This window comes from Neisseria subflava (assembly GCF_024205745.1).
In the GTDB taxonomy this organism is placed as follows: domain Bacteria; phylum Pseudomonadota; class Gammaproteobacteria; order Burkholderiales; family Neisseriaceae; genus Neisseria; species Neisseria flavescens_B.
In genome coordinates this window covers 1,841,076-1,897,824 of the sequence record NZ_CP073117.1, presented here as the reverse complement: position 1 = coordinate 1,897,824, position 56,749 = coordinate 1,841,076, and the positions used below count along the sequence as shown (strand labels likewise).

The following is a 56,749-nucleotide window of genomic DNA, read 5'->3' as shown; positions in this document are numbered from 1 at the left end:
TTCCGCAGGCGTTTGTCCTGCCAACCATTCAGCAAACCGCTTAATTGCGCTTTCCCATTTTTCTCCAGGCTGGCTCTAAGCAGAAATACCAGTAACACCGAAGCCAATGCATTCACAACCGCTACCGAGCCGGACAAAGCCTGACCGCTCTCATATTGCAACAATGCCACCAAATACTGCAAAGAAGGATGGTGGATATTCAGTAAAATCGTATCAGGCAGCCCCGCCATAATATCCGCCTGCGCTTCATATTCAAACCGCGCGCAGAAAAGATGTAAAGCCGCATCGCCTCCTGCATGACTCTGCTTGACTTTAAATGCACCTTTTTCACTCGTCAGCACGTTGACGCCGAGATTTTCACAACTGCTGTCGCTGCTCAAAGTATGCCCTACGCTGCGCGGGAAAAAAATGACATCCCCTGCACTCAACAGCCTAGCCTCTTGCTCCCCATCAATTCGGATATAACCCGAACCGGCAGTGACGATATGCACCAAACCATGCGCACGCTTTGGTTCATGCCGCACATACCATTCCCCCTGAAACAGACATTGAACATCCACGCTGCCTTTTACCTGCGCCAATTCGACCAGCCTATCCAAAATATCCATAGTGTTTTTTACCAATAAATGAGATGTTTTGACGATTTAAATCTTCCAATTATTGCAATAATACACACACCAAACACAAACGGATAGGATTTTTTATCTTATCCACTCACATTAAGAAAGGACATATCATGTTTAAAGACTGGCCTGAACATACCGCCTTGGTAAAAAAATCATTCGGCGAACTGGGTAAAAACCATCCTAAAATGCTGCAAGCCTACGGCGCACTGGATCAAGCAGCCGCTGCCGAAGCATTGGATGCCAAAACACGCGAACTGATCGCCATTGCCGTTGCCATTACCACACGTTGCGAAAGCTGCATCAGCGTGCATGCGGCCGCTGCAGCCAAAGCAGGTGCAACCGAAAGCGAAATCGCCGGCGCATTGGCCACCGCTATCGCCCTGAATGCAGGTGCCGCTTATACATACGCTTTACGCGCTTTGGAAGCAGTAGAAACCCAACGCTAATCGGTTTATAAAATCAGGCCGTCTGAAAGCCGACTCCCCTTTCAGACGGCCTGATGAAATGCTAAACTGATAAAGTTATCATATTGTTTTCTGTCTAATAGGAGATTGAACCATGAAGAAACTGCTGACCGCCGTACTTTTTGCCGCCGCTGTTGCCACTCCTTTGGCTGCTTCCGCTGCCTCTATGCCTAAAGTTGAAAAAAGCGCGGCACAGCCTGCAAAAGCAAAAGGCGTTTGGATTGATGTCCGCTCTGCCGAAGAATTTCAAGAAGGCCATTTGCAAGGTGCACTCAATATTCCACATGACCAAATCGTTGACCGCATCAAATCCGTGAGCCCGGATAAAAACGCACCGGTAAACCTCTACTGCCGCAGCGGTCGCCGTGCAGAAGCCGCGTTGACTGAGCTGAAAAAAGCCGGCTACACCAACGTAACCAACTATGGCGGTTATGAAGACTTGGTGAAAAAAGGTTTGAAATAAATCTAGCTAATTTTAAAAAGGCCGTCTGAAACTTTTCAGACGGCCTTTTTTGCCATTACAGGCAGCAACTTCCAAATCTCAAACGTTTGCTGAGACCGGTTTCATGAATCAATTGTTTGATAACCAAAATATTAGTGTTATCGGCCAACGCACGAATGCTGTGCGCTTCCATCGGCTCAAGACGAATAACTTGCAAGCCTTCGGTTTGCAAAACTTCGTCCACCGTTTTAATTTCGGCTTTGCCGTTTAAAACCAAAAGCAAAATAATCGCATCCGCCTCATAGGCCGGAATTTCATTATCCTTCTGCAGTGAAAGCTGAACAATCTCCTGATTGCCGTCTGAAGCAATCACGCCGCCCAATAAAGCTTTGGGGTCTAACTCATAATGTTTCATTATTATCCTTTCCGCCCAAACGTTGCCGATTCATGGACAATCGCTCAAGCAAACCAGTACAATACCGCCCATCTTACCGATAGACACAATATTGTCACATGAACATATTAATCTCAAACGACGATGGTTATCTTGCGCCCGGTTTGGCTGTTTTGGCAAGAGTGTGCGCAGAATTTGCCAATGTCAGGGTGGTTGCGCCCGAACGCGATCGAAGCGGTGTCAGCAATTCCCTAACTTTAGACCGTCCTTTACAACTGAAACAGGCAGAAAACGGGTTTTACTATGTGAATGGTACCCCGACCGACTGCATTCATGTCGGCCAGCATGCCCTTGCCGACTTCAAACCCGACTTAGTCTTGTCCGGCATTAATAACGGCGCAAACATGGGCGACGATACGCTTTATTCCGGTACGGTTGCCGCAGCGACGGAAGCCTACCTGATGGGCATACCCGCCATTGCTTTCTCGCTTGCCGATTCCAGCGGCCGTTATTGGGAAACCGCGGAAAAAGCCGCTTGGATACTGCTTTCCTACTTTCTCAAACGCCCTATTTCCGAACCCATCTTATGGAACATCAATATCCCAGCCGTCGCACCTGAGGATATCCAAGGCATAAAAATTACACGACTCGGGCGTCGTCATCATGAACAAAGCATTGTTCCCATGTATAATCCACGTGGCGAACAAATTTATTGGATTGGGCCGGTCGGCGATGTTTCCGACAGCGAAGAAGGTACCGACTTTGGCGAATGCGCGTCCGGCTTCATCACGATTACCCCCTACAAGTCGATTTGACTGCCTACGGACAAATGGAACAAACCGCTTCCTTTTGGTCAGAAATCCCTGCACCTTAACAGTCCCTAACAGCCGAACACTTGAGAAACAAGCATATTTTTATTATGATATGCCCCGATGAGAACAATTACCCGAATACGAAAGTCATTAACATGTTGAAAAAAAGTGTATCTTATGCCGGATCGGCAGCTTTGGTTTTATTACTTGCAGCCTGTGCCAGCCAACAACCGGCTCCTGTAGTCGTCGGCACACAAAGCGGTGGTTCAACAACAAGCTCTACCGCTGACAATCCTTACGGTGCAGCGCCTTACAATACCAACACCAGCCCAGCGGCAGATGCTCCATACACTCCGCCGGCAAGTACACCTGCTCCAACGTATAACAGCGGCAGCACCGGCACTTACACGCCTTCTTATGCGCCTGTTGATATTAATGCAGCGACACATACTGTTGTTCGTGGTGATACCGTTTACAACATCTCCAAACGCTACAACATTACCCAAGACAATCTGCGTGCATGGAATAACCTGGCCGACAACACCATCAGCATTGGTCAGACCCTGCGCGTGAAACCTGAAGGCTACGTTGCACCTGCAGCTTCTGCAAGCAAACCTTCTACTCCAACAACGACAACCACTGCTCCGGCTCCAAGCACTCCTGCCAATACACCAACCGTATCTACCGGCAGCAGCCGCAACGTCAGCGGCATCACATGGCAGCGTCCGACTACCGGTAACGTTATTGCCAACTTCGGCGGCAGCAACAAAGGTGTGGATATCGCCGGTACGCAAGGCCAGCCTGTTGTTGCAGCGGCAGACGGTAAAGTCGTTTACGCAGGCTCAGGCTTGCGCGGTTACGGCAACTTGGTCATCATCCAACACAACTCCTCATTCTTGAGCGCATACGGCCACAACCAACGCCTGCTGGTTAATGAAAACCAAACCGTTAAACGAGGTCAAACCATTGCGCACATGGGTAATACCGATGCATCTCGTACCCAGTTGCACTTTGAGATCCGTCAAAACGGCAAACCGGTCAATCCGGCAAATTATGTTGCCTTCTAAGCTGATTCAAGCAACCTAATTTCAATTCAATCCCTGCCTAAATGTCATTTAGGTAGGGATTGTTTGTACCGGTTTCCCATGAAATTTTATCTTCCCCTTCTTTATACCCTGCTATTGGGCGGTTGCGCCGCGTTTTTGCCATCATTGGACGAACGCACCCAAAGCAGTTATCTTGACATACCTGCAACCCCGCGGCTGGACAGCGCATTAGGCATTCCTTCTACGTCCTCCAAGACCGATGTTTCCCATATCTATCTGCTGAACGATGCCCATGAAGCCTTTGTCGCCCGTGCAGCCCTGATTGAATCCGCCGACCATACCCTCGATTTGCAATACTATATCTGGCACAACGACATATCCGGCAAGCTTCTGTTCAACCTGATTCATCGCGCGGCCGAACGCGGCGTCCGTGTGCGTTTGCTTCTGGACGACAACAACACCAACGGCATGGATGATCTCCTGCTGGCACTCGACAATCATCCCAATATCGAAGTCCGCCTGTTTAATCCCTTTATTTTCAGAAAATGGCGTGCACTCGGCTACGTTGCCGACTTTCCGCGACTTAACCGCAGAATGCACAACAAATCTTTTACCGCCGACAACCGTGCCACCATTTTAGGCGGGCGCAATATCGGCGACGAATATTTTAAGGTTAACGACGATACCATCTTTGCCGACCTCGATATCCTCGCCACAGGCCGCGTCGTAACCGAAGTATCCCAAGACTTCGACCGCTACTGGGCAAGCCATTCCGCCTACAACGCGACCAGCATCATCAAACGGGGAAACCTGCAAAAAGGGTTGGCAGAGCTCAATTACACCGACCAAGATAAAAACCAAACGCTCATCCGCTACCGTCAAAACATCGAACACTCCAACCTCTATCAAAAAATGCAGAGCAACCTTATGGAGTGGCAAAGCGTCAGCACACGCCTGATCAGCGATGACCCGGCCAAAGGCTTAGACCGCGACCGGCACAAACCGCCTATTTCCGAACGCCTGCAAGATGCCCTCAAGCAACCCGAAAAAAGCGTTTATCTTGTCACCCTTATTTTGTACCCACAAAATCAGGCGTTAAGGCCATAGAAAAGCTGATTCACAACGGCGTGGACGTTACCGTCCTGACCAACTCCCTCCAAGCGACCGACGTTGCCGCCGTCCATTCCGGCTACGTCAAATACCGCAAGCCCTTGCTTAAAGCCGGGGTCAAACTTTACGAGCTCCAGCCCAACCACGCCGTTCCGACCTCCAAAGACCGCGGCTTAACCGGTAGCTCCGCCACCAGCTTGCATGCCAAAACATTCATCGTGGACGAGAAACGCATTTTCATCGGCTCATTCAACCTCGACCCACGCTCCGCACGCCTCAATACCGAAATGGGTGTCGTCATCGAAAGTCCCGAAATCGCAGGCCAAATGCAGCGCACCCTCGTAACGACTACCCCAAGCTACGCCTATCAGGTAACACTTGGCAATTACAACAAACTATACTGGTATGACCCAAGCGAAAAACGAACTTACGCACACGAACCCGAAGCCAAATTCTGGAAACGGATGACTTCAAAAATCCTGTCCATCCTGCCCATAGAAGGATTATTATAGAGGCCGTCTGAAAACAAAAATCATGCGGCTGGAGGAATTCACCATGTCTCGACTCATCTGCAAAACCCTATTTGTTTGTACCACCAGCCTATTGTTGGCCTCCTGCGGCACTACCGGCAAACACAAATCCCACAAGCCGCAAACAACCGCCAGAACAATCCAACCTGTCCGCATTTCCCATATCGACCACACCCAAGGTTCGCAGGAATTGATGCTTCACAGCCTAGGCCTGATCGGTACGCCCTACAAATGGGGAGGCAGCACCACAGCCACAGGCTTTGACTGCAGCGGCATGATCCAATTCGTCTATAAAAACGCCCTCAACGTCAATCTGCCACGCACCGCACGCGATATGGCCGCAGCCAGCCGAAAAATTCCCGACGGTAAATTAAAAGCCGGCGATCTTGTCTTTTTCAACACCGGCGGCGCACACAAATATTCCCATGTCGGCCTCTACATCGGCAACGGCGAATTTATCCACGCCCCCAGCAGCGGTAAAACCATCAAAACCGAAAAACTTTCCACTCCGTTCTACGCAAAAAACTATTTGGGCGCACATACTTTTTTTACTGAATAAATCAAGGCCGTCTGAAAGGTATCGCAATATCATCATTAAAGGCCTGTCAATCTTGCAGCAATGTTATTTTAGAGTTTAGAAATCGCTATCCAAATATTCAATTAAATATTTTTACAGGAAAATAGAATCATGGAAAAAATAAAAAATTATATAGAATTCAAGAAATTATTTAAAAATATAACGGAAAAATTTGTCAGAGATTTAGATATAACATTAATTGAAGCAGCTGAATATTCTATAATTGAATTCGAAATTTATTTATCTGAATATCCGGAAGATAGTACATTTATTTTTACAGCATGGGCAATCTATCTGTTAGAAAATAACTGTCTCAATGAAAGAGGAAAAGATAATTTTTTCATCGCGGAAATGAAAAAATGTTATCAACAAACTAATTTGGATAGAATAAAATCTATCTATTCTTCGAGTGACTATCATATTTTTGCTAAGGATGTAAGCAAGATTCAACAAACATTTAAATTAAATCTTGCCAATATCATGCAGCAAGAGTAGCAACTGTATTTTTAACCCCGTAATACCTTTCAATCTATTGCCGATGAGTAACGCTTGATTGCAAGATACGCCCATGCAAAAATTTACCTATAATAAAGAAACAGAAAAATAACAATTAGTTTCAACAACTTAAATCATCTTCCGCCCTGTCATTTTACAAATACGAAACCATCAAGGATATATCATGCACACAGAATCCGTTCTAACCCTCCTCAAAACACTGCAAAACCAAATCTGCGTCGCGCTGGAGCAAGAAGATGGCGAAGCCAAATTTGTGCATGAAGCATGGACTGGGAAGCTGGGTATCGGCGAAACCCGTGTATTGAAAAACGGTGCAGTATTCGAGCAGGCCGGTGTGAATTTTTCGCATGTAAAGGGAACAAAAATGCCGGCTTCTGCTACGGCCCATCGTCCGGAATTGGCAGGCGCGGCGTTTGAAGCCATGGGCGTGTCGCTGGTCATTCATCCGAAAAATCCTTATGTCCCGACCAGCCATGCCAATGTGCGCTTTTTTATTGCCTATCCTGAAAATGCCGAGCCGGTTTGGTGGTTTGGCGGCGGCTTTGATTTGACACCGTTTTATCCCTTTGAAGAAGATATCGTGCATTGGCACACAGTGGCGCGGGACGTATGCGCGCCATTTGGCAAATCGGTTTATCCTGAATTCAAACAATGGTGTGACGAATATTTCTATTTAAAACACCGTAACGAAACACGCGGCGTGGGCGGTCTGTTTTTTGATGATTTAAACCGTTGGGATTTCGATACCTGCTTGAACTTTATCAAGGCAGTCGGGGAAGGCTATATCGCAGCGTATCTGCCGATTGTGGCCAAACGCAAAAACACGCCTTATGGAGAACGTGAACGAGATTTCCAACTCTACCGTCGCGGACGCTATGTCGAGTTTAACTTGGTTTGGGACAGAGGCACGCTGTTCGGCCTGCAAAGCGGCGGCCGTACGGAAAGCATTTTGATGTCCATGCCGCCTTTGGTACGCTTTGAGTATCAATATGCGCCGGAAGAAGGTTCTCCAGAAGCCGCATTAAATCAATTTTTGGTAGCGCGAGACTGGTTGAAAGAATTCGGAAAATAATATCCGTTTGCAATACAGGCCGTCTGAAAAGCTGTTTTTAATCATAAATACTGCTTTTTCAGACGGCCTTTGCTTCAATTGCTTTGAATTTGCATACCTTTGCCTATTGCGCTGTTTCATCTCTATGGAGTTTTTGAGACAATGCGCCCATATAAAAATCACCTCACAAACCACACTAAAAAGGAATAATCGGTGAAACGCATTTTCTTATTTATTGCGACCAATATTGCAGTTTTGGTTGTCATCCGTGTTATTTTGGCCATCTTGGGCATCAACAGTACCGACCAAGTCGGCAGCCTGTTGGCTTATTCCGCCGTCGTCGGCTTCAGCGGCTCGATTGTCTCCCTGCTGATGTCGAAAACCATCGCCAAACATTCGGTCGGCGCCGTCGTCATTGACCAGCCCCAAAGCGAAGAAGAAGCTTGGCTGTTGGCAACTGTTGAAGCGCAAGCCCGTCAATGGAATCTGAAAACGCCAGAAGTAGCCATTTACGACTCTCCCGAGCCTAACGCCTTTGCAACCGGCGCAACCAAAAACAGCTCGCTCGTCGCCGTCAGCACCGGCCTGCTCGACCACATGACCCGCGATGAAGTCGAAGCCGTTTTGGCGCATGAAATGGCGCACGTCGGCAACGGCGATATGGTAACGCTGACGCTGATTCAAGGTATTGTGAATACTTTTGTCGTCTTCTTGGCGCGTATCGTTTCCAGCATGGTGGCGCGCAACAATGACGGCAGCACTTCGCAAGGTACATATTTCATGGTCAGCATGGTATTGCAGATCGTATTCGGCTTCCTCGCCAGCATCATTGTGATGTGGTTCAGCCGCCAACGCGAATACCGCGCCGATGCGGGCGCTGCAAAACTGGTGGGCGCGCCGAAAATGATTGCCGCCCTGCAACGCTTAAAAGGCAGCACCAGCGATCTGCCACAAACCATGACCGCAATGGGCATTGCCAGCGAAGCCAAAGATTCTTGGTTCAGTACCCATCCTTCTTTGGACAACCGCATCAACCGTTTGAAAAACCGCTAATCGAAAACATCAAGGCCGTCTGAAACATCCATTTCAGACGGCCTTTTTTATTTCTTCATCAAAGCCCGTTTGATGATAATCATCCAGTCTTTCTTATCCAACAGCGGCCGCTGGTTAAACACGTCATATTTGCAACCGTCCAGCTTCTGCAAAATCAACTGGCCACCGACAATAATCATGCGCAGCTCAAAACCGATTCGTCCTTTGAGGGTTTTGCCCAACGGCGAGCCTGCCTTCAGCATTTGAAAAGCACGTTGGCACTCGTGCACCATCAGTCGTTGAAAAGCAAAGTCGGCTTTGCCGGCCGCAATCTGCTCTTCGCTGACTTTGAACTTCTGCAAATCTTCCTGAGGGATGTACACGCGACCTTTCTGCCAATCTACCGCCACATCCTGCCAGAAATTAATCAGCTGTAAGGCAGTACAAATGCCGTCGCTTTGCGCCATGCTCACTTCATCGGTTTGCCCGTACAAATGCAGCATAATGCGCCCCACCGGATTGGCGGACAAACGGCAATAGGCAATCAATTCGCCAAAGTTTTCATAACGGGTTTTGCCCACATCCTGACTGAATGCCGCCAGCAAATCGTAAAACGGCTGCAACGGTAATTGAAACGGCTCAATCGCTTCGTTGTACAAACGCTGCATTAAAGCCGTTTGCGGTTTCCCGCCTTGTGCAATACGGTCTAACTCTGCCTTCAGTTCGTCCAGTTGGCGCAGGCGTTCGGCTGCTTCGGCATTACCTTCGTCGGCAATATCGTCCGCCGTCCGTGCAAAAGCGTAAACAGCGTGAACCGGCTTGCGCAAACGACGCGGCAGCACAATGGAGCCGACTGGGAAGTTTTCGTAATGATTGACTGACATGGGAAATCCGAAAATTTAAAATAAAGTGTTTTTGCTGACAGGTCGTCTGAAATTCAGACGGCCTTACGTTTGGCCGCAAAGAAATCCTGCAATACGCTTTGGCATTCTTCTGCCAATATGCCGCCTAAAATTGCGGTATGCTTGTTCAGACGTTTGTCGGCAAACAAATCGACCACGCTGCCTGCCGCACCGGTTTTAGCTTCGGCCGCACCATAAATCACGCGCCCGACCCGTGCCTGTATTAAGGCAGATGCACACATGGAGCAAGGCTCTAAGGTAATGTACACATCGCAATCTTCCAAACGATAGTTTTGTAAAGCTTTGCCTGCAGTGGCAAGCGCGTTGATTTCGGCGTGGTGGCTGACATTGTGGTCGCCAATGCAGGTATTGTGTGCTGCTGCGATTACCTCGCCTTGATATACGATGACCGCGCCAACGGGCACTTCGCCCAATGCTGCCGATTGTCTGGCCTGTTCTATTGCCAGCCGCATAAAGGCTTCCATATCGTTTTGCGAAGGGAAAACGGCAACAGGCGGATGGTTTTTTAATGCTTCGCCCAGCTCCGTCTTTCTCTCCTCGGAAATATGCCGGACGTCCACACCTGAAACCAACGCATCCAGTTGCCACAAGGTGCTTTTGGTTACGGTCAAACCCGATGCTTTCAGCAATAGAAATGCGCGGACTGCGCCGATTTTTTGCAAATCTTCCAGTGTGTAAATACCTAATTCTTTTAATGCAGCCAACGTCTTAGGCGCAAGTGGTGGCGTGGTCAGCATGGATTATTCCTGAAAATGCTGACGCGCCAAGGCTAAGGCCGTCTGAACATAATCGCTGTCTGCGTAAGGGTCTAGCGTGTGCGCCAAAGGAATTTTCCGCAACCAGGTCAACTGGCGTTTCGCAAGCTGGCGTGTGGCGACAATGCCTTTTTCGACAAAGGTGTCATAATCGGTTTCGCCTTCGAGATAATCCCAAGCCTGACGGTAGCCCACGCAGCGCATAGACGGCATATCGGCATGCAGCTGCAGATAATCACGGCGTAAAGCGTGCATTTCATCGAGAAAACCGTGTTCCAGCATACTTAAAAAGCGTTTTTCGATTTGCTGGTGTAACAAATGACGGTCTTCAGGGATAAGGGCAACCGTGCATAAATCCAATAAAGGCGCAGCCTGCTTCTGCTCCGTGAAATGTTCGCTCAAAGGCTTGCCGGTCAGAAGATAGACTTCCAAAGCGCGCTCAATGCGCTGGCTGTCATTGGCTTTCAGACGGCCTGCCGTAATCGGGTCAACTTCCTGCAAACGGTGATACAGGCCTGCCAGACCGTATTCATTCTTTTCCGCCTGAAGCTGTGCGCGCACCGCCGCATCCGCGCCGGGCAAATCGTTCAAACCTTCCGTCAGCGCGTGGAAATACATCATCGTGCCGCCGACAATCAGCGGATAGCGTCCGCGTGCATGTATTTCGTTCACCAAGCGCACGCAGTCGCCGACAAAATCCGCCGCGCTGTAACTTTCCAGCGGCGAGATAATATCAATCAAATGATGCGGTACGGCGGCAAGCTCTTCGGCAGTCGGCTTGGCCGTACCGATGTCCATGCCGCGATACACCAGTGCGGAATCCAAACTGATGATTTCCACCTGCAACGATTGGGCAATATTTAAGGCCAGTGCGGTTTTACCGCCGGCTGTCGGGCCGAGTACGGCGAAGGCTTTGGGCGCGTTCATAAGAAAACGGAAAAATTAAAAATGCGATTATAGCAAACCCGGGCAGACCATATTTCAGGCCGTCTGAAACATTTGCTCTACATTATCAAAAGCGTTACACTTGCTGCGCCGTTTCAGACGGCCTTTTATATTGATTTCAAACCTGCTGCTGCCGTCATTGCGCCGGCAGTCAAGCCGTCAGCGACACTGCGTCGCTGTAAACACGAAAGAACACACTATGACCGTATCTCCCGTAGCCTTGCGCCGTCAAACCGAGCGCAAGCCGCATCCGACTGCGCGTTATTGGAAAAAATGCGACGTCGAGGCTTTGTTTGGACTGCCTTTCCTCGACCTCGTTTTCCAAGCCGCCGAAATCCACCGCCAAAACTTCAACCCGCGCGAAATCCAACTCTCCACCCTGCTCTCCATCAAAACCGGCGGTTGCCCCGAAGACTGCGCCTACTGCCCGCAATCGGCACACCACAACACCAATCTGGGCAAAGAGCAGATGATGGATGTGGACGAAATCGTCGAAAAAGCCAAAATTGCCCAATCGCGCGGCGCCAGCCGTTTCTGCATGGGTGCGGCATGGCGCGGCCCCAAACCCAAAGACGTGGCTGTCGTTTCCGAAATCATCAGCGCGGTGAAAGGCTTGGGCATGGAAGTGTGCGGCACCTTCGGCATGCTCGAAGACGGCATGGCTGAAGACTTCAAAAAAGCCGGTTTGGACTACTACAACCACAACCTCGACACCGACCCCGAACGCTACAACGACATCATTCACACGCGAAAACACGAAGACCGCATGGATACTTTGGGCAAAGTCCGCAATGCCGGTTTAAAAGTCTGCTGCGGCGGCATCGTCGGCATGAACGAAACCCGCGCCGAACGCGCAGGCCTGATTGCCAGCCTTGCCAACCTCGACCCTCAGCCCGAAAGCGTGCCGATCAACCAGTTGGTTAAAGTAGAAGGCACGCCGCTGGCCGATGCCGAAGATTTGGACTGGACGGAATTTGTCCGCACCATCGCTGTGGCACGGATTACTATGCCGCACAGCTACGTCCGTCTGTCCGCAGGCCGCAGCAATATGCCGGAATCCATGCAGGCCATGTGTTTCATGGCTGGCGCAAACTCGATTTTCTACGGCGACAAGCTGCTGACTACGGGCAATCCGGACGAAGACGGCGACCGCCTGCTGATGGAGAAATTGAATTTGTATCCGCTGCGCTTTGAATTGGAAGAAGAATACAAAGCCGCTCAGGAAACACCCAAAATCAAAGTCGACTATTAACCGCCATCATAATGCCGTCTGAAAGGACAGGCTTTCAGACGGCATACGGCACTCCGGCACGCGGCGCAACATCAGGCGCGGCGCGTGCCGCCCCGTCCGAAGCCTGATAAACAAACCGATAAGGAAATACGATGAAACACATACTCCCCCTGATTGCCGCATCCGCACTCTGCATTTCAACCGCTTCGGCACATCCTACCGGCGAACCGTCCACCCAAAACGAAACCACTATGACCACGCATACCCTCACCTCAAAATACAGCTTTGACGAAACCGTCAGCCGCCTTGAAACCGCCATAAAAAGCAAAGGAATGGACATTTTTGCCGTCATTGACCATCAGGAAGCCGCCCGCCGAAACGGCTTAACGATGCAGCCGGCAAAAGTCATCGTCTTCGGCACGCCCAAAGCCGGCACGCCGCTGATGGTCAAAGACCCCGCCTTCGCCCTGCAACTGCCCCTGCGCGTCCTCGTTACCGAAACGGACGGCAAAGTACGCGCCGCCTATACCGATACGCGCGCCCTCATCGCCGGCAGCCGCATCGGTTTTGACGAAGTGGCAAACACTTTGGCAAACGCCGAAAAACTGATACAAAAAACCGTAGGCGAATAAGCCCGTCGCCGACATAAAAGGCCGTCTAAAACTTTTTCAGACGGCCTTTTATCGTTATTCAGCATCAAAACCTTCAATCTTCCGTATCCACTCTTCCTTTTCCTCCTCGCTCAAAAACGAAGCGCGGAACGAATTGGTGCACAAGGTTTTGATTTCTTCCGCACTCAAATCTAAAGCCTCGGCAAGCGCTTCAAAATTGCGGTTCATATAGCCGCCGAAATACGCCGGATCATCGGAATTGACGGTTACCAACACGCCGCGTTGCAACATACGGCGCAAATTGTGTTTTGCCATCTCCTGAAATACTTTCAATTTCAAATTGCTCAACGGGCAAACGGTCAACGGCATTTGCTCTTTAATCAAACGCGCCATCAATGCCTCGTCTTCTTCCGCACGTACGCCATGATCAATACGGCGGACATGCAGCAAGTCCAAAGACTCGTAAACATATTCCGGCGGGCCTTCTTCTCCGGCATGAGCCACCGTCAACAAACCCTCCACCCGCGCCTGCTCAAACACGCGCTCAAACTTAGACGGCGGATGCCCCAGTTCGCTCGAATCCAAGCCTACGCCGATGATGTGTTCTTTATAAGGCAAAGCCTGATTTAAGGTTTCAAATGCGCTTTCTTCCGACAAATGCCGCAGGAAACACATAATCAAACACGTACTTATGCCCCATTGCTGCCCGGCTTCACGGCAGGCGCGGACAATGCCATTAATTACGGTTTCAAACGCCACGCCCCGCGCAGTATGAGTTTGCGGATCGAAAAATATTTCCGTATGCACGACATTGTCTTCACGGCAACGCTCAAGATACGCAAGGGTCAAATCATAAAAATCTGCCTCGTGCAACAAGACACCGGCACCGGCATAATAAATATCCAAAAACGACTGCAAATTGTGAAAATCATAAGCCTGCCGCACCGCATCGACATTTTCATAAGGAATCGCTATGTGGTTGCGCTTGGCGATTTTAAACATCAGCTCCGGCTCGAACGTCCCTTCGATATGGACGTGCAGCTCGGCTTTGGGCAGGGCTTGGATAAATTGTTTGATATTCATATTTTCTCTGATTTTCGGTTTATATTTAATATTGAAGGCCGTCTGAAACTTTCAGACGGCCTTTGACCATTTATCTGTTAAAAACCATTTTCCATCATGATTTCGCCGGGGATGCGGTTGCGGTGCATGGCGTAGCCCAAATCCATCAGGGCTTGGAAAGTGTCTTTGACCATTGCCGGATTACCGCAGACCATAAAGCGTGTATCGGCCTTGGTGAACTTGAAGCCGACTTTTTCTTCCAAGTCGCCATTCTTCAGCAATTCAGGAATCCGTTTGCCGCTCAATGCGCCTTCCGTTTCCTCACGCGTGGTGACCGGAACAAAAGTGAATTTATGGAAATATTCTTCAATCAGCGGATGCTCTTTCAAATCGGCAAGGCGTTGGTTGAAAATCAACTCGTCAGCATAAGAGACGGAATGAGCCAAAACCAAACGGTCGAAACGCTTCCAGATTTCAGGCTGCTCAATAATGGAGAGGAAAGGCGCAATGCCGGAACCCGTGCAAAGCATGACCAAATCTTTTCCGTCAGGGAAACGCTCGGGCAAGAGGAAACCGGTAGCCGTTTTATCCAGCAAAATAGTATCACCCTCTTTCATCGCAGCAAAACGCGCCGACATCGGACCGCCTTCGATTAACACCGCGAAATACTCAAGCGTATCGGCATATTCGGCAGACACGACAGAATACGCGCGCCAAATAAAGCCCTCGCCGTCACGGAAACCAAGGCGTGAAAACTGCCCTGCCGAAAAACGGTAGGACTCGGGACGGCTAATGGCAAAAGTCATCAGCTTAGGCGTATGGTGTTTGATCCACAAGATTTTTTCTTCGGTAAACTTGGCTTCTGGAGAAGCTGCCATAATAGGTTTCCTTGATATTCGGTCTCAGTTTCAAATAGGGCTTATTATAAAGATTCAAAAGGCCGTCTGAAATATTTATTTTCAGACGGCCTTTAAGATTATTCATGGCGCAAACGGATACTGATGCCTTTTTGTTCTAAAATCAAATCGTTACCATCAAAACGATAGTTCCAAATACCTTGCCGACGTAAAAACGCATCTTCCAGCTTCATGTCTTCACACAGCATCATGCTTACCGCAATATGGCCAAAATCAATTTTGTCCGAACCAATCGTATTGGCTTGGAACATCATACCGTTACACCCCATCTTGCCATACGCCTTAGGCATCTCGCTCAAATCTAGATAGGCATCAGTACTGGCCAAATCTTTTTCGGTGAATTTATTGAAAGCGACAACACGCCATTTGGCGGCTAGAGTCGGTTGCACCGTTTGTTGAGTTTGCACCTGAGCTTTAGAGGCTTGTTCAGGCTGAGATACTGAAGGAGATGTACAAGCTGCCAAAACTACCATACTCATTAACACGCCGAATAATGTTTTCATATCTATTCCTTGGTTATTGCTAAAGGCCGTCTGAAAAACCATTCACTTTCAGACGGTCTTTCAATTGGTAAGGTATTAGAGACATAGATAATTTAACCATTTTTTATTTCCAATACTCCTCAGAACTCGAGTCTAAGTGCGTTCCATGCCAAATGTTATCAACTTCATGAGCGTAAAATGGATCGTTTTGTCTCATTTCTTTTTCAAAAAATTCGTCATGAAATTCCGCAAATGGATCATTACCTTGAATCTTGGAATTCCAACCACCAATAGGCATATCAACAGGCCGCCATTTGCCATTGGTTTGTCTCATGTTTGTTTTAACTGCAGCAGAAAAATACTTACTTGCGTGTTTAGATTCGGTGTAATAGTCTACAATGGTAACAAAAACGAGTGATTGGAGTAATCCAATTATCCAAAAACCCTCAACAAAAAGATTTAATGTCGCTTCGCCTGTACTGAAGTACATTACCGTAGGCGTAGAGATGGAGAATGCCGCTACAAATAAGGTAACAAGCCTAAAAAGTTTTTTAGATTTTGTTTTCAATTTGCACTCCATAATGATTGGTAGCATTTCAGCTACCAATAAGCCTTATTTACAAAGTCGTATCCAATGCTCTGGAAATATCGTTCCAAATATCGTCCACATCTTCAATACCGACAGAGAAACGCAGCAGGCCGACTTTGATGCCCATTTCCATTTTCACATCATGCGGCACGCCGCTATGGGATTGGGAATAGCAATGGTTAACCAGACTTTCCACGCCGCCGAGGCTGGAAGCCATTTTGACCAGTTTCATGTTTTTAATCACGCTATTGGCTGCTTCACGCGTGTTGTTTTTGAGGTAAACCGTAACCACGCCGCCGATGCCTTTGGGCATTTGTGATTGGGCGAGTTCGTAATGTTCGTGAGACGGCAGGCCGGGATAGAACACTTTTTCAATGGCAGGATGGGCTTCCAAACGGCGCGCGATTTCGAGTGCGTTTTGGCAATGGGCGTTCATGCGCAGAGCCAGCGTTTTGATACCGCGCAACACCAGCCAGCAGTCCATCGGGCCTGCAATCGCGCCGGTATGCACCATCATGTCGTGCAAAGGCTGAGCCAGCTCTTTGGTTTTGGCAACAACTACGCCCATCAATACGTCGGAATGGCCGCACAAATATTTGGTAGCGGAATGGAACACAAAATCGCAACCCATATCCAACGGCTGTTGCAGATACGGCGTAGCAAAGGTGTTGTCGATACCGACCAGTGCACCGGCTGCTTTGGCTTTCGCGGCAAGGGCTTTAATGTCTACCAGGCGCAAAAGCGGATTGGACGGCGTTTCCAGCCAAACCAGTTTGACATTGTGCGCTTTGAGCAGCCCGTCCAGATTATCCGGATTGCCCAAATCGGCAAAAACAACGTTCACACCCCATTTTTGATAAACATCGACCAATAAATCATAAGCGCCGCCGTAAATATCGGCGACCGCAACAATGGTATCGCCAGGGCGCAGGAAAGTACGCCATACGGCATCAATCCCCGCCATACCGCTGGAAAACGCAAAGCCTGCCGCACCGTGCTCCAAATCGGCAACGGTATCTTCCAATACCTGACGGGTCGGGTTGCTCAGGCGCGAATAGCGGTAAGGCACATTTTCGCCAATCTCGTGCAACGCAAACATACTGTTTTGATAAATTGGCGGCATCAGCGCACGGTTGTGTTCGTCGCAATCGTAGCTGGAATGAATGGCTTTCGTGGCGAATTTCATTTGGTCTCTGCCTATGTAGATGTGAATAATCGAAGATTTTATCACTATCTGAAAAATAGAAACAATCAATGCAGGCGGATAAAGCAAGTGATATAATCTCGCATTTGCAAATCGGCCGACACGAGCCGATTCCCTCCACACGCATCTCAACAATCCTATCATGAAGGACATACCACGCATGAACGCCATTGCAGACGTGCAATCCAGCCGCGATTTACGCAACCTGCCGATTAATCAGGTCGGCATCAAAGACCTGCGCTTTCCAATCTCCCTCAAAAGCAAAGAAGGCGAACAATCCACCGTCGCCCGCCTGACCATGACGGTTTTCCTGCCTGCCGACCAAAAAGGCACGCATATGTCGCGCTTTGTCGCCCTGATGGAAAAACAAACCGATGCTTTGGATTTCGATACGCTGCACAAGCTGACAGCCGATATGGTTGCCCTGTTGGATTCGCATTCCGGCAAAATCAGCGTTTCCTTCCCGTTTTTCCGCAAGAAAAATGCGCCTGTTTCCGGCATCCAATCTCTTCTCGACTATGATGTTACCCTGACCGGCGAAATCAAAAACGGTACATACAGCCACAATCTGAAAGTAATGGTTCCGGTTACTTCATTGTGTCCGTGTTCCAAAGAAATTTCCCAATACGGCGCGCACAACCAACGTTCGCATGTGACCGTCAGCCTGATTGCAAATGCGGATGTAGGCATTGAAGAAATCATCGATTACGTCGAAGCACAAGCAAGCTGCCAGCTCTACGGTTTGCTCAAACGCCCTGACGAGAAGTATGTAACGGAAAAAGCATACGAAAATCCGAAGTTTGTCGAAGACATGGTTCGCGATGTGGCCACTGCGCTGATTGCCGACAAACGCATTGAATCGTTTGTTGTCGAAAGCGAAAACTTTGAATCGATACACAACCATTCCGCTTACGCTTATATCGCTTATCCTTAAAAGCCGAGCCGAATAGAAACAAAGGCCGTCTGAAAGTTTCAGACGGCCTTTGGCATAGATTGAACGATAACATGAGACTATCGGTCATATATGGGCAACCCTATTTCGATATAATTCAAAAGCATTAGATTTCTCTCGCAATATTTAACATAAATTAAGCCGCTTGTTTTGCCCATCATTTATAATGACGGTTCCTCAACGGCATCTCCGTAGATACTATGAAAAAATTCCTTTATTTCCTTATTGCATTTTTAGGATTGAGCAGCTTCGCATTCGCAGTAGATGCCAATGATTTGCTGCCTCCAGAGCAAGCCTTTGTACCTCAAGTCAATGTAACCGATCAAGGCATCAGCGTGCAGTTCAAAATCGCTGACGGCTACTATATGTACCAGTCCAAAATCGTTGCAGCGACCAATCCTGACAAAGTCTTGGGCGAACCCAAATTCAGCAAAGGCGAAGAAAAAGAAGACGAATTCTTCGGCAAACAAACGGTTTACCACCATACCGCACAGGTTGACTTGCCTTACAAACAAGCCGCGCCGCAATACAAACTGACGCTGACTTATCAAGGCTGCGCCGAAGTGGGTGTGTGTTATCCGCCGGTGGACACCGAGTTTGACGTAAAAGGCAACGGGGTTTATCAGCCTCAAAGCGATGAGCCGGTCTCTGCCAAAGACCGCTTTTTGCAACCATCCGCCTCTTCAGACGGCCAAATACCCACGCAACCCAGTACAAACAATCCCGACAGCAGCCGCTTCAAGCTCTCTTGGGATACTTTAAACGCCAACCTGTTGGCGTTTTTTGTCGCAGGTTTGGGCTTAAGCTTTACAGCCTGTATGTATCCGCTCCTGCCGATTGTTTCCAGCATTGTCGTAGGCGATAAAAAGGCCGGCAAAGGCCGCGCGTTTACCTTGTCTATGGTGTATGTACAAGGCTTGGCATTAACCTATACCTTGGTCGGCGTGATTGCCGGTTTGACCGGCGCGCTGTTGACCGTATGGTTGCAACAGCCGTGGGTCGTACTTGCCGCCGCAGCGCTGATGGTGGTACTGGCTATGTCCATGTTCGGCCTCTTCAATATCCAGCTGCCCAACTCTGTCCAATCCTATTTCCAAAACCAAAGCAACAAACTCTCCGGCGGCAAAATCGTTTCCGTCTTCATCATGGGTATTTTGTCCGCCCTGATTGTCGGCCCATGCGTTGCGCCTCCGCTGGCATTTGCTTTGGGCTATATCGGACAGACCGGCGATGCCGTATTGGGCGGCCTTGCTCTTTATGTCTTGGCACTCGGCACCGGCGTACCGCTCATCATCATCGGTACATTCGGTGGCCATATCCTGCCTAAAGCAGGCGACTGGATGAACGGCATCAAATACGCATTCGGCTTCATCTTGCTGGCCGTTGCCGTATACCTTGCCACACCGCATCTGCCTTATTTCGCAGTAGTCGGCCTCTACACCTTGCTGATGATTGTTCCCGCCCTTATGCTTTTGGCGAAATCCGGCAAACAAAAAGGCCGTCTGAAAACAGTTGCCGCCGTATTGGGCTTTTTACTGCTGATTGGCGGCTCATGGTTTGGCTGGCAAAGTTTTAATAAACAAACCACCGCCCTGCACCACTTCTTAACGCTGGTTCCGCCATCCGAAGCCGGACAAGAAACTGACCACGGCAAGATGTTTACCGATGTCGGCGAACTCAAAGCCGCTATGGATGCCGCTTTGAAAGCCGACCCAAGCAAGCCTGTGCTGATTGATTTCTACGCCGACTGGTGCGTATCCTGTAAAGAAATGGCCGCCTACACGCTCAACCAACCGCAGGTACACGAAGCAGTCGATATGCAGCGCTTCTTCCAAATCGACGTGACCGCCAATACTCCCGACCATCAGGCCTTACTGAAAGAATACGGCCTCTTCGGCCCTCCAGGTGTGTTTGTTGTCCGCGCCGACGGCAGCCATAGCGAAGCCTTATTAGGCTTTGTCAAACCCGATGCATTCATTGAATGGTATCGCAAAAACGAGAAATAGCCGTCTATAAAAAGGCCGTCTGAAAACAGATTTTCAGACGGCCTTTTCTTATGTTCAGAAATTAAAATTCATCTTGATGCCAACACGTAGAACGCAAAATGCTGGAATCCACATCTTGAATATTGCGATGACCGGTAAACGCCATGGAAATATCCATTTCTTTATACAGGATTTCCAGCGCACGGGTTACACCTTCTTCACCATACGCACCCAAACCATACAGGAACGCCCGGCCTATCATCGTACCTTTCGCACCCAAAGCCCAAGCCTTCAAAATATCCTGACCGCTGCGGATACCGCTGTCCATCCAAACCTCGATGTCGCTACCCACCGCGCTGACCACATCAGGCAAAGCCTTAATGGCAGACACAGTATCGTCAAGCTGACGGCCGCCATGATTGGAAACGACCAATGCGTCTGCACCGCTTTTCGCTGCCTTTTCCGCATCTTCAGGCTCCATAATGCCTTTGATAATCAGCTTGCCACCCCATAAATCTTTAATGCGCGCCACATCGTCCCAACTTAGGCGCGGGTCGAATTGTTCGGAAGTCCATGAAGACAGCGAAGACAAATCACCGACGTTTTTCGCATGACCGACGATATTGCGGAAGGTGCGGCGTTCCGTATTCAGCATTTTCATACACCATTCCGGTTTGGTCGCCAAATTGATTAAATTGGCAATAGTCGGTTTCGGCGGCGCAGACAGACCGTTTTTAATGTCTTTGTGACGTTGACCCAAAACCTGCAAATCGGCAGTCAATACCAAAGCCGAACATTTGGCATCCTTCGCACGCTTAATCAGGTTCTCCATAAACTCGCGGTCGCGCATCACATAAAGCTGAAACCAAAACGGCGAGCTGGTGTTTTCAGCCACATCTTCAATCGAACAAATGGACATAGTTGAAAGCGTAAACGGAATACCGAATTTTTCCGCCGCCCGCGCCGCCAAGATTTCACCGTCGGCATGCGCCATACCTGTGAAACCGGTCGGTGCAATCGCCACCGGCATTTTCACATCCTGTCCGATCATTTTGGTCTCAAGGCTGCGTCCTTCCATATTAACCAATACTTTTTGACGGAAACGGATGTCTTTAAAATCCGAAGTATTTTCACGATAAGTGGTTTCCGTCCAAGAGCCTGAGTCAATATAGTCATAAAACATACGCGGCATTTTACGTTTGGCAACAAGGCGCAAGTCTTCGATACAGGTTATTTTGCTTAAATCAGATTTCATGGTCGATTGCCTCTGTTAAGGTAAAGATGGATGGTCAAGGCCGTCTGAACATTTCAAACACCTCATTATTTTACTCCATCAAAACAACTAAATTTTAAGAATAATTTGATAATCTATATTACTATCAATATTAAATCAAAACATTTTAACCCTGATATTTGTAAGGTTGATAGCCTTTTTTCAGACGGCCTTAAATCCAAATTACAGAAAAATAAAGAAAATATTTTCCGATTTAAAAATCAGCCAATGCCACCATTTAAACAAACAATCAAACCGAGCCGCCACATACTTGACTGAAACACTCAGATATTAGACAATTCTCCCCACTAATAAAAACGCCCCACACAGGCAACCACACCATGAGACTGACTACCAAAGGGCGATTTGCAGTAACCGCCATGATAGATTTGGCGATGAACGCTCAAACCGGCGCTGTCAAACTCAGTGCCATCAGCGAACGACAAAGCATATCGCTTTCCTACCTCGAACAATTATTCAGCAAACTGCGCCGTGCCGGATTGGTTGAAAGCCTACGCGGCCCTGGCGGAGGCTACATCCTTGCCGCTCCCGCCGAGCAAATCAATATTGCACAAATCATCTCCGCAGCCGAAGACCGACTGGATGCCACGCAATGCGGCAGCAAAGCAAACTGCAACCACGGCGCCCCCTGCCTGACCCACGACCTTTGGGAAAACTTAAACAAAACCATCAATGATTACCTCAGCGGCGTTACGCTGCAAAGCATCATTGAACAAAAAAACTGCAGCGACAGCAGTCATGTCGTTACCTTTACACACATTCATTAAACCGACTTGCGGCAAAGACCGCAGGCAGATGAGCAAACGAAAGAGCAAACCATGACCGTCAAAACCCCCGTATACCTCGACTACGCCGCCACAACCCCCGTTGACAAACGCGTTGCCGAAAAAATGATTCCCTATCTGACCGAAACCTTCGGCAACCCCGCTTCCAACAGCCACGCATTCGGCTGGGAAGCAGAAGAAGCCGTCGAAAAAGCCCGCGCAGACATTGCTGCCCTGATTAACGCCGACCCCAAAGAAATCGTTTTTACCAGCGGCGCGACCGAGTCCGACAACCTCGCCATCAAAGGCGCGGCAAACTTCTACAAAACCAAAGGCAAACACCTCATCACCGTCAAAACCGAACACAAAGCCGTACTCGACACCATGCGCGAACTCGAACGCCAAGGTTTCGAAGTAACCTATCTGGACGTACAAGAAAACGGTTTGATTGATTTGGAAGAACTCAAAGCCGCCATCCGCGACGATACCATCCTGATTTCCGTGATGTGGGTGAATAACGAAATCGGCGTAGTGCAAGACATTCCCGCCATCGGCGAAATCTGCCGCGAACGCAAAATCATTTTCCACGTTGACGCAGCACAAGCATGCGGCAAAGTGCCTGTCGATGTTGAAGCCGCCAAAGTCGATTTGCTGTCCATGTCCGGCCACAAAGTATACGGCCCTAAAGGCATCGGCGCCCTGTATGTACGCCGTAAACCACGCGTCCGCCTCGAAGCCCAAATGCACGGCGGCGGCCACGAACGCGGTTTCCGTTCCGGTACATTGCCGACCCATCAAATCGTCGGTATGGGCGAAGCTTTCCGCATTGCCAAAGAAGAACTCGAGCAAGACATGGCACACTACCGCAAACTGCGCGATATCTTCCTCAAAGGTATCGAAGGCATCGAAGAAGTCTACATCAACGGCGACCTCGAACACCGCACTCCAAACAACCTGAACGTCAGCTTCAACTTCGTCGAAGGCGAAAGCCTGATTATGGCGGTCAAAGAACTCGCCGTATCCAGTGGCTCAGCCTGTACTTCTGCCAGTCTCGAACCAAGCTACGTTTTACGCGCACTCGGCCGCAACGACGAATTAGCGCACTCTTCCCTACGCATCACCTTCGGCCGCATGACCACCGAAGAAGAAGTCCAATTCGCAGCAGAACTGATTAAATCCAAAATCGGTAAACTGCGCGAACTGTCTCCGCTGTGGGAAATGTTCAAAGACGGTATCGATTTGAACTCGATTGAATGGGCGGCGCATTAATCAAGAGAAAAGGTCGTCTGAAAAATTTAAAAGACCTTTACCTTTTCAGACGACCTCATCAAGAAAAATACTAAAATGACGATAATAAAAAATAAAATACGCCACTTACTTTCTTGTCTGACTCTATGCTCTGCCCCGATGGTTTCAGCACAAACACAACCTGATTGGTCACCTATATTCAAATCATTTGAAAACGGCTGCCAATTCGATAAGCGTTTGGAAAACCTGTTGGAACCATTTAGTGATGTAAGCGATAACTGGAACGATAAAGACTCTAAATATCAAAACCTGCGTTTGAATCATCCCAATAGAGTCCAGCTGCCAAAGGCTTACCGTGATCTTGCGCACCCGCCGATGGCTTTGCACCGCGCGGAGTTTAGTGAAGATGGAGAACAGTTTATTCTTGATCAAACCCGTTTGAAACTCAGCGGTACTTACTATGGCTTGCCTGTGGTTCATATTAGCCAGACATTCCAATTAGAAACCGCAGGTTACAGCTACACCCGTTTGTTGTTGGATGTACCTTTGGAACAGGCACGCAAGGTGTTAAAAGGAAAATATCGTCCTGTTCGAAAATACAGTTTGATTTTAGAAGAATACGAAACCCTGCAAGCAAAACTAAAACCGATTAATGTTAACGGAAAACCCCAAACAATTTTAGAATGTGCCTTTATAAATGGCTGATAAAACAACTGTAATAGGCAATCAACTTAGACATTTAAAAGGACGTCTGAAACCTTAAAAAAACCTTTTCAGACGACCTAAAAACTACAATCTTCAAATTAAGGATACAAGCCCATGGACGAACAAGAGCTCGACCTCGATAATCTCGACAACCTGCTCGAAGATTTTGACGGCGTTACCGTAGAGGGCGGCGTTGATTCAGAGAATGATGACGGCTGCGAAGGCGGCGCGTGTAAAATCTAAACTTCAGGCCGTCTGAATATTCGTAAACAAACCATTTACACCACTAAAAACACAAAGGAAACCACATCATGGCATACAGCGATAAAGTAATCGACCACTACGAAAATCCCCGCAACGTCGGTACTTTCGACAAAAACGACGAATCTGTCGGTACCGGCATGGTCGGCGCACCGGCCTGCGGCGACGTAATGCGTCTGCAAATCAAAGTAAACGATGAGGGTATTATCGAAGATGCAAAATTCAAAACTTACGGTTGCGGTTCTGCCATCGCTTCTTCCAGCCTGATTACCGAGTGGGTCAAAGGCAAAAGCCTTGACGATGCACTGGCAATCAAAAACAGCGAAATTGCCGAAGAGTTGGAATTGCCTCCAGTTAAAATCCACTGTTCCATTTTAGCCGAAGATGCAGTAAAAGCGGCCGTTGCCGACTATCGCAAACGTCAGGAAAACAAATAACCTTGTTTGCCAGATACTTAGTTTGCAGACATTAATGCCTAAATCAGCTTGATAGGCACCAACTGCCATATAAGTACGCCAGTACCTGCAAAATCAAAGGAGGCGAAATGCCTTTTACCGATGAAGAAATCCAATCCCTACTTGCTGTCAAAGGCATAGGTAAAACCATATTACAGCGTTTGCAGCAAATGGGGTTGGATGATGTTGCCAAGCTGGCGGCGGCAGATTTGGACGATATTTTGGAACAGGGCGCACAATTGACCGGCTCGACCTGTTGGAAAAACAGTCCGCAGGCAAAAGCTGCCATTGCCGCTGCAATAGAGTGGGCAAAACAGCGTTTTCAGACGGCCTGAGAGTCAAGAGGCCGTCTGAAATAAAAAAACAGGCAAAACAGAAAATGATTGCGAAATGAGGAAAAAAGCATGATTACCATCACAGAAAACGCAGCCAAACACATCAACGGCTACCTGACCAAACGTGGCAAGGGTTTGGGTGTGCGCTTGGGTGTGAAAACCAGTGGCTGCTCAGGCATGGCATACAACCTTGAATTTGTCGATGAAGTGAACGAGGATGACCTGATTTTTGAAGAACACGGCGCACGCGTTTATATCGACCCGAAAAGCTTGGTTTATCTAGACGGCACGCAAGTCGATTACACCAAAGAAGGCTTACAGGAAGGTTTCAAATTTGAAAACCCAAACGTTAAAGACTCCTGCGGCTGTGGTGAAAGCTTCCACGTTTAAAATATAAAAAATGGCGGGAAAGTATCAAAACCATCCCGCCATTTTTTGGCTTCTTGCCTATTATAGCTACCCTTGCCTTGTCTTTTTCGTTCTACTTTATGTCGGGACAAATCAGATTTGACTAAGGCTTTTAAGGCATTGTCTCGTATCTTGCCTTTATTGTGTTGCACCTTACCGCTCATACTGTTTTCCTTTCGTATAAACAGTTTCCGGATTATATCGTAAAATAGTCCTCCTCTTTAGATTTTTTCCCTTAATATCATGTCTCAATACTTCAACCTCTTCCAGCTTGAGCCATCTTTCAATATTGATACCGAAGCACTCGAACAGACCTATCGAGCTTTAGCAGCCCGTTTTCATCCCGATAAATTTGCTTCTGCTTCAGCTTTTGAGCAGAAACAAGCTGTTATGATGTCTTCTACAATTAATGATGCCTACCGCACATTAAAAAGTCCTATTGATCGGGCTGCTTATCTCTTGAAAAGCCAAAATATCGATGCCGATGCACCTGAACACACTTCGTTTTCACCAGAATTCCTCATGCAGCAGATGGAATGGCGGGAAACATTGATGGATGCTCAAATGGAACAAAACCATGATGCCATCCGAGCACTGGATCAAGAAATCCAAGAAGTACAAAGCAACCTATATCAAGATTTGCAACAAGCATTTGAAAAACAGGATTATGAATCAGCCGCACAATGGGTACGGCATGGACGCTTTCTTAATAAGCTTCGCAATGAAATTGCTTCAATCTTATAAGGTACATATGCTGTTACATTTACCTAAGTTCTATAGCAAATGCTTTTATATGCAAAACAAAAACCGTATCAGATAAATCTGATACGGTTTTCTTATATTAACTACCGATTAGCGTTTTTTACCGGTAACAGTAGCAACAGCCAGATTTTCGTTACGTTTCAGAGAAACGCTTTCAACACCTTCTGGCAATTTGATGTCTGACAAGTGCAGAATGTCGCCGGCAACTACTGATGCACAATCCAGTTCCAAGAAAGCAGGAATGTTTGCAGGCAAAGCAACTACTTCAACAGAAGTGTTCAACAGAGATACGCGGCCACCTTGCAATTTAACAGCTTGAGAGTTTTCAGCGTTAACAATGTGCAGAGGAACACGGATGCGTACAGGTTGATCAGCTTTTACAGCTTGGAAGTCGATGTGTTGAACTTCGCGACGGAATGGGTGCATTTGGAAGTCACGTACGATAACGTCTTTAGTTTCACCGTTCAAAGACAGTTTAATCAAAGCAGTATGGAAAGATTCTTTTTCCAATGCGTAGAATACAGTTTTGTGGTCTACAGCGATAGCAACAGGCTCTTGACCTTCACCGTACAGAATGCCAGGGATTTGGCCTTCGCGACGCAGGCGGCGGCTCGCACCAGTGCCTTGGGCTTCGCGAACAGAGGCTTGAATTTCGTAAGTCATGTTTAATACTCCAATTTAGATAAAATCGTCGTCATCGGCCGCGACCAGCTTAAGACGACATCGGGTTATGGCAGCAACATGCCGCCAGTCATCACATCCTCATTGAAAAGATATGAGACGGATTCTTCATTGCTAATACGGCGTACCGTTTCAGCCAGCAAACCGGCAATGGTAACTTGACGGATGCGTTCACATTTTTTAGCTGCCTCAGACAACGGAATCGTATCTGTCACAACTACTTGGTCAATTTCGGAAGAAGCAATTCGATTCACTGCTTCACCGGAGAATACTGCATGGCTGGCGTATGCCAATACACGATCTGCACCGCGCTCTTTCAGGGCAACGGCTGCTTTACACAAGGTGTTTGCTGTATCGATCATATCATCTACGATCAAGCAAGTACGGCCTTGAATATCGCCAATAATGTTCATCACTTCAGCCACGTTGGCTTTAGGACGACGTTTGTCGATAATGGCCAAATCAGCATTTAAAGATTTAGCAACAGCACGTGCACGTACAACACCACCGATATCAGGGCTGACAACAGTCAGATTGTCGATACGTTGTTGCTTAATATCGTTCAACAAAATCGGGGTAGCGTAAATATTATCCACCGGAATATCGAAGAAACCTTGAATTTGGTCGGCATGCAAATCAACAGTCAGTACACGGTCGATACCGGCCGAGTACAACATATTTGCCACTAATTTTGCAGAAATCGGCACACGGACAGAGCGGGGACGGCGATCCTGACGCGCATAACCAAAGTAAGGAATCGCGGCAGTAATACGACCGGCAGAAGCACGTTTGAGTGCATCGGCCATAGTCAAAATTTCCATCAGGTTGTCATTGGTTGGCGCGCAGGTAGGTTGCAAAATAAACACATCGCGACCACGCACATTTTCCAACAATTCAATGGCTACTTCACCATCAGAGAATTTGGAAACAGTGGCTTCACCGAGTGAAATATCCAAATGTTTGACAACACGTTGCGCCAATTCCGGATTTGCATTACCGGTAAACACCATTAAACTGTCATAAGCAGCCATATCTTCACCTGATTCTAGATTTGATTTACGCGCAGAAAACATTACGCTTCCCTTTGCCCCATGTCTAAGACACTAATTATGCAATTATACGCGTAAAGACGGGTAAAAAGAAGTTTTTCAGCGTTATTTTGCTCTTAGCGTAAAAAAGCGTGTAAGAAAACTTACACGCTTTTATTTGGCTGGGGAGGAAGGATTCGAACCTTCGCATGCTGGAATCAAAATCCAGTGTCTTAACCGCTTGACGACTCCCCAATAAAGGGTGTTGGCTGGGGAGGAAGGATTCGAACCTTCGCATGCTGGAATCAAAATCCAGTGTCTTAACCGCTTGACGACTCCCCAACAAAGGGTTTGGCTGGGGAGGAAGGATTCGAACCTTCGCATGCTGGAATCAAAATCCAGTGTCTTAACCGCTTGACGACTCCCCAACTTACTAAATCATATGAAACAGAGGATGAATATCTAATCCTTCCACACAATAAGCTTCATATGATTGAGAAACCTGTTGGTAAATTGTATTTGCTTCTTGATGAGATGCACTTGCTATAAACAAACAAGCTCCGGAACCGGTCATTAATGCATAACCATATTGGGATAACTCAACATAAGCTTTCCAAACTTCAGGATATTCCTGAAATACAACCGCCTGCATATCATTTTGAAACGGCTGTAATGATTGGAAAGTCGGCATTATGCTGGGTTTGGAATCACGTGTCAAGCCTTCATGTGCAAAAATTTTAGCTGTTGCCACATGGACGGGGGGCTTAACGATAACATACCATTGTTTAGGGACATCTATTTCAGCCAGCTTCTCGCCTACTCCTTTGGCAAAAGCACTTCTTCCAAAAATAAAAAAAGGAACATCCGCACCAAGACTTACACCTAAATCAATCAGTTGCTGCCTGCTCAAACCGCATTGCCACCATTGGTTTAAAACCATTAAAACTGTGGCCGCATCGGAGCTGCCGCCGCCCAATCCGCCGCCCGTCGGAATCACTTTATCCAACCAAATTTCAACACCGTGCGGTACGTTTGCATATGGCAACAATAATTTAGCCGCCCGATAAGCCAAGTCCTGTTCAGGCTCAAGCCCTTCGACCGAAGTATGCAGAACAATCTGGCCATCAGTACGCATTTTCAGATGAACGGTATCGTATAAGCCAATCAAACAGAAAATACTTTCCAAATTATGATAACCATCGCTCCTACGGCCGGTAATCCTCAAATCCAAATTTAATTTAGCCGGCGCAGGAAAGGCTTGGATTTCCTCTGAAACAGACATGGCATCCTCTATTTGCGTGCTGCGCATCGGGTTTGTCCATTCTTATCTAAAGAGTGGTTTACCGTGTCGAACACCAAACGGATATTAAACTTGGCGTTCTCAAGTTGAAGCGTTTTGGGCTGTCCTGAACTATTTAAAGTGCGTGATATTGTCCACTCAAACTGCTCCAGACGGCCATCAGGCAAGATTTTGTATGGCGCATTGGCAACGCGTTTACCATCCGCCCAAATATGCAGATATTGAACCGGCAAAGCAAAGCCCAAAAGCTGTCTGCTTAATTCCTCAGCCGTTTCCGCCTGATAAACCTTACCCTTACTGTCTACTGCCAATACGCCTTCACTGTCTTGACACAACTGGCCTACGGTATTGCCCAATGGTGTATTGACATCAATGGTTTGAACCGCATTCTGATAAGTCCAGTCGAAATTAGCATATGAGCCTTTGCCTTCCACTTTAACAGCCAATCGACCGTCTGCGCTAAAATCCTGCACCTGCTCTGCTGCTTGCCAACTGTTTTGCTGAGGTAAATTTGGCTGCGCACAGGCAGCCAAAAGCAATAAGGCTGTAACCGATGATAATTGTTTTAAATTCATGGATATTCCTTCATAAGCCGTCTGAAATCAAACGCTTTTCAGACGGCCTTTTGGTTTTATTTGTGTTTTTGAGTATGCGGTTTGCTGGGCGTTATACCGAATTTGGACATTGTCTCTTTTAATACTCGGAGATTGCTTCCGCGTTTCAATCCGTCATTCCAGATTTCTTTGGCCTTGTCTTGGTCTCCAAGCGTCCATAGGACTTCGCCCAAATGCGCGGCGACTTCGGCTTCAGGTTCTTTTTCATAGGCGTATTGAATATACGGCAAAGCCATTTGCGCATCGCCTTTAAGATAATAAGCCCAGCCTACACTGTCATTAATTGCTGCGCTTTCCGGATCCATTTGATAGGCCGTCTGAACCATTTTAAACGCTTCCTCCAAATTCTTGCCGTTTGACAACAAGGTATAGCCCAAAGCATTCCAACCGTGCGGATTATCCGGATACAGCTCTACCACACGGCGCAAATCGGCAATCGCCTTGCCTGGCTGATTCAGCTTCTCATACACCATCGAACGCTGATACAACACATTGGCAAGCAGCTCGGGAGAAGCTTGGGTTTTCAAGGATTTTTCGGTGGAGTTGACCAAACTGTTCAAAGCGTTCAACGATTCTTGAAGATTGGTATTTTTAGACAATACAAACAAAGCCGTATTCAGCAAATCACTGGCTTCAAAATAACGTCCTCTTTGCTCGGGCATTTTTTGTGCACGTTGCACCAAAGCCCAAGCCTCTTTATGGTTGCCCTGTTTGGCTTCAATGGAAGCAGCCAAAATGGTTTTATCAAATGTATAAGCCGTAGCCGTTACCTTATCCAGCCATTGTTTGGCTTTGGCAAATTCTTCAGCATCATTATAAGAAACCGCACCAATCAACGCCGCACGGCTGCGCTGCTCCTCCGTACCGGCTTTATAAGCCTTTTCCAGATAGCTGTTTACCGCAGAAATATTTTCCGTCTTGCTGGCTGACAATAAGGCAGCCTGAATATACAAATCAGGGTTGGGATTTTCTTCCAACAAAGTCTGCAATCGCTTAAAAGCCTTATCATTTTGACCATGGGCGATCAAATTGGCGATGTCCAATTCCTGCCAAATCGGAGATAAGGTTTTGGTGTCTGTCTCTTTGAAGAAGCCGTCCAGAATATCAGGATGCCGTTGCGCCATCAGCCGCAGGGTGACAAAAGTCGGCGGCAGGATTTCGTTATCCAACTTGGCCAATCGCTGCAATGCCGCAATGGCGTGTTTCTTTTGACCGTCTTTTGCACTAAAAATTGCATCTGCAATCGCTGCTTCTGGAAAGTCTTTATAATTCAGTGCTGTTTTATGCACCTGTTTGACTGCATCGCTGGTCAGATTCGGCTGTTGTGCTGCGGTTTGTGCCAAAAGCAGGAACACGCGCTTTTGCTCGTCTTCACTACCGCCGGCAATCACCTTATCCAATCCGCTCAAATTCTTATCGGCTTTGCCCAGCAGCAAATTGCGCAACCAAGTCATACGCTTTTGTGCTTCACCAGGCTCCGGCTCAATTTCTCGCCATTTTTGATAAATGGCTTCAGCCTGTTCAAAGGCGTTTAAAGAAACCGCCATCTCCAAAGCGCGTTCGGCCACTTCGGGAGATTTGGTGCGATGCAACGTCAAAATATACGTAAACAGCGCAGAAGCCGCATCGCCCTTTTGCAGGGCCAGTTCTGAATTTAACAAAGTGAAAACCTGCGAGGTGCGGTTTTGTATACCCAACAGACGTATCCGTTCCTGCTCGCGCTCTTCGGGAGAAAAATGGTCGGTACGGCTTTTCTTTTTAATAATCTTAGCCGATTCAAAAACTGTTTTTGAATCGTTGGGCGCGGCAAAAGTTTGTGTAGCAAACAACATCATGACAGCCGCAGCTGCTACTCGAATACGGGATGGGGAAAACAACATAACTATCCTTTTTGAGAACCTGCCGGCATTTTCAGACGGCCTAAGCACTTGCAAAACAGACGCAAAGCTTTATTTATCATTCAGGCATAACTGTAACACACGCACCCTATTTTGTTGACACGGTAACCGTAAACCTTGTGTAATCCTCATCTGCATAAAACGATCAGCATCAAAGATGAATACCGACCAACTTATCCATTTTCTAACTCAAGCTTCACACTTCAACAGCCGTATGCAAGCAGAGCGCAATCAATTAGTTACCCCAAAAACGGTTAAAGAAGCAGCCGTTTTGGTCAGCATTGTCTTGCATGAAGGAGCATGGCAAATTTTACTGACCACAAGGGCCGAGACCTTAAGGCAGCATACCGGACAAATCGCCTTTGCCGGCGGCCGCAAAGATGCCCAAGACGACAGTCTAACGGCAACGGCGTTAAGAGAAGCTTATGAAGAAACCGCCATTCCGATTACCGCATGGCAGACTTTTGCGCCGCTACCCTTTTATGACACACCTTCCGGCTACCGTGTTACGCCTGTTCCGGCAATTTGCGTCCAGCTCGTCAACCCAAAAGCAAATCCCGATGAAGTAGCTGAAATTTTTTATCTGCCTTTGGATTTTGCCTTAAACCTGCAAAACTACACATTCCGTCAGCTTCATCACAACAATCAAACCCTCGCCCTCCCCGCCCTACCTTTTCGGCACTACGACATTTGGGGGCTGACAGCAATCATCCTATATGGACTGGCAGAACGTTATCAGCAATATTGCCAAGCTTTTAAATAAGGCAAGGCCGTCTGAAAACCAATATTCAGACGGCCTTATTTAATCAATCCTCTTTATGCAGCTTCTTCATAGCATTCGACAAATTCTCCAAACCATTTCATCTCATTACGCAGGGCAACCACTTCGCCAATCACCATTAAAGCCGGACGCTCTGCTTCGGCAGCTAACACGCCCAAATCTTTCAGACGGCCTGTCCGCACAGTTTGATTGAGTAAAGTTCCATTTGAAATCACAGCAACAGGTGTAGAAGGCTGTCTGCCATAAGCCATCAGTTTTTCCGCAATCTCAGCCGCTTTAAGCGTGCCCATATAGATCACCAGCGTTTGACGGCTTAAAGCCAAAGTCTGCCAATCAGGCTGACTGCCCTCGTGTTTGCTGTGGCCGGTCACAAATAAAGCACTTTGGGCGCAATCGCGATGGGTTAACGGAATACCGGCATAAGCAGTAGCACCCAAGGCGGCAGTAATACCCGGCACAATGCGGTAGGTGATTCCGGCCTGATGCAGGGTTTGCACTTCCTCCCCGCCGCGCCCGAATACAAAAGGATCGCCGCCTTTCAATCTCACTACGCGCTCGCCTTTTTGAGCGTGTTCAACCAATAGACGGTTGGTTTCTTCCTGCTGGACATGGTGCGCACCGGCACGTTTGCCCACGCTGATTTTCACCGCATCTTTACGCACCATCGCCAAAATCTCATCCGACACCAAAGCATCGTAAAACACGGTATCCGCAGCCTGTATCGCCTGCAAAGCATGTATGGTCAGCAAGCCCGGATCGCCCGGCCCTGCGCCCACCAAAACCACTTCGCCGCCAAACGGCGTTTCCCGGTTTAACTGCGTTATCAATTCACGCTCTGCCGCTTCGATATTGTTTTGAGCCGCAAAAATACTGAAACGGCTGTCGAACAATTTTTCCCAAAAATAACGGCGGCGTTCGACATGATGAATAGTCTGTTTAACCTTTTCACGCCATTTTCCGGCAATACGCGCCATTATGCCCGTATGCAGCGGAATCAATGTTTCAATAATCTGTCGCCATTTACGTGCCAATACAGGCGCAGTACCACCACTGGATATGGCTATCTTCAACGGACCCCTATCCACCACGGCAGGCACGATAAACGAACACAAATCCGCCGTATCCACCGTATTGCACAATTTTGCCCGTCTCTCCGCCGCTTCAAAAATACGGCGGTTAAACCCATCATCATCCGTCGCCGCAATAACGAAATACACCTCGTCCAGCATGGCTTCTTCAAACAAGCCGCCCAGCCAAACTATTTTCCCTTCAGCCGCCCATTGCTGAAACTGAGGATTCAACGTTTCCGCAACAACGCGCACACGCGCTCCGGCAGACAGTAGACTTTCCGCCTTGCGTTCGGCAACCTTGCCCGCGCCTGCCAGTAAAACAGGGCGGTTTTTCAAATCGGCAAACAAAGGATAATGGCTCATGGTCGTGCTCTTGCTTTATCAATGATTGTCCGCCGATATTAAAGGCCGTCTGAAAAAATAGGAAAGAATGGTTTCTGATTTTCTTATGGTGTTTGGTTATATACCTGCCACAACAAAATAAGTTATAGCGGCAAACATAAAACAGAAGCAGGAAATTTCAAAATAAACGATTGGAAAATAGTGTAACGATATAAAAATTCATTTTTTCACAAATAAATTGCGCCCTCTTCATTTTTCAGACGGCCTTTGCCTGCGTATAATATCGGTCTAATTTACAATTCAAACGAGCTTAGTACAGCCATGACCGAATCCATCCGCCTGCCCGCTTCTACACTCAAGCCTTCCACCGTTGCCCTGCCCGGTTCCAAAAGCATCAGCAACCGCACACTGCTCTTGGCCGCACTCTCCGACAACGTTTGCGAAATCCATTCTTTGCTCAAATCCGACGATACCGACCGAATGCTTGAAGCACTCGACAAACTCGGCGTGCAAATTGAATCTTTACCTGAAGGCCGTCTGAAAATTCATTGCACCGGCGGCCGCTTTCCCAACCAAACCGCCGATTTGTTTTTAGGCAACGCCGGTACGGCATTCCGCCCTTTGACTGCCGCACTTGCCGTTTTGGGCGGTGACTATCACCTGCACGGCGTACCGCGTATGCACGAACGCCCCATCGGCGATTTAGTGGACGCGTTGCGCATTGCAGGCGCGGACGTACAATATTTAGGCAATGAAAACTATCCGCCGCTTCAGATTGGCAAACGCCAAGACAACGGCGAGCGCGTTATTCCGATTAAAGGTAATGTTTCCAGCCAATTCCTGACCGCCCTGCTGATGGCTTTGCCCCTGACCGGACAAGCATTTGAAATCCACATGGTAGGCGAGTTGATTTCCAAACCTTATATCGACATTACGCTCAAGCTGATGGAGCAGTTCGGTGTGGGCATCATCAATGAAGACTACCGTGTATTTAAAATCCCGGCCGGTGCCAAATATCATGCGCCCGAACATTTGTATGTAGAAGGCGATGCCTCCAGCGCGTCTTACTTCTTAGGCGCAGGCCTGATTGCAGGTACACCCATCCGCGTGACCGGTATCGGCGCACACAGCATTCAAGGCGACGTTGCCTTTGCGCGTGAACTGGAAAAAATCGGTGCGGATGTGATTTGGGGCGAAAATTTTGTTGAGATTTCCCGCCCTGCCGAGCGTAAGATTCAGGCTTTTGATTTGGATGCCAACCATATTCCAGACGCGGCCATGACCTTGGCCATCGTCGCACTGGCCACCAAACAGCCCTGCACCCTGCGTAATATCGGCTCATGGCGCGTCAAAGAAACCGACCGTATCGCCGCCATGGCAACCGAACTGCGCAAACTGGGTGCAGAAGTCGTTGAAGAAGCCGAAGCTATTCATATTACGCCTCCCGAAACACTGACCCCTGATGCCGTCATCGATACTTACGACGACCACCGCATGGCCATGTGTTTCTCGCTGGCTTCGCTTTTGGGCGTCCCCATTATCATCAACGACCCGAAATGTACGCATAAAACTTTCCCCGACTATTTCCAAGTTTTTGCATCATTGACCAACTGATTGATTATTCAACGTTTCAGACGGCCTGTTGCATACAAAAAACACAGGCCGTCTGAAAAATAAAAATAAAACTATACTTTTTCTTAATTTATGCGATAATAGCTAAATAAATTCTTAGCAATTCATATTTCCTTTCGGAGAGAAAACATGTCAGACGAAAAAAGCAAAGCCTTAGCCGCCGCCCTTGCCCAAATCGAAAAAAACTTCGGCAAAGGCTCCATCATGAAAATGGACGGCAGCCAACAGGAAGAAAACCTTGATGTTATTTCCACCGGCTCCCTCGGCGTGGACTTGGCACTCGGCGTTGGCGGTCTGCCCCGCGGCCGCGTGGTTGAAATTTTCGGCCCGGAATCCTCCGGTAAAACCACACTCTGTCTCGAAGCCATTGCCCAATGCCAAAAAAATGGTGGCATCTGCGCATTCATCGATGCCGAGCATGCTTTTGACCCGATTTACGCCCGCAAACTCGGTGTAAAAGTCGAAGAACTCTATCTCTCCCAACCGGATACCGGCGAACAGGCATTGGAAATCTGCGATACCTTGGTGCGCTCAGGCGGTATCGATATGGTTGTTGTCGACTCCGTAGCCGCACTTGTGCCTAAAGCCGAGATCGAAGGCGAAATGGGCGACAGCCACGTCGGCCTGCAAGCCCGCCTGATGAGCCAAGCCCTGCGCAAACTGACCGGCCACATCAAACGCACCAATACATTAGTTGTTTTCATTAACCAAATCCGTATGAAAATCGGCGTGATGTTCGGCAGCCCTGAAACCACGACCGGTGGTAACGCGCTCAAATTCTACGCCTCCGTCCGCCTCGATATCCGCCGTACCGGTCAGATTAAAAAAGGCGATGACGTCATTGGTAACGAAACCAAAGTCAAAGTCATCAAAAACAAAGTTGCGCCTCCATTCCGTCAAGCCGAATTCGATATTCTTTACGGCGAAGGTATCAGCTGGGAAGGCGAATTGATCGACTTGGGCGTCAAACACGACATCGTTGAAAAATCCGGTGCATGGTACAGCTACAACGGCGCAAAAATCGGCCAAGGCAAAGATAATGTACGCGTTTGGCTGAAAGAAAATCCTGATGTTGCCAACGAAATTGATGCCAAAATCCGTGCGGCAGTCGGTATCAATGTCGATATCACCGAAGGCAAATTGGACGACACCGACGGTGAACGTCCTGAGGAATAAGTCTGTTTGAAATTAAAGGTTAAAAAGACCAAATAAAGGCCGTCTGAAATCCGACCATTAATCGGATTTCAGACGGCCTTTTATTCAATGCTGCTTAAAGCCCTAATGCCTGAGCGTGAAACTCAATATGCGAATCGATAAAGCTGGCAATAAAGAAATAGTCATGCCCATAGCCCGGACGTACTTTATATTGGATATTGAAACCTTTTTCGCGTGCTGAGCGGACAAACCCTTCCGGTTGCAGAACTTCAGGATACAAAGCATCTTCACTGCCGACATCAATCAAAACAGGCAATTTATGCGAGGCGATCTGAAGCAGCTCTGTACTGTCATAGCGTTTCCATGTTTCCATGTTTTGGCCCAAATAAGCTGACAACGCCTGTCTGCCACCTTCTGTATCGATAAGATGACATAAAGGTGCAAAGGCAGAAACCGCAGCATATCGGCCGGGATAGTTCAAAGCCAAATGCAGCGCGCCATGCCCACCCATACTGAAACCTGCAATGCTGCGCTCTTTCGTTACCGGGAAATTATGCTCGATCAAATCAGGCAATTCTTGGCTGATATAGCTTTCCATTTGGTAATGCTGCGCCCAAGGTGCTTCAGTTGCGTTGACATAAAATCCGGCACCCTGTCCAAGATAATGTTCCTCACTGTCGGCAACATGCTGACCGCGTGGCGAGGTATCCGGAAAAACCACAATAATATTCCATTGCGCCGCAAAACGTTGGATTCCGCTTTGCCGAACCAATTCAGAACCATCACTATTTAAGCCGGAAAGAAAATATAAAACAGGCGCGGGATAACCTTTTAAGACTTGTGGCGGCAGATAGACATCAAATACCATGTCCGTCCGGCAGGTTTGAGAAAAATGGCGGTACCGTTCCTGATGCCCGTTAAACATCTTTCTGCGTTCCAGCAAATGCAATTCTGAATTTTTCATTTTATTCCTTGTAAGGAAACAACCAACAATAAGCAGAATGTTAGCGCAAAACCTGCCTATCGTGTTGTTGCCCATCTTTTTAAGACAACCAAATCTGCTTTAAACAAGGCTTGCCAATCATGCGAAATCATTACGCCGACAGCATTTAAAATCTATACACAATCTCTGTGGATAAATCTGTTGATAAGCTTTGGGTAATCGTAAAATTTTCTTTAGGAACAAACCAAGTCTTAGATTGACTAAAATTTAATCAAATAAAACATAATAAAATCAAATAGTTATATTTATAAGATTTTACTATAATCATACAGTGAAAATTTATAGGTAAAACAAGGTTATGCGGCTTTGTGCATAAATTAGGGTTGACATCCCTAAAAATCGCCCCGAATCAAAAGCGCTGTGAAACAACGGCCGATTTCATCAGATGCCATTCAAAAGACGCGCGGCCATACATTTTGCGTTACAATACGCACTTATTTTTAAGAAAGAAAAATACGCCATGAAAGCCTCCCAGTTCTTCATTTCTACCCTTAAAGAAGCCCCTGCCGAAGCCGCACTTGCCAGCCACAAGCTGATGATTCGTGCCGGCTTGATCAAAGCCAACGCATCCGGTCTTTATACTTGGATGCCGATGGGCCTGCGCGTATTGCGCAAAGTTGAAAATATCGTGCGCGAAGAAATGGCCCGCGCGGGTAGCGTGGAGCTGCTGATGCCGGTGGTACAACCTGCCGAACTGTGGCAAGAATCCGGCCGCTGGGAGTTTTACGGTAAGGAACTGCTGCGCCTGAAAGACCGTCATGACCGTGATTTCTGCATGGGTCCGACTTGCGAAGAAGTGATTGCCGACATTGTGCGCAAAGAAATCAACAGCTACAAACAACTGCCGAAAAACTTTTACCACATCCAAACCAAATTCCGCGATGAAGTGCGTCCGCGCTTTGGTGTGATGCGTGCGCGTGAGTTCGTCATGAAAGACGCTTATTCCTTCCATGCCGACTATGCCTCGCTTCAGACGACCTATCAAGACATGTACGACGCTTATTGCCGTATCTTCACCCGTTTGGGTTTGAAATTCCGTCCTGTTGCTGCAGATACCGGCAGCATCGGCGGTACCGGTTCTCACGAATTCCAAGTATTGGCTGAAAGCGGCGAAGACGTTATTGCATATAGCGACACTTCCGATTACGCCGCCAATATCGAATTGGCACCGACTTTGCCGCTTAAAAGCGAACGCGCTGCTGCTCAGGCCGAGTTGACCAAAGTACATACGCCAAACGTCAAAACCATTGAGTCTTTGGTTGAATTCCTCAATATTCCGGTTGAACAAACCCTCAAATCCATCGTGGTTGAAGGCGAAAACGAAGGCGAACTCGTCCTGCTTCTGTTACGCGGCGACCATGAATTTAACGACATCAAGGCAGAAAAACTGGCCGGCGTGAAATCGCCACTGACCATGGCAAGCCCTGCCGCGATTGTTGAACAGCTCGGTGCAAATGGAGGCTCTCTCGGCCCTGTCAACTTCAAAGGTAAAGTCTATGCTGATTTTGCCACCGAAAAAGGTGCAGACTGGGTTATCGGCGCGAACGAAGACGACTACCACTATACCGGCTTCAACTTCGGCCGCGATGCTGCCGAGCCTGAATTTGTCGATTTGCGCAATGTCATCGAAGGCGACATCAGCCCCGACGAACAAGGCCGTCTGAAACTGGCGCGCGGTATTGAAGTCGGCCACGTTTTCCAATTACGCGACAAATATACCCAAGCCATGAATGTCAGCTTCTTGGACAATAACGGCAAATCCCAAATCATGGAAATGGGCTGCTACGGTATCGGTATTACCCGCGTTGTTGCCGCCGCCATCGAGCAAAACAACGACGAAAAAGGCATTGTTTGGACCAAAGCAATGGCACCGTTTGAAGTCGTTATCGTGCCGATGAACTACAAAAAATCTGAAGCCGTACGCGAAGCCGCTGACAAAATCTATGCCGAGCTTTTGGCTGCCGGTGCGGATGTATTGTTGGATGACCGCGACGAACGTGCGGGCGTATTGCTGAATGACTCCGAGCTGTTGGGTATTCCTCACCGCATCGTAATCGGTGATCGCGCCTTAAAAGAAGGCAATGTTGAATATGCCGAACGCCGTGACAATCAAGCTCAAGCCGTTGCGGTATCAGAAGTTGTTGCCAAGGTTTTGGCCGCATTGAACGCTTAAGTCTTTTTCAATCATGAAAAGGCCGTCTGAAACTGATTATCTCGTTTCAGACGGCCTTTTCCTATTTTAATAAATGATGTTCTTTCCGTAACTCTCTAATATTTCTTTGATTTTCAAAATGGTTTCTTTAGGCGGCGGATGTACGCCTTTTAATTTGTATTCGTCGCCGCACAAAGCCCATTTATGTGCGCCCAATTCGTGATACGGCAAAAGCTCGACCATTTCGACATTCTCCATATCACCGATAAACTCGCCCAATAAATGCGCTGAACGCTCATCATCGGTATAGCCTGGAACAACCACATAACGTACCCGCGTCGGCTGATTGCGTTCGGCAAGATAGCGCGCGAATTTCAGCGTTTTGGTATTTGGGATACCGACAAGCACTTTATGAATTTCAGGATCGATTTGTTTTAAGTCGAGCATGACTAAATTGGTATGATCGAGCAAATCATCCAAAATCGAATCATAGTGCAAAGCATAGCCATTGCTGTCGAGACAGGTATGGATATCGTGTTCCCGACAGGCCGTAAACCAATCGCGTACAAACTCATATTGCAATAACGGCTCGCCGCCGGTTGCCGTTACACCTCCACCTGTCGCACGCAGATAATGACGATAGGTCATGACCTGCTTCATCACAGTTGCCACATCCAATTCCTGCGCCTGCTCGGTATGAAAATCCCAAGTATCGCGATTATGGCAATACAGGCAACGCATCAGGCAACCTTGCAAAAAGAGCACGTAGCGCAAACCCGGACCGTCCACTGCGCCGCAGGATTCTACGGAATGGACGATGCCTTTGCCGTTGTAGTGGCGGTGTCCGAGGTCTTTGGCGGGGGCGGGTGTTTCGGAATTGATGGCGATGGTTGTCTGCATGGTGTCTGATGTACCGGATATTGGGGTCGTCTGAAAACTTGTTTTTGTGTTGCAGAGGGTTCTTCTTATTGGATTAATGTGCGGGCATTGCGTTCCCTGTTGTGAGAAGTTTATGGGCTGTTTTTAAATAGGTAAACGGGATTTCATGATAACTCTATCCTTGTAAATTTTTTGCCGCTTTCGCTACTTTATAGGCCTGTATCGCTTCACCGATACCTAGAACCGCACCCAGCAAAGCAAACAGGTAATCGGCAGCGGTCTGTGCTTGTACAAAACTCTGTATATCACCGATAATTGGAATAAATCCCGTCTGAAGAAGCTGTTTTTCAGACAGGCATTTATTACAAACATTGGTATTTTATCCCGCCCAGTATTCGCTACCATCTTCGGGATCTATCCATACGGCGTAGGCAGGAGCCTCGACCGTAAGCCACATTCCAATATCAAACGGGGCATAGCCGGGAAGTGGTTTGGGTTCGATTTCATATTCAGGCCATACTTCCCTAAATATCCGCCCCCATTCTTCGGGCGTATGCTCGATGATTTGCCCGTCGCGTTGCAGTTTCAGATGACCTCTGCGCAGCAGCTCTTTGAAAAGAATAAAGAACGCTTCGGTTTTCTCTTCAAAATCGCTGGAAAAGTCTTTGATGGTCGACCACAAACAACTCAAAGGAAGCCCATAGTTGATAGTGAACTCTACATCATCTTCTAAACGATTTTGATACCGTTTATGAACATCGTGATTATTCAATTTTCTCATTTGAATTTTATTTCCCTATTGTACTGGCTTCGGTCGTCTTGATTTGGAGTTAATCCACTATATTATCAAATCATTGCTTCAGGCAAAATCAAGCCGGGTTCCAGATAATCCGTCCCCCGGCTTGGTTTACTGTAAACCCTTTGCTTTACATGGTTTCTGTGAACGTACGGGTAATCACGTCAAGCTGTTGCTCGCGGGTCAACGAGTTGAAGCGAACCGCATAACCGGACACACGAATGGTCAACTGCGGATATTTCTCCGGATTGTGCATCGCATCTTCCAAAGTCTCGCGATTCAATACGTTGACGTTCAAGTGTTGACCGCCTTCCAAAATACCGTCTTCATGGTGGAAATAACCGTCCATCAAACCGGCAAGGTTGCGTTCGCGAGAATGCTCGTCTTTACCCAACGCGCCAGGAATAATGGAGAAGGTATAGGAAATACCGTCTTTGGCAAACTCAAATGGCAGTTTGGCTACGGAAGTCAATGAAGCGACTGCACCGTTGACGTCACGGCCGTGCATCGGGTTAGCACCCGGACCGAACGGTGCGCCTGCGCGGCGGCCGTCCGGCGTGTTGCCGGTTTTTTTGCCGTACACGACGTTGGAGGTAATGGTCAACACGGACTGGGTCGGGGTGGCGTTGCGGTAAGTTTTGTGGGTTGCCACTTTTTTCATGAAGCGTTCCACCAAGTCGCAGGCAATATCGTCCACGCGGTCGTCGTTGTTACCAAATTGTGGGTATTCGCCTTCGATTTCAAAGTCAACGGCAATACCGTTTTCATCGCGAATCGGTTTGACTTTGGCGTATTTGATGGCAGACAGCGAGTCGGCGGCCACAGACAAACCGGCGATACCGCAGGCCATAGTGCGTTTCACATCGCGGTCGTGCAGCGCCATCAGCGCAGCTTCGTAGCTGTATTTGTCGTGCATGTAATGGATGATGTTCAGCGCGGTAACGTATTGGGTTGCCAGCCAATCCATGAATTTGTCCATGCGCGCAAAAACAGTGTCGTAGTCCAAGACTTCGTCTAAAATCGGTTCGGTTTTCGGACCGACCTGGTCTTTGGATTTCTCGTCCACGCCGCCGTTGATTGCGTACAGCAGGGTTTTCGCCAAGTTGGCGCGTGCGCCGAAGAACTGCATTTGTTTGCCGACAACCATCGGGCTGACGCAGCAGGCAATGGCGTAGTCATCGCTGTTGAAGTCCGGGCGCATCAAATCGTCGTTTTCATATTGGATGGATGAAGTATCGATGGATACTTTGGCACAGAACTCTTTAAAGCCTTGCGGCAGTTGTTCTGACCACAACACGGTGATGTTCGGTTCGGGAGATGGACCCATGTTGTACAGGGTGTGCAGCACGCGGAAGTTGGTACGTGTTACCAGCGTGCGGCCGTCCAAACCCATACCGCCGATGGATTCGGTTGCCCAAATTGGGTCGCCGGAGAAGAGTTGGTCGTATTCAGGCGTACGCAGGAAACGAACCATACGCAGTTTCATCACCAAATGGTCGATAAATTCTTGCGCTTGGGTCTCAGTAATCACGCCGTTTTTCAGGTCGCGCTCGATGTAGATGTCTAAGAACGAAGATACACGACCAAAGGACATGGCGGCGCCGTTTTGCGATTTAACGGCGGCAAGGTAGGCGAAGTAAGTCCATTGGATGGCTTCTTGTGCATTTTTTGCAGGACCGGAAATATCGTAGCCGTAAGAAGCCGCCATTTCTTTCATTTGGCCCAATGCTTTGTACTGCTCATTGATTTCTTCGCGGCGGCGGATCACTTCTTCCAAGTCCACACCGTTTTCCAAATCGGCTTGCAGTGAGTTGAACTGGTTGAGTTTATCTTTCATCAAGAAGTCGATACCGTACAATGCAACACGACGGTAGTCACCGATAATACGGCCACGGCCATAAGCATCCGGCAGACCGGTAATCACGCCTGATTTACGGCAACGACGGATGTCGGGAGTGTAAACGTCAAACACGCCTTGGTTATGGGTTTTGCGGTATTTGGTAAAAATTTCGCTGACTTCAGGGTTCAACTCAACGTTGTACACTTTGCACGCGTCTTGCACCATTTTCAAACCGCCAAACGGCATGATGGAACGTTTCAAAGGCTCGTCTGTTTGCAGGCCGACGATGGTTTCCAAATCTTTGTTGATGTAGCCTGGAGCGTGGCTGGTAATACCGGATATGATTTGCGCGTCGATTTTGTACGGCTCGTGCGTACGGTTTTCTACTTTAATGCCTTCCAATACGTCCGCCCACAGTTTGGTTGTGGCTTCGGTTGCAGGTGCCAAGAAAGAGGCATCGCCTTCATAAGGCGTGTAGTTTTTCTGAATAAAATCGCGAACATCTACGTTGGTTTCCCAATTACCGCCAGTAAAACCTTCCCAAGCGGCTGGACGTTGCTGAACATCATTTGACATATCAAGCTCCTAATTTTATTGAAAATATAGACCGTAAATTTTCTGAAAGGATAGCACTAATACCCTTCCATTTACAGGAGTTTTCTTGAAATAAAATTACAGACTAGCCTTTTCTTGACTTACATCAATGAGAATAATTGTTACTTGGCACTACATCTCGGTTTCCAAACACTCGCGTTTAAAAACGGCGTAAAATACAAAATTCAGCCCTGAAGACAGACATCCTTCAGGGCTGAATTTTTATTGCATTTCATATAAAAGGCCGTCTGAAACATTCAGACGGCCTTTTATTCACTTAATTAAGCAAACGGATGATGCAAAACGATGGTTTCTTCACGGTCAGGACCGGTTGAAACAATAGCCACAGGCGCACCGCACACTTCTTCAATACGTTTCAGATAAGCTTTAGCGTTTTCAGGCAGCTTGTCATATTCTTTCACGCCGAAAGTCGACTCGCTCCAACCCGGCATGGTTTCGTAAATCGGTTTGCAGGTTTCTACCGCATCGGAGCCACAAGGCAGAATGTCGGTTTTGCTGCCATCAGGCAATTCATAACCTACGCAGATATTGATGTTCTCAATACCGTCCATCACGTCCAGCTTGGTAATGCACATGCCGGAAATGCCGTTAACTTGAATAGAGCGTTTCAGAGCAGCCGCGTCAAACCAACCACAACGACGCGCACGACCGGTTACAGAACCGAATTCATGGCCGCGCTCAGCCAAGCCTGCGCCCACTTCGTCAAACAATTCAGTCGGGAATGGACCGGAACCCACGCGGGTGGTATAGGCTTTAACGATACCCAAAACGTAATCCAACATTTGTGGACCTACGCCAGCACCGGCAGAAGCGGCACCTGCCAAGCAGTTGGAGGAAGTTACAAACGGATAAGTACCGTAGTCGATGTCCAGCAACGTACCTTGCGCGCCTTCAAACAACAGGCTTTCGCCTTTGCGGTTTTTCTCGTTCAAAACACGGGAAACATCGGTAATCATCGGAGTAATGCGCGGTGCAACTTTTTCAATGACCGCCATCACGTCTTCAACTTTTACCGGCTCGGCATTGTGCAGGTGTTGCAACTGAACATTGTAATAAGCCAAAACGGCTTCCAGTTTTTCAACTAGTTTTTCAGGGTGCAACAAGTCCACCACACGAATCGCGCGGCGGGCAACTTTATCTTCATAGGCTGGGCCGATGCCGCGACCGGTTGTACCAATTTTACTTTTACCGCGGGAAGCTTCGCGTGCTTGGTCAAGCGCAATGTGGTAAGGCAGAATCAATGGACAGGTCGGCGCAATTTTCAGACGGCCTTCGACGTTTTTCACACCGGCAGCGTTCAATTCATCGATTTCACCCAACAATGCTTCAGGAGAAACGACAACACCTGAGCCGATGAAACAGTCCAAAGTCTCATGCAAAATGCCGCTTGGAATCAGGCGCAAAATGGTTTTTTTGCCACCGACGACCAAAGTATGGCCGGCATTGTGGCCGCCTTGGAAACGTACAACACCGCTGGTTTCTTCCGCCAGCCAGTCAACAATCTTACCTTTGCCTTCATCACCCCATTGGGCACCGATTACGACAACATTTTTAGCCATAGCCATCTAACCTTATTTCAGATACAAAATTTCAAAATAAAACTCAATCGTTCAAAGCGATTACTTTCCAAACGCCGTCTACCTGTTTCAGACGGCCTGTAACCTCTTCCGAACCGTTATAGCCGATACCGTAATCGATAACGACACATTGTCCTTGTTCGCGCAAAGCATCTACCGCTTCTTGAGCCGCAGGCATGTCTTTTACATCGACAGCCACCACGGATTCCCGTCCGATAGCAGGAAGGCGGCCGATAAAGCTGCGCAAATCAAAACTGAATCCGGCCGCAGGACGCGCGCGTCCGAAGTATCCGCCCAATCCATCATAACGGCCGCCGCGTGCCACGGCATCATGACGGTTTGAACCATAAGCCGCGTAAAGCAAACCGGTGTGGTAATTGTCAACGCGCAATTCCGACAAATCGATATGCACTTTTTGATTTGGGAACGCGTTGCATACTGCCTGCAATTCATCCAAGGCCGCACTGACTGCGGACAATTCCGGTAATTTCTCTCTAGCCAAAGTCAGCACTTCACGACCACCGTACAGCCGGGGCAACAGTGAAAACGCTTTTGCCCACATACCATCGAGTTTCCACTCTTTGACCAACTGGCTGACGGCCTCAGCATCTTTGTCCTGCATCGATGAAAGCAGGGTTGCCGATTGCTGCTCATTCAAATGCGCGGCATTTGCCAAAGCACGAAATACGCCGATATGACCCAACGAAAGCAAAACTTCGCCCATGTCGGCAATCTTCATGCTTTTCAGCATCAAATCAATCAATTCAATATCCGCTTCAATGCCTTCCAAGCCATACATTTCCGCCCCCGCCTGCAAAGGCTCGCGCATATTGAGCAATCCATCAGGCCGAGCATGAAGCACCGAACCGGCATAGCATAAACGGTTGATGCCTTGGTTGGCAGAAAGCAAGTGGGCATCAATACGTGCCACCTGCGGCGTAATATCCGCGCGGATACCGAGTTGACGGCCGCTGAGCTGATCGACGACCAAAATGGTTTTCAACGACAAACCGGCATCGATATGTGTCAATAAGGAATGGCTGTATTCCATCAATGGCGGTTGCACCAATTCATAACCATGCACGCGGAACAAAGCCAATAGCCGCTCACGGGCGCTTTCCAGTTGTCGGGCATTGGTCGGTAACACGTCGGCGACGTGTTCAGGAAGCTGCCAAGACTTCATGAGAATCTACCTCTGTTTTTTTGTAAACATAAAGGGCTGCTTAAATTTAAAACCAAACCAGCCTGACGACTGAAATTTTCCTGAATGCATCAACGGTAAATTCGATGCGACTTCAACAAAACTGATTTTAAATTTAAACAGCCCCTGAGTAACGGCTTCAAACCGTCGAGTTATTAAAATCAGACTTTACCATATTAAAACGAATTTTGCACCCTGTTTACAGAGAACGTAAAAAAACATTAAAAACAAAGGCCGTCTGAAAACCAAATGCATAGCTGCATCATTTTCAGACGGCCTTATTCATGCCTGAACAACCCGACGCTTAGCGCCAGTAACGCCACCAAGGCATATCGTCAGATCGCCATTCGTGTTGCAAAAACGGGCTTTGCGGGAAGTTAGTTTCCAAAACACGGCGTGTATCGGCAGCCAGTTGCGGCTTGTCCAGTTTTTTGTACGCCAGTTCCATCATCGCCAAAGCTTCTTCAACGTAACGGGTATTTTGGTAACGGCTGACGATTTTTTGCGCACGGTTGGCCGCTGCGACATAAGCACCGCGTTTCATGTAATAACGCGCCACAGACATCTCGTTACCGCCCAAAGCGTCCACCAGCTTGGCCATACGCTCGGTTGCATCAGCTGCATATTTGCTGTTTGGATAACGTTGAACCAACTCGGCAAACGCCTGATAAGCATCGCGGTTGGCTTTCGGGTCGCGGTCGGACCAGTCTTGGGAAGCCAGCTTGTTCAAGAAAGACTGGTCTTCGTTAAACAGGACCAAACCTTTCAAGTACAGCGCGTAGTCCATATTCGGATGTTGCGGATGATGGCGTTGGAAACGCGCAATGGCAGCCAAGGCTTTTTCCGGCTCATCGTCTTTATAATAGGCATACGCCGTATCCAACTGGGACTGCTGGGCATAGCGGCCGTTTGGAAAACGGGATTCTAAAATTTCGTATAACTTGACAGCTCGCGTATAATTGTTGCTGTTCAATTCGTCTTGCGCTTCGGCATAAAGCTTTTCCACACTCCAATCTTGAGTAATTTGGGCGTCTTTATCGATTGTGCCTTTATTTGCGCAGGCACTCAGTGCCAAACCTAAAGAAACTACTAAAAGAATTTTTTTCATGCAGAATACTTCCTTTGATAACGAAGCCGATTATAGCGATGATTTAGACTTTCCGTCATCCCCTGAAACAGAAAGTTGTGTTAATTTGACCGTTCCGCTCGAAATGGCAGGCGGAAGGCTGGATTCCGTATTGGCCAAACTCATGCCCGACTACTCGCGCAGCCGCCTGAGTTCGTGGATTAAAGAGGGTGCAGTTATTGTAAACGATAAGCCCGCGCAACCCAAAGATAAAATGATAGGCGGTGAATTGATTGCCGTTACAGTACGTCCGAGCGAAGAAAACCTCGCGTTCACGCCCGAACCGATGGATTTGGACATCATTTACGAAGACGATACCGTTATCGTCATCAACAAACCGGCCGGACTGGTCGTCCATCCTGCCGCAGGCAACTGGAGCGGCACCCTGCTCAACGGCTTGTTGGCGCACTGCCCCGAATTAAGCCAAGTGCCGCGTGCGGGCATCGTACACCGTTTGGACAAAGAAACCAGCGGTCTAATGGTGGTCGCCAAAACCTTGCCGGCGCAAAACTCACTGGTTCAACAGCTTCAAGAGCGCACAGTCAAACGCATTTACCGTGCAGTCGCCAACGGCATTGTTCCTTTCGACGGCAAAATCGAAACCCAAATCGGCCGCGATCCGCACAACCGCCTGAAAATGGCAGTCGTTAAATTCGGCGGCAAACCTGCCATTACCCACGTCAAAGTGTTGGAACGTTATCTGGCACACAGCTACATCGAATGCTCGCTCGAAACCGGCCGCACGCACCAAATCCGCGTCCATATGCGCGAAGCCAACCATCCGCTGGCCGCCGATCCTGTTTACGGCAACCTGCGCCATCCATGTAGCGATGCGGTTAAAGAAGCCATCAAAGCCCTCGGCGCGCGCCAAGCCCTGCATGCTTACCGCTTGAGCTTTGTGCATCCGAAAACCGGCGAAACCGTTTCCTTTGAAGCACCTTTACCTGACGATATGTACCACCTGCTTTCCGTCCTGCGTCTGGAAGCCGGTTTGGATTCATCTCTAAGCAACGAGGAAGAATGGCAAGAAAAATTCGGCATGGACGATGACGATGATTGGAATGAAGACGACTACGATGTCGAAGTCGTTTATGTAAGGGATTAAACCCATTTTTCAGACGGCCTAAAATATTATTTGAGGCCGTCTGAAATCAATCCGTTCCAATATTCAGCGATTCAAAGATTATGAAAACCATCACAGATACCCTAAACCTCGCCCCGCAGGGCAAGAATTTTTTGACTGCCGACTGGCCTGCCCCTGCCAATGTTAAAACGCTTATTACCACGCGCAACGGCGGTGTCAGCGAAGGCGTGTACCGCAGCCTGAATGTCGGCTCACACGTCGGCGACAATCTGGAAGCCGTGCTCCGCAACCGCGAAATCGTACAGGAACAAGTCAGCCTGCCCGTTGCCTACCTCAATCAAATCCACAGCACCATCGTTGTAAATGCCGCAGAAGCATTAGGCAATACGCCTGACGCCGATGCCTCGGTTGATACGACGGGTACGGTCGCCTGCGCTTCGATGACTGCCGATTGCCTGCCTGTCTTGTTTTGTGACAAAGCAGGTACAGTCGTTGCGGCAGCTCATGCAGGCTGGCGCGGTTTGGCCGGCGGCGTTTTGCAAAATACCATTGCGGCAATGAATGTCGAGCCGCTGGAAATCATGGCCTATCTCGCCCCTGCCATTGGCCCTGATGCGTTTGAGGTGGGGCAAGATGTATTTGATGCGTTTTGCACCCCCATGCCGGAAGCTGTCGATGCGTTTGAAGACATCGGCGGCGGCAAATACCTTGCCGACATTTACGCTTTGGCGCGCATGATTCTGCATCGCGAAGGCGTGAACATGATTTATGGCGGCACCCATTGCACCGTCTTGGAACGCGATACTTTCTTCTCCTACCGCCGCGACGGACAAACCGGCCGCATGGTCAGCCTGATTTGGTTGGAAAAATAAGATTTGCGCCATCTAAAGACAAGGCCGTCTGAAATACTTTCCGTTTGCGGTTTCAGACGGCCTAAACATTATTCGTTATAATCCGACGATACCGTAACCGGTTTCAACGAAGGAATATCCAATGAAAAAAATCCTATTGCCTGCACTCGTCCTATTGCTTGCCTCTTGCGGTTTCCACCTGAAAGGCACAGGCGTGACTTCGCAGCCGCTGCCTTATCAAAACTGGCATGTAGAAGGCGGAGCCGTCATGCAAAAAGCGCTGGAAAATGCCTTACGCCGTGCCGACGGCCATCCGGTTAGCGAAGCTGAATCACAAATCACCCTGCGCGTTGTCGACTTTCAAAAACGCCGCGACATCTACACCATCACCCGCGCCGCCGCAATCAACGAATACCTGCTGGCCATGACCGTTAAAGTCCAAACCTTCCGCAATGGCGAGCCGGTTGGCGAACCGATGGAAGTTAAAGTTCACCGCACCATGGACTACGCCGACAGCGAAGTTTTGGGCAAACAGGAAGAGGAAGAAACCATTTGGTCTGAAATGCGCATCGACGCCGCAGATCAAATCGTCCGCCGCCTGACTTTCCTGAAAGCGCAATAATGGCTGCCGCGCCCATTGAGAGCCTGCGCCCCGATACGCTGCTCAAACCGTTGTATATCATCCACGGCGAAGAGGATTTGTTGCGCATCGAGGCTTTGGATACGCTGCGCGCAGCCGCAAAAAAACAAGGCTATCTCAACCGCGAAGTTTATACTGCCGAAAACAATTTTGACTGGAACGAGCTGTTGCAAAGTGCCGGCAGCGCAGGTTTGTTTGCCGATTTGAAACTGCTGGAAATCCACATTCCCAACGGCAAGCCCGGCAAAAACGGAGGCGATGCCCTGCAAGCCTTCGCCGAACGCTTGCCCGAAGATACGGTTACGCTCATCCTCCTGCCCAAGCTTGAAAAAGCGCAAATCCAGTCTAAATGGTTTTCCGCATTGGCAGGCAAAGGCATCGTCTTAGAAGCCAAAGCCGTTGCGCCACATGCTTTGCCGCAATGGATACAGGGCCGTCTGAAACAGCAGGGTTTGGATATCGAACCTGAAGCACTCGCCCTTTTTGCCGAGCGCGTCGAAGGCAATCTTTTGGCCGCCCGTCAGGAAATCGAAAAACTCGCCCTGCTCCATCCCCAAGGCCATTTGATCAATATTGATGATGCGGAAGCCGCGGTTGCCACCGTCGCCCGCTTCGACGTATTCCAACTGGCAGGCGCATGGATGAAAGGCGACGCCCTGCGCGTTTCCCGTTTACTGGACGGTTTGGAAGAAGAAGGCGAAGAGCCGGTTTTGCTTTTGTGGGCGGTTGCCGAAGACATCCGCACCCTAATCCGCCTGACTGCCGCACTCAAACAAGGCCAAAATATCCAAAGCCTGCGCAACAGCCTGCGCTTATGGGGCGACAAGCAGACCCTTGCACCGATGGCGGCCAAACGCATTTCCATCAACCGCCTGCTTGACGCGCTCAAAACCTGCGCCAAAATCGACCGTATCATCAAAGGTGTGGAAGAAGGCGATGCATGGACCGAGTTCAAACAACTCGTTACCTCGCTGGCCGCTTGAAACCGTTGCCACGTATCAAGAAACTTGCACGCAATACGCCCCAAAAACAGAAAATACTGTAAAATAGCGTAAACTTAAATTCAGGCCGTCTGAACCTCGTATTTCAGACGGCCTCTTCCAGCAAAAAACAAGGAAACACCAACCATATGGATAATAAAACCAAACTTCGCATCGGCGGTCTGGCCCTGCTGACCACTGCCGTATTAAGCCTCATCATCGTTCTGATCGTCGATTCATGGCCGCTGGCCATCCTGTTGGCCGTCATCATCGTGGCCGCTGCCGCAGGCGGTTTCGTTTGGACTTCACGCCGTCAGCAACGCCAATTCCTCGAGCGCCTGAAAAAATTCGACATCGATCCGGAAAAAGGCCGTATCAATGAAGCCAACCTGCGCCGCATGTACCACAGCGGCGGCCAACATCAAAAAGACGCGATTACCTTGGTTTGCCTGTCACAAAAATGTTCCGTTGACGAAGCGCACGCCATCTTCAAAAAACGTCCAACCCGTCAGGAAATGAACCAAATGGCTGCCCAACAGGCACGCGGTCAAAAACGTCCACATCGCTAATCCCGACAGTAACAGGCCGTCTGAACATCCTATCCCGTTTCAGACGGCCTGTTTTTATTTCCATCAAACCCATTTCCGTTTCCATCGCATTATGACCCGTCTTCCTACCGCCCCACTCAAACGCCGCCTCGCCGCATTGGTTTACGAACTTCTGCTGACCGGCGCCGTTACCAGCATTGCCGCCCTTGCAGCCGGCATTGTCGCCATCTTTCTCAATCCCATTTCTACGCGCCTGTCCATGCTGACAACCTGTCTGATTTTGTTCTACGCATGGTGGCTCTACTTTCGCGCCAACTGGCACAAAAAAGGCCAAACCCTCGCCATGCAGACATGGAAGATCGGTTTAGCCGATAAAAACGATACCCAGCCGCCCCTACCACAACTGCGCCTGCGCTTTATTTGGGCTAGCATTTTTATTGTCTTCATTCCCCTATTTGCCTACGCTGGATTGCGTCATCTGCTCAATATCCCACCCAAAGGCGCATTCGGCGCCGCGCTTATTTGGCTCATCCTGCCATGGGGCTTCGCCCTGTTCCATCCTGACCGCCAGTTCCTCTACGACTTCTTGGCTGGAACAAGGCTGGTGGATTTAAATCAGAAGAAAACAAACGAATAAAATTCGCAAGCATCTCAAGCCCTAAATGAAATAAAGGCCGTCTGAAACTCAAGATAAGTTTCAGACGGCCTTTAATCATGAAATCAAGCGATGATTATTCTTGCCAACGTTTGAACACCAGCGAAGTATTGACGCCGCCAAAAGCAAAGTTATTGCTGACCACATAATCGGTTTGAATCTCACGTCCGCCTGTTTGAATATAATCCACCTTGCCGCAACGCGGATCGATGTTTTCCAAATTGACAGTTGGCGCAAACCAACCATTGTTCATCATTTCGATGGTAAACCAGGCTTCCAATGCGCCGCACGCGCCGAGTGTATGTCCGAGATAGCTTTTTTGTGAACTCATCGGCACAAAACCAAACACTGCCTCAGTCGCCAATGTTTCGGCAATATCGCCTTTTTCGGTCGCTGTACCGTGGCCGCTGACATAGCCGACTTTATCAGGCGTAATACCGGCGTCTTTCAGCGCAAGCTCCATACATTTTTGCATGGTTTCTTTTTGCGGTTGGGTAACGTGGCTGCCGTCGCTGTTGGCACCATAGCCGACAAGCTCGGCATAGATTTTCGCACCGCGCGCACGGGCGTGTTCTAATTCTTCCAATACAAAAATGCCTGCACCTTCGCCGATGACCAAGCCGTCTCGAGCGTTGTCGTAAGGGCGCGGGGTCAACTCAGGTTCGCCGTTGCGGCGACTGGCGGCATAAAGCGAATCAAATACATACACTTCGGACGGACAAAACTCTTCGCCGCCGCCGGCCAGCATCATATCAATCAGGCCGTATTTAATCGCTTCGTAGGCATAACCAATGCCTTGGCTGCCGGAAGAACACGCGCTCGAAGTCGGGATAATGCGGCCTTTTAAGCCGAAGAAAATACCGATATTGGCGGCAGTCGTATGCGGCATCATACGCACATAAGTATTGGCGTTGAAATTACGCGATGTGCCGGTAAGCAAAAGTTCGCCCATATCGCCGATGTCTTTGGTACTGCCGACAGACGAACCGCACGCCACGCCCATACGGCCGTCTGTAATGCTTTCATCACCCAGCAAACCCGCATCCGTCAAGGCTTGTTCCGCCGCATCGACACACAAATGCGATACGCGACCCATGCTTCTAAGCTGCTTGCGCGTCCAGTGTTCGGGAGGAGAATAGCCTTCAATCGGAGCACCCAGTTGCGCTTCCAATTCAGGAAAGCGTCCGCGCCAATCCATGTATTTGACGGCATTTTTTTCAGCTTTAAAGGCCGTCTGAATACTTGGCCAATCACGGCCGAAGGCGGTAATACCGCCGATACCTGTTACAACGACTCTTCTGGTATTCAACACAAACCTCCGTTCACAGCAATCACTTGGCGCGTAATGTACGCCGCTTTTTCATCCATCAAAAAGCGCACCGCATGCGCTACTTCCTCGGGCAATCCCATACGCGCGGCAGGGACGGCCTTTAAGATTTCTTCAACAGGCACGTTCTCATCGATAATATCGGTATCGATAAGGCCCGGCGCCACGCAGTTGACGGTAATTTTGCGTTTTGCCAACTCAACCGCCAAGGCCTTTGCCGCGCCGATCAGGCCCGCTTTGGACGCGCTGTAATTGACCTGACCGCGGTTGCCCGTCAAACCGGACACCGACGCCATACACACAATCCGTCCTGCTTTGCGGCGACGGATCATCGGCATGGTCAAAGGGTGCAACACATTATAAAAACCGTCCAAATTGGTACGCAGCACCAAATCCCAATCGTCGTCTGAAAACGCGGGGAAGGCATTGTCGCGCGTCAGACCGGCGTTCAATACTACGCCGTAATATGTGCCGTTTGCCTCAATGTCGGCAGTCAAAATTTCACGGCATGCTTCGCGGTCGGATACGTCAAACTGCAACACGCGCGCATTTCTACCCAACGCACGGATTTCTTCCGCTACAGCTTCCGCTTCATCACGGCGGCTGCGGCAGTGGACGACAATATCAAAGCCGTCCTGCGCCAAACCAAGCGCGACGGCTTTGCCGATACCGCGATTAGATCCTGTAATTAAAATAGTTTCACTCATACGTTTTCTCACTATATCGACAGGCCGTCTGAATCTTTGTCTTTTCAGACGGCCTTGTAAACGGTTTAAATGATTTGACCGTCTTTCGGACTGTACACATTTAAAGAAGCTTCTGCCAGCAAACCGTCCGGCGGCAACAGATGCTTCACATCTTCCGGTGCATCCGTCCAGCGCAACTCGCAATCAAATACGCCCATACCGCCCAAATCCTGAATGGACACATGCGCCCTGACCTCCAGCTCAGTACCGACAGGCACGGAATCGGCAAACAAATCCAGCTTGCGCGTTCCCAATAAAAAACCCAAACGGACAGGCTCTCCGGCCTTTAAAGCCTCAATGCCTGCGAAAGCGCCTATGCCCTGTGCCATCAATTCCATATAAGCCATAGACGGCAACACGCCGTCCTGCAGCAAAATATGCTTATCACCAACCGGCGCACGGCAAACCGTATAGTCATCGCCAAATTCTTTCACACAGTCGATAAGCACCATATGTCCGCTGTGCGGAAGCAGTGGAGCCACATCATAAATCGGGGCACTCGGTATTGAAGGCATAAAATGTCATCCGGGAATAAATTACGTTACAATATGCATTATAACAGAGCCTAGCTTTTACTAACCCATTTCATTACAATGTATGAAAATGTAAAACATTGAAAGACATCATGCCTCAAAACGTTTGCCGTTTCAGCTTCAATATCGCCGCATGGCAGGCCTCCTCCAGCAAAATCAGTACGCCGGAGCAATGGCAGGACTGGGCGCAGGGAAAACTCGATACCGCCTCAATGCCGGAGTGCAAACCCGCGCTCTCCTTTTTACCGCCAATGCAACGCCGCCGCCTGGGAAAAGCGGCACGCTTGGTTTGCGATGCCGCATGGAATCTGGCCGACCAATATCCTGAAAGCGTCCCGGTGTACGTTTCGCACGACGGCGAAAGCAACCGCAGCTTTGAATTGTGGCAAGAGCTTTTGAACACGCATACCGTGTCGCCGACCTCATTCGGCCTGTCCGTTCACAACGCGACGATTGGGCAATGGTCGATGTTGCGCAAAGACATGAGTGAGCATACCGCGTTGGCCGTTGCTGCCGATTCCTTTGAAACCGCGCTGACCGAGGCATTTGCGCTTTTACAAGACGGCGCGCCATCCGTTTTAGTGATTGTTGCCGATGATCCTTTGTCCGAAGACTATCCCGTCCTAGCTACACGTGCGCCGTTTGCCTATGCATTGGCACTGGTGATTACAAAGGGCAAAGACTATACCTTAAGCTTGGAAACCACATCCGCAAGGCCGTCTGAAAACCCTAACGATACAATAGTCGAGCCCTATTGGAGCAGCTTGGAGTGGGTACGCTTCCTGCTTTCAGACGGCCGACAACATACGCAACATTATGCCGGTAGAAACTGGCACTGGCAGAAAAACGCATGAAAACTTTAGACTATTTCCGTCGCTTTTTTGCCACACTCTTCGGCTTCATCCTCTTCGGCGTTGCAGGCGTATTGTTCAAAATCGCACTTTTGCCCTATACGCTCAAATCGACCAAAGGCGACATCAAGCGCCAACTTGAAGCAAGACGCATGATAGGCAAAGTTTGGCGTTTCTTTGTCGGCTACCTGCAATGGTCAGGCGTATTGAGCGTCCGCTTCAACGGCCTGGAAAAACTCGGCAGACCCGGTCAGCTCATCCTTGCCAACCATCCCTCGCTTTTGGATGTTGTTTTACTGATCAGCCACTTCCCCGACCCGAACGTGTTGGTCAAAAAAGACCTGTTGCACAACCCC

General features: G+C 48.7%; 57 protein-coding genes, 3 tRNA genes and 5 pseudogenes (2 of these 65 only partly in view). 34 read left to right on the top strand and 31 right to left on the bottom strand.

Translation table 11 applies throughout. The features are described from left to right. Positions 1-608, bottom strand: partial view of a cupin domain-containing protein gene (locus KCG55_RS09080; RefSeq protein ID WP_254323659.1) — the 5' portion only. Its footprint begins 349 nt before the window's first position; only the first 608 of its 957 coding nucleotides appear in the window; the start codon lies at positions 606-608; its stop codon lies beyond the left edge, outside the window. Positions 609-736: 128 nt separating this feature from the next. Between KCG55_RS09080 and KCG55_RS09075 the strand changes: the two genes are divergently transcribed. Continuing rightward, complete coding sequence (locus KCG55_RS09075; protein WP_003680742.1) at positions 737-1,072, top strand: carboxymuconolactone decarboxylase family protein; 336 nt, start codon at positions 737-739, stop codon at positions 1,070-1,072. Positions 1,073-1,184: 112 nt separating this feature from the next. Next, on the top strand, positions 1,185-1,553 hold the full coding sequence (locus KCG55_RS09070) for a rhodanese-like domain-containing protein (RefSeq protein WP_254322823.1): 369 nt from the start codon (positions 1,185-1,187) through the stop codon (positions 1,551-1,553). Between the two features lie 55 nt (positions 1,554-1,608). Here KCG55_RS09070 and KCG55_RS09065 read toward each other — a convergent pair whose 3' ends face one another. Continuing rightward, complete coding sequence (locus KCG55_RS09065; protein WP_049329421.1) at positions 1,609-1,947, bottom strand: hypothetical protein; 339 nt, start codon at positions 1,945-1,947, stop codon at positions 1,609-1,611. 98 nt (positions 1,948-2,045) lie between these two features. Between KCG55_RS09065 and surE the strand changes: the two are divergent. The 8 genes and pseudogenes from surE (at position 2,046) to htpX (ending at position 8,621) form a co-directional block, all read left to right on the top strand. Beyond that, positions 2,046-2,800 (top strand): annotated as a pseudogene (surE, locus tag KCG55_RS09060) (5'/3'-nucleotidase SurE). A gap of 93 nt (positions 2,801-2,893) precedes the next feature. Continuing rightward, positions 2,894-3,805, top strand: coding sequence for a peptidoglycan DD-metalloendopeptidase family protein (locus tag KCG55_RS09055; RefSeq protein WP_063075820.1), 912 nt, complete (start codon positions 2,894-2,896; stop codon positions 3,803-3,805). 78 nt (positions 3,806-3,883) lie between these two features. Next, positions 3,884-5,406, top strand: a pseudogene (locus tag KCG55_RS09050) (phospholipase D family protein). Positions 5,407-5,449: 43 nt separating this feature from the next. Then, positions 5,450-5,983: a C40 family peptidase gene (locus KCG55_RS09045; RefSeq protein WP_254322822.1), complete on the top strand. Its 534-nt coding sequence runs from the start codon at positions 5,450-5,452 to the stop codon at positions 5,981-5,983. Positions 5,984-6,012: 29 nt separating this feature from the next. Continuing rightward, positions 6,013-6,108, top strand: a pseudogene (locus KCG55_RS10655) (deaminase domain-containing protein); the annotation flags it as partial. Between the two features lie 4 nt (positions 6,109-6,112). Further along, a complete protein-coding gene (locus KCG55_RS09040; protein WP_254322038.1) occupies positions 6,113-6,496 on the top strand; it encodes a hypothetical protein in 384 nt (127 codons plus the stop codon). Between the two features lie 184 nt (positions 6,497-6,680). Then, positions 6,681-7,589, top strand: coding sequence for an oxygen-dependent coproporphyrinogen oxidase (gene hemF / locus KCG55_RS09035; protein WP_254322821.1), 909 nt, complete (start codon positions 6,681-6,683; stop codon positions 7,587-7,589). 192 nt (positions 7,590-7,781) lie between these two features. Then, a complete protein-coding gene (htpX, locus tag KCG55_RS09030) occupies positions 7,782-8,621 on the top strand; it encodes a protease HtpX (RefSeq protein ID WP_003685563.1) in 840 nt (279 codons plus the stop codon). Between the two features lie 47 nt (positions 8,622-8,668). Here htpX and hpnC read toward each other — a convergent pair whose 3' ends face one another. Genes hpnC through miaA form a run of 3 tightly spaced genes read right to left on the bottom strand, consistent with a single transcriptional unit; the run spans position 8,669 to position 11,205 of the window. Beyond that, positions 8,669-9,484, bottom strand: coding sequence for a squalene synthase HpnC (hpnC, locus tag KCG55_RS09025; protein WP_254322820.1), 816 nt, complete (start codon positions 9,482-9,484; stop codon positions 8,669-8,671). Positions 9,485-9,537: 53 nt separating this feature from the next. Beyond that, positions 9,538-10,260: a tRNA adenosine(34) deaminase TadA gene (gene tadA / locus KCG55_RS09020; protein ID WP_254322819.1), complete on the bottom strand. Its 723-nt coding sequence runs from the start codon at positions 10,258-10,260 to the stop codon at positions 9,538-9,540. Between the two features lie 3 nt (positions 10,261-10,263). Beyond that, a complete protein-coding gene (gene miaA, locus KCG55_RS09015) occupies positions 10,264-11,205 on the bottom strand; it encodes a tRNA (adenosine(37)-N6)-dimethylallyltransferase MiaA (RefSeq protein ID WP_254322818.1) in 942 nt (313 codons plus the stop codon). A gap of 217 nt (positions 11,206-11,422) precedes the next feature. Between miaA and bioB the strand changes: the two genes are divergently transcribed. Continuing rightward, positions 11,423-12,475 carry a biotin synthase BioB gene (bioB, locus tag KCG55_RS09010; RefSeq protein WP_004519884.1) on the top strand — a complete coding sequence of 351 codons (1,053 nt, stop codon included), beginning with the start codon at positions 11,423-11,425 and terminating at the stop codon, positions 12,473-12,475. A 131-nt stretch (positions 12,476-12,606) separates the two neighbouring features. Continuing rightward, on the top strand, positions 12,607-13,086 hold the full coding sequence (locus KCG55_RS09005) for a DUF302 domain-containing protein (protein ID WP_254322817.1): 480 nt from the start codon (positions 12,607-12,609) through the stop codon (positions 13,084-13,086). 54 nt (positions 13,087-13,140) lie between these two features. On the opposite strand, the gene KCG55_RS09000 is transcribed toward KCG55_RS09005, so the two are convergent. The 5 genes and pseudogenes from KCG55_RS09000 to KCG55_RS08980 form a co-directional block, all read right to left on the bottom strand. Beyond that, positions 13,141-14,148: an adenosine deaminase gene (locus KCG55_RS09000; RefSeq protein WP_254322816.1), complete on the bottom strand. Its 1,008-nt coding sequence runs from the start codon at positions 14,146-14,148 to the stop codon at positions 13,141-13,143. A 77-nt stretch (positions 14,149-14,225) separates the two neighbouring features. Further along, positions 14,226-15,005: a ferredoxin--NADP reductase gene (locus KCG55_RS08995; RefSeq protein ID WP_254322815.1), complete on the bottom strand. Its 780-nt coding sequence runs from the start codon at positions 15,003-15,005 to the stop codon at positions 14,226-14,228. A gap of 98 nt (positions 15,006-15,103) precedes the next feature. Then, positions 15,104-15,547, bottom strand: a complete 444-nt coding sequence (locus KCG55_RS08990; RefSeq protein ID WP_254322814.1) for an META domain-containing protein — start codon at positions 15,545-15,547, stop codon at positions 15,104-15,106. Between the two features lie 345 nt (positions 15,548-15,892). After that, positions 15,893-16,094: pseudogene (locus KCG55_RS10600) on the bottom strand (protein Exp2); the annotation flags it as partial. A gap of 49 nt (positions 16,095-16,143) precedes the next feature. Beyond that, positions 16,144-17,301 (bottom strand): trans-sulfuration enzyme family protein, encoded by a 1,158-nt coding sequence (locus KCG55_RS08980; protein WP_254322813.1) that lies wholly within the window; start codon positions 17,299-17,301, stop codon positions 16,144-16,146. Between the two features lie 178 nt (positions 17,302-17,479). Here KCG55_RS08980 and folE2 point away from each other — a divergent pair, with 178 nt between their 5' ends. After that, a complete protein-coding gene (folE2, locus tag KCG55_RS08975) occupies positions 17,480-18,253 on the top strand; it encodes a GTP cyclohydrolase FolE2 (RefSeq protein ID WP_254323658.1) in 774 nt (257 codons plus the stop codon). 218 nt (positions 18,254-18,471) lie between these two features. Then, a complete protein-coding gene (dsbD, locus tag KCG55_RS08970) occupies positions 18,472-20,277 on the top strand; it encodes a protein-disulfide reductase DsbD (RefSeq protein ID WP_254322812.1) in 1,806 nt (601 codons plus the stop codon). A 61-nt stretch (positions 20,278-20,338) separates the two neighbouring features. On the opposite strand, the gene KCG55_RS08965 is transcribed toward dsbD, so the two are convergent. After that, complete coding sequence (locus tag KCG55_RS08965; protein ID WP_254322811.1) at positions 20,339-21,511, bottom strand: alpha-hydroxy acid oxidase; 1,173 nt, start codon at positions 21,509-21,511, stop codon at positions 20,339-20,341. Between the two features lie 359 nt (positions 21,512-21,870). On the opposite strand from KCG55_RS08965, the gene iscR reads away from it, so the two are divergent. From iscR to iscA, 7 genes are all read left to right on the top strand, one after another. Further along, a complete protein-coding gene (gene iscR / locus KCG55_RS08960; protein ID WP_003680774.1) occupies positions 21,871-22,317 on the top strand; it encodes a Fe-S cluster assembly transcriptional regulator IscR in 447 nt (148 codons plus the stop codon). A 51-nt stretch (positions 22,318-22,368) separates the two neighbouring features. After that, positions 22,369-23,583, top strand: coding sequence for an IscS subfamily cysteine desulfurase (locus KCG55_RS08955; protein ID WP_254322810.1), 1,215 nt, complete (start codon positions 22,369-22,371; stop codon positions 23,581-23,583). 75 nt (positions 23,584-23,658) lie between these two features. Next, positions 23,659-24,267: a hypothetical protein gene (locus KCG55_RS08950; RefSeq protein ID WP_254322809.1), complete on the top strand. Its 609-nt coding sequence runs from the start codon at positions 23,659-23,661 to the stop codon at positions 24,265-24,267. A gap of 114 nt (positions 24,268-24,381) precedes the next feature. After that, a complete protein-coding gene (locus tag KCG55_RS10595) occupies positions 24,382-24,510 on the top strand; it encodes a hypothetical protein (RefSeq protein WP_004519897.1) in 129 nt (42 codons plus the stop codon). A 68-nt stretch (positions 24,511-24,578) separates the two neighbouring features. Continuing rightward, entirely contained in the window at positions 24,579-24,965 is a 387-nt protein-coding gene (gene iscU / locus KCG55_RS08945) for a Fe-S cluster assembly scaffold IscU (protein WP_003674559.1), read from the top strand. A 107-nt stretch (positions 24,966-25,072) separates the two neighbouring features. Then, positions 25,073-25,318, top strand: a complete 246-nt coding sequence (locus KCG55_RS08940) for a recombinase RecA (RefSeq protein ID WP_254322808.1) — start codon at positions 25,073-25,075, stop codon at positions 25,316-25,318. 69 nt (positions 25,319-25,387) lie between these two features. Further along, positions 25,388-25,708, top strand: a complete 321-nt coding sequence (gene iscA, locus KCG55_RS08935) for an iron-sulfur cluster assembly protein IscA (protein WP_063075834.1) — start codon at positions 25,388-25,390, stop codon at positions 25,706-25,708. Here the strand turns inward: iscA and arfA are convergent. Beyond that, positions 25,668-25,890, bottom strand: a pseudogene (gene arfA, locus KCG55_RS08930) (alternative ribosome rescue factor ArfA). The gene iscA and the pseudogene arfA sit on opposite strands and share 41 nt — an antisense overlap. Positions 25,891-25,969: 79 nt before the next feature. Here arfA and hscB point away from each other — a divergent pair. Beyond that, on the top strand, positions 25,970-26,470 hold the full coding sequence (hscB, locus tag KCG55_RS08925) for a Fe-S protein assembly co-chaperone HscB (protein ID WP_254322807.1): 501 nt from the start codon (positions 25,970-25,972) through the stop codon (positions 26,468-26,470). A 108-nt stretch (positions 26,471-26,578) separates the two neighbouring features. Here hscB and KCG55_RS08920 read toward each other — a convergent pair whose 3' ends face one another. The 8 genes from KCG55_RS08920 to KCG55_RS08885 form a co-directional block, all read right to left on the bottom strand. Next, the gene (locus KCG55_RS08920; protein WP_004519902.1) at positions 26,579-27,151 is read right to left on the bottom strand and encodes a 50S ribosomal protein L25/general stress protein Ctc; all 573 of its coding nucleotides are present in this window, start codon (positions 27,149-27,151) and stop codon (positions 26,579-26,581) included. A gap of 65 nt (positions 27,152-27,216) precedes the next feature. Continuing rightward, entirely contained in the window at positions 27,217-28,200 is a 984-nt protein-coding gene (locus tag KCG55_RS08915; RefSeq protein WP_101755247.1) for a ribose-phosphate pyrophosphokinase, read from the bottom strand. 176 nt (positions 28,201-28,376) lie between these two features. Then, positions 28,377-28,452, bottom strand: a tRNA-Gln gene (locus tag KCG55_RS08910). 11 nt (positions 28,453-28,463) lie between these two features. Beyond that, positions 28,464-28,539, bottom strand: a tRNA-Gln gene (locus tag KCG55_RS08905). Between the two features lie 10 nt (positions 28,540-28,549). Further along, positions 28,550-28,625, bottom strand: a tRNA-Gln gene (locus KCG55_RS08900). 5 nt (positions 28,626-28,630) lie between these two features. Next, positions 28,631-29,479 (bottom strand): 4-(cytidine 5'-diphospho)-2-C-methyl-D-erythritol kinase, encoded by an 849-nt coding sequence (gene ispE, locus KCG55_RS08895; protein ID WP_254323657.1) that lies wholly within the window; start codon positions 29,477-29,479, stop codon positions 28,631-28,633. Between the two features lie 8 nt (positions 29,480-29,487). Next, positions 29,488-30,072, bottom strand: coding sequence for a lipoprotein insertase outer membrane protein LolB (lolB, locus tag KCG55_RS08890; protein WP_254322806.1), 585 nt, complete (start codon positions 30,070-30,072; stop codon positions 29,488-29,490). A gap of 56 nt (positions 30,073-30,128) precedes the next feature. Next, positions 30,129-31,991: a tetratricopeptide repeat protein gene (locus KCG55_RS08885; RefSeq protein WP_254322805.1), complete on the bottom strand. Its 1,863-nt coding sequence runs from the start codon at positions 31,989-31,991 to the stop codon at positions 30,129-30,131. 175 nt (positions 31,992-32,166) lie between these two features. On the opposite strand from KCG55_RS08885, the gene KCG55_RS08880 reads away from it, so the two are divergent. Beyond that, the gene (locus KCG55_RS08880) at positions 32,167-32,772 is read left to right on the top strand and encodes a CoA pyrophosphatase (RefSeq protein ID WP_254322804.1); all 606 of its coding nucleotides are present in this window, start codon (positions 32,167-32,169) and stop codon (positions 32,770-32,772) included. Positions 32,773-32,825: 53 nt separating this feature from the next. Here KCG55_RS08880 and cysG read toward each other — a convergent pair whose 3' ends face one another. Then, positions 32,826-34,223: a siroheme synthase CysG gene (gene cysG, locus KCG55_RS08875; RefSeq protein WP_254322803.1), complete on the bottom strand. Its 1,398-nt coding sequence runs from the start codon at positions 34,221-34,223 to the stop codon at positions 32,826-32,828. Between the two features lie 300 nt (positions 34,224-34,523). Between cysG and aroA the strand changes: the two genes are divergently transcribed. Beyond that, positions 34,524-35,816, top strand: a complete 1,293-nt coding sequence (gene aroA / locus KCG55_RS08870; protein WP_254322802.1) for a 3-phosphoshikimate 1-carboxyvinyltransferase — start codon at positions 34,524-34,526, stop codon at positions 35,814-35,816. Between the two features lie 147 nt (positions 35,817-35,963). Further along, the gene (gene recA, locus KCG55_RS08865) at positions 35,964-37,010 is read left to right on the top strand and encodes a recombinase RecA (protein ID WP_049322198.1); all 1,047 of its coding nucleotides are present in this window, start codon (positions 35,964-35,966) and stop codon (positions 37,008-37,010) included. Between the two features lie 94 nt (positions 37,011-37,104). On the opposite strand, the gene fghA is transcribed toward recA, so the two are convergent. Beyond that, positions 37,105-37,953 (bottom strand): S-formylglutathione hydrolase, encoded by an 849-nt coding sequence (gene fghA / locus KCG55_RS08860; RefSeq protein WP_254322801.1) that lies wholly within the window; start codon positions 37,951-37,953, stop codon positions 37,105-37,107. Between the two features lie 499 nt (positions 37,954-38,452). On the opposite strand from fghA, the gene KCG55_RS08855 reads away from it, so the two are divergent. After that, entirely contained in the window at positions 38,453-40,165 is a 1,713-nt protein-coding gene (locus KCG55_RS08855) for a proline--tRNA ligase (protein ID WP_254322800.1), read from the top strand. Positions 40,166-40,231: 66 nt separating this feature from the next. Here KCG55_RS08855 and pflA read toward each other — a convergent pair whose 3' ends face one another. The 6 genes from pflA to KCG55_RS08825 all read right to left on the bottom strand — a co-directional run bounded on the left by pflA (position 40,232) and on the right by KCG55_RS08825 (position 48,160). After that, complete coding sequence (pflA, locus tag KCG55_RS08850) at positions 40,232-41,044, bottom strand: pyruvate formate lyase 1-activating protein (RefSeq protein WP_254322799.1); 813 nt, start codon at positions 41,042-41,044, stop codon at positions 40,232-40,234. Between the two features lie 358 nt (positions 41,045-41,402). Then, a complete protein-coding gene (locus tag KCG55_RS08845) occupies positions 41,403-41,804 on the bottom strand; it encodes a DUF596 domain-containing protein (RefSeq protein ID WP_432761061.1) in 402 nt (133 codons plus the stop codon). Between the two features lie 145 nt (positions 41,805-41,949). Next, on the bottom strand, positions 41,950-44,235 hold the full coding sequence (gene pflB / locus KCG55_RS08840; RefSeq protein ID WP_254322797.1) for a formate C-acetyltransferase: 2,286 nt from the start codon (positions 44,233-44,235) through the stop codon (positions 41,950-41,952). Between the two features lie 299 nt (positions 44,236-44,534). Further along, entirely contained in the window at positions 44,535-45,833 is a 1,299-nt protein-coding gene (locus KCG55_RS08835; RefSeq protein WP_070585699.1) for an adenylosuccinate synthase, read from the bottom strand. A gap of 43 nt (positions 45,834-45,876) precedes the next feature. Beyond that, positions 45,877-47,034, bottom strand: a complete 1,158-nt coding sequence (locus KCG55_RS08830) for an ATP phosphoribosyltransferase regulatory subunit (RefSeq protein WP_250580191.1) — start codon at positions 47,032-47,034, stop codon at positions 45,877-45,879. 322 nt (positions 47,035-47,356) lie between these two features. Then, positions 47,357-48,160 carry an outer membrane protein assembly factor BamD gene (locus KCG55_RS08825; RefSeq protein WP_004519923.1) on the bottom strand — a complete coding sequence of 268 codons (804 nt, stop codon included), beginning with the start codon at positions 48,158-48,160 and terminating at the stop codon, positions 47,357-47,359. Between KCG55_RS08825 and rluD the strand changes: the two genes are divergently transcribed. The 6 genes from rluD (at position 48,159) to KCG55_RS08795 (ending at position 52,918) form a co-directional block, all read left to right on the top strand. Next, positions 48,159-49,283: a 23S rRNA pseudouridine(1911/1915/1917) synthase RluD gene (gene rluD, locus KCG55_RS08820; protein WP_254322796.1), complete on the top strand. Its 1,125-nt coding sequence runs from the start codon at positions 48,159-48,161 to the stop codon at positions 49,281-49,283. The genes KCG55_RS08825 and rluD overlap by 2 nt on opposite strands. An 80-nt stretch (positions 49,284-49,363) precedes the next feature. Then, complete coding sequence (gene pgeF / locus KCG55_RS08815; protein WP_254322795.1) at positions 49,364-50,134, top strand: peptidoglycan editing factor PgeF; 771 nt, start codon at positions 49,364-49,366, stop codon at positions 50,132-50,134. Positions 50,135-50,255: 121 nt separating this feature from the next. Beyond that, entirely contained in the window at positions 50,256-50,735 is a 480-nt protein-coding gene (gene lptE / locus KCG55_RS08810) for an LPS assembly lipoprotein LptE (RefSeq protein WP_254322794.1), read from the top strand. Continuing rightward, on the top strand, positions 50,735-51,736 hold the full coding sequence (gene holA, locus KCG55_RS08805; protein ID WP_254322793.1) for a DNA polymerase III subunit delta: 1,002 nt from the start codon (positions 50,735-50,737) through the stop codon (positions 51,734-51,736). The genes lptE and holA overlap by 1 nt, the downstream gene beginning before the upstream one ends. A gap of 146 nt (positions 51,737-51,882) precedes the next feature. Further along, complete coding sequence (locus tag KCG55_RS08800) at positions 51,883-52,302, top strand: hypothetical protein (protein ID WP_003746427.1); 420 nt, start codon at positions 51,883-51,885, stop codon at positions 52,300-52,302. A 91-nt stretch (positions 52,303-52,393) separates the two neighbouring features. Further along, positions 52,394-52,918: an RDD family protein gene (locus tag KCG55_RS08795; RefSeq protein WP_004519927.1), complete on the top strand. Its 525-nt coding sequence runs from the start codon at positions 52,394-52,396 to the stop codon at positions 52,916-52,918. Positions 52,919-53,012: 94 nt separating this feature from the next. Here KCG55_RS08795 and KCG55_RS08790 read toward each other — a convergent pair whose 3' ends face one another. The 3 genes from KCG55_RS08790 to KCG55_RS08780 form a co-directional block, all read right to left on the bottom strand. Continuing rightward, entirely contained in the window at positions 53,013-54,248 is a 1,236-nt protein-coding gene (locus KCG55_RS08790; RefSeq protein ID WP_250580201.1) for a beta-ketoacyl-ACP synthase, read from the bottom strand. Then, positions 54,242-54,970: a 3-oxoacyl-ACP reductase FabG gene (gene fabG / locus KCG55_RS08785; RefSeq protein WP_250580203.1), complete on the bottom strand. Its 729-nt coding sequence runs from the start codon at positions 54,968-54,970 to the stop codon at positions 54,242-54,244. The genes KCG55_RS08790 and fabG overlap by 7 nt, the downstream gene beginning before the upstream one ends. A gap of 65 nt (positions 54,971-55,035) precedes the next feature. Further along, entirely contained in the window at positions 55,036-55,524 is a 489-nt protein-coding gene (locus KCG55_RS08780; RefSeq protein WP_254322792.1) for a thioester dehydrase, read from the bottom strand. A gap of 110 nt (positions 55,525-55,634) precedes the next feature. Here KCG55_RS08780 and KCG55_RS08775 point away from each other — a divergent pair, with 110 nt between their 5' ends. Together KCG55_RS08775 and KCG55_RS08770 are read left to right on the top strand one after the other, a co-directional pair. Beyond that, a complete protein-coding gene (locus tag KCG55_RS08775; protein ID WP_254322791.1) occupies positions 55,635-56,396 on the top strand; it encodes a beta-ketoacyl synthase chain length factor in 762 nt (253 codons plus the stop codon). Continuing rightward, positions 56,393-56,749, top strand: the beginning of a protein-coding gene (locus KCG55_RS08770; protein WP_003746415.1) for a lysophospholipid acyltransferase family protein. 402 nt of this gene lie beyond the right edge of the window; the window shows 357 of its 759 coding nt (coding positions 1-357); the start codon lies at positions 56,393-56,395; its stop codon lies beyond the right edge, outside the window. Before KCG55_RS08775 ends, KCG55_RS08770 begins: the two co-directional genes overlap by 4 nt.

Excerpts from the sequence above, each read along its gene's own strand:
- KCG55_RS09075 (WP_003680742.1), top strand. The coding sequence starts at position 737 with ATGTTTAAAGACTGGCCTGAACATACCGCCTTGGTAAAAAAATCATTC.
- KCG55_RS09070 (WP_254322823.1), top strand. The coding sequence starts at position 1,185 with ATGAAGAAACTGCTGACCGCCGTACTTTTTGCCGCCGCTGTTGCCACT.
- KCG55_RS09065 (WP_049329421.1), bottom strand. The coding sequence starts at position 1,947 with ATGAAACATTATGAGTTAGACCCCAAAGCTTTATTGGGCGGCGTGATT.
- KCG55_RS09055 (WP_063075820.1), top strand. The coding sequence starts at position 2,894 with ATGTTGAAAAAAAGTGTATCTTATGCCGGATCGGCAGCTTTGGTTTTA.
- KCG55_RS09045 (WP_254322822.1), top strand. The coding sequence starts at position 5,450 with ATGTCTCGACTCATCTGCAAAACCCTATTTGTTTGTACCACCAGCCTA.
- KCG55_RS09040 (WP_254322038.1), top strand. The coding sequence starts at position 6,113 with ATGGAAAAAATAAAAAATTATATAGAATTCAAGAAATTATTTAAAAAT.
- hemF (WP_254322821.1), top strand. The coding sequence starts at position 6,681 with ATGCACACAGAATCCGTTCTAACCCTCCTCAAAACACTGCAAAACCAA.
- hpnC (WP_254322820.1), bottom strand. The coding sequence starts at position 9,484 with ATGTCAGTCAATCATTACGAAAACTTCCCAGTCGGCTCCATTGTGCTG.
- tadA (WP_254322819.1), bottom strand. The coding sequence starts at position 10,260 with ATGCTGACCACGCCACCACTTGCGCCTAAGACGTTGGCTGCATTAAAA.
- miaA (WP_254322818.1), bottom strand. The coding sequence starts at position 11,205 with ATGAACGCGCCCAAAGCCTTCGCCGTACTCGGCCCGACAGCCGGCGGT.
- bioB (WP_004519884.1), top strand. The coding sequence starts at position 11,423 with ATGACCGTATCTCCCGTAGCCTTGCGCCGTCAAACCGAGCGCAAGCCG.
- KCG55_RS09005 (WP_254322817.1), top strand. The coding sequence starts at position 12,607 with ATGAAACACATACTCCCCCTGATTGCCGCATCCGCACTCTGCATTTCA.
- KCG55_RS09000 (WP_254322816.1), bottom strand. The coding sequence starts at position 14,148 with ATGAATATCAAACAATTTATCCAAGCCCTGCCCAAAGCCGAGCTGCAC.
- KCG55_RS08995 (WP_254322815.1), bottom strand. The coding sequence starts at position 15,005 with ATGGCAGCTTCTCCAGAAGCCAAGTTTACCGAAGAAAAAATCTTGTGG.
- KCG55_RS08990 (WP_254322814.1), bottom strand. The coding sequence starts at position 15,547 with ATGAAAACATTATTCGGCGTGTTAATGAGTATGGTAGTTTTGGCAGCT.
- KCG55_RS08980 (WP_254322813.1), bottom strand. The coding sequence starts at position 17,301 with ATGAAATTCGCCACGAAAGCCATTCATTCCAGCTACGATTGCGACGAA.
- folE2 (WP_254323658.1), top strand. The coding sequence starts at position 17,480 with ATGAACGCCATTGCAGACGTGCAATCCAGCCGCGATTTACGCAACCTG.
- dsbD (WP_254322812.1), top strand. The coding sequence starts at position 18,472 with ATGAAAAAATTCCTTTATTTCCTTATTGCATTTTTAGGATTGAGCAGC.
- KCG55_RS08965 (WP_254322811.1), bottom strand. The coding sequence starts at position 21,511 with ATGAAATCTGATTTAAGCAAAATAACCTGTATCGAAGACTTGCGCCTT.
- iscR (WP_003680774.1), top strand. The coding sequence starts at position 21,871 with ATGAGACTGACTACCAAAGGGCGATTTGCAGTAACCGCCATGATAGAT.
- KCG55_RS08955 (WP_254322810.1), top strand. The coding sequence starts at position 22,369 with ATGACCGTCAAAACCCCCGTATACCTCGACTACGCCGCCACAACCCCC.
- KCG55_RS08950 (WP_254322809.1), top strand. The coding sequence starts at position 23,659 with ATGACGATAATAAAAAATAAAATACGCCACTTACTTTCTTGTCTGACT.
- KCG55_RS10595 (WP_004519897.1), top strand. The coding sequence starts at position 24,382 with ATGGACGAACAAGAGCTCGACCTCGATAATCTCGACAACCTGCTCGAA.
- iscU (WP_003674559.1), top strand. The coding sequence starts at position 24,579 with ATGGCATACAGCGATAAAGTAATCGACCACTACGAAAATCCCCGCAAC.
- KCG55_RS08940 (WP_254322808.1), top strand. The coding sequence starts at position 25,073 with ATGCCTTTTACCGATGAAGAAATCCAATCCCTACTTGCTGTCAAAGGC.
- iscA (WP_063075834.1), top strand. The coding sequence starts at position 25,388 with ATGATTACCATCACAGAAAACGCAGCCAAACACATCAACGGCTACCTG.
- hscB (WP_254322807.1), top strand. The coding sequence starts at position 25,970 with ATGTCTCAATACTTCAACCTCTTCCAGCTTGAGCCATCTTTCAATATT.
- KCG55_RS08920 (WP_004519902.1), bottom strand. The coding sequence starts at position 27,151 with ATGACTTACGAAATTCAAGCCTCTGTTCGCGAAGCCCAAGGCACTGGT.
- KCG55_RS08915 (WP_101755247.1), bottom strand. The coding sequence starts at position 28,200 with ATGGCTGCTTATGACAGTTTAATGGTGTTTACCGGTAATGCAAATCCG.
- ispE (WP_254323657.1), bottom strand. The coding sequence starts at position 29,479 with ATGTCTGTTTCAGAGGAAATCCAAGCCTTTCCTGCGCCGGCTAAATTA.
- lolB (WP_254322806.1), bottom strand. The coding sequence starts at position 30,072 with ATGAATTTAAAACAATTATCATCGGTTACAGCCTTATTGCTTTTGGCT.
- KCG55_RS08885 (WP_254322805.1), bottom strand. The coding sequence starts at position 31,991 with ATGTTGTTTTCCCCATCCCGTATTCGAGTAGCAGCTGCGGCTGTCATG.
- KCG55_RS08880 (WP_254322804.1), top strand. The coding sequence starts at position 32,167 with ATGAATACCGACCAACTTATCCATTTTCTAACTCAAGCTTCACACTTC.
- cysG (WP_254322803.1), bottom strand. The coding sequence starts at position 34,223 with ATGAGCCATTATCCTTTGTTTGCCGATTTGAAAAACCGCCCTGTTTTA.
- aroA (WP_254322802.1), top strand. The coding sequence starts at position 34,524 with ATGACCGAATCCATCCGCCTGCCCGCTTCTACACTCAAGCCTTCCACC.
- recA (WP_049322198.1), top strand. The coding sequence starts at position 35,964 with ATGTCAGACGAAAAAAGCAAAGCCTTAGCCGCCGCCCTTGCCCAAATC.
- fghA (WP_254322801.1), bottom strand. The coding sequence starts at position 37,953 with ATGAAAAATTCAGAATTGCATTTGCTGGAACGCAGAAAGATGTTTAAC.
- KCG55_RS08855 (WP_254322800.1), top strand. The coding sequence starts at position 38,453 with ATGAAAGCCTCCCAGTTCTTCATTTCTACCCTTAAAGAAGCCCCTGCC.
- pflA (WP_254322799.1), bottom strand. The coding sequence starts at position 41,044 with ATGCAGACAACCATCGCCATCAATTCCGAAACACCCGCCCCCGCCAAA.
- KCG55_RS08845 (WP_432761061.1), bottom strand. The coding sequence starts at position 41,804 with ATGAGAAAATTGAATAATCACGATGTTCATAAACGGTATCAAAATCGT.
- pflB (WP_254322797.1), bottom strand. The coding sequence starts at position 44,235 with ATGTCAAATGATGTTCAGCAACGTCCAGCCGCTTGGGAAGGTTTTACT.
- KCG55_RS08835 (WP_070585699.1), bottom strand. The coding sequence starts at position 45,833 with ATGGCTAAAAATGTTGTCGTAATCGGTGCCCAATGGGGTGATGAAGGC.
- KCG55_RS08830 (WP_250580191.1), bottom strand. The coding sequence starts at position 47,034 with ATGAAGTCTTGGCAGCTTCCTGAACACGTCGCCGACGTGTTACCGACC.
- rluD (WP_254322796.1), top strand. The coding sequence starts at position 48,159 with ATGCAGAATACTTCCTTTGATAACGAAGCCGATTATAGCGATGATTTA.
- KCG55_RS08825 (WP_004519923.1), bottom strand. The coding sequence starts at position 48,160 with ATGAAAAAAATTCTTTTAGTAGTTTCTTTAGGTTTGGCACTGAGTGCC.
- pgeF (WP_254322795.1), top strand. The coding sequence starts at position 49,364 with ATGAAAACCATCACAGATACCCTAAACCTCGCCCCGCAGGGCAAGAAT.
- lptE (WP_254322794.1), top strand. The coding sequence starts at position 50,256 with ATGAAAAAAATCCTATTGCCTGCACTCGTCCTATTGCTTGCCTCTTGC.
- holA (WP_254322793.1), top strand. The coding sequence starts at position 50,735 with ATGGCTGCCGCGCCCATTGAGAGCCTGCGCCCCGATACGCTGCTCAAA.
- KCG55_RS08800 (WP_003746427.1), top strand. The coding sequence starts at position 51,883 with ATGGATAATAAAACCAAACTTCGCATCGGCGGTCTGGCCCTGCTGACC.
- KCG55_RS08795 (WP_004519927.1), top strand. The coding sequence starts at position 52,394 with ATGACCCGTCTTCCTACCGCCCCACTCAAACGCCGCCTCGCCGCATTG.
- fabG (WP_250580203.1), bottom strand. The coding sequence starts at position 54,970 with ATGAGTGAAACTATTTTAATTACAGGATCTAATCGCGGTATCGGCAAA.
- KCG55_RS08780 (WP_254322792.1), bottom strand. The coding sequence starts at position 55,524 with ATGCCTTCAATACCGAGTGCCCCGATTTATGATGTGGCTCCACTGCTT.
- KCG55_RS08775 (WP_254322791.1), top strand. The coding sequence starts at position 55,635 with ATGCCTCAAAACGTTTGCCGTTTCAGCTTCAATATCGCCGCATGGCAG.